The sequence below is a fragment of the Gracilimonas mengyeensis genome (assembly GCF_900182705.1).
In the GTDB taxonomy this organism is placed as follows: domain Bacteria; phylum Bacteroidota; class Rhodothermia; order Balneolales; family Balneolaceae; genus Gracilimonas; species Gracilimonas mengyeensis.
Genome location: NZ_FXTP01000002.1, coordinates 230,686 through 288,356 on the forward strand (window position 1 = coordinate 230,686; position 57,671 = coordinate 288,356).

Consider the following 57,671-nt stretch of genomic DNA (forward strand, 5'->3'; position numbering starts at 1 on the left):
TTTTAACTGGGGTAAAAATACCGCTGAAATCAGGGCGGCACGTAATCAACAGGCAGAAACGGCCAATACCATTGCCTACGAAAAGCTGCAGTTTGATTTGAGCATCCGGAGTACGGTGCGTGAATTTTCTCAGCTTCGGGATCAGGTAGAGCTGGCACAAATCTCGGATGACATCGCCGAACGCCGGTATGATGTCGCAAAGAATCGCTATTTAATTGGTAAGATTGATGTAACGAATCTCTTTATCGCTCAAAATGAAAAGGATGCGGCCCGACGAAGTTATATTCAGGCTATGCGAAATTACTGGACCGGCTATTACAACCTGAGGCGCCTGACACTCTATAACTTTGAAGAGAATGTGCCGATTGAATACAGCACCGATTTTTGATTAGAGGGATAACAATTCCTATGGCTTACAACCGAATGAAACGCGGATGACGCAGATATTACGGATTTACACTGATTTTTGATTCCACGTAAAACCATACAACCTTTCCGCGGGTATCCGCTCAATCCGTATTATCTGCGTTCTATCCCTTAGCTTAAATAATGCCAACAATATTACCCAACCTCCGTCAGCCAATCCGCCATATCAACTAACCGGGCGGAGGTTTTTTGGGCAAAAGAGACTTCCTGTTTTCTACCGATATTGGGCATTTATGGTGCCGTGTTTGGTGGTCTCCTGTCTTGCTCCTTAGGAGCAGCATATCGGTAAAAAGAAAAGATGTTCTACTTCTCCTTATCTACTTATTCCCTTATCCGCTGTCTACTTACATGGTTGAAATAGCTTGCATCATAATGGCACATAAATAAGCTCCGTAGGTGCCCAGGGCATACCCAAGCACAGCCAACAGCACGCCCACGGGAGCTAATGCCGGGTGAAAAGCAGAAGCTACAATGGGAGCTGATGCGGCGCCTCCTACATTAGCCTGGCTGCCTACGGCTACGAAAAAGAAAGGGGCTTTGATGAGCTTTCCGACAGTTAGAAGCACGATTACATGGATTAAAATCCAAACGGCACCGATTACGAAAAAGCCGGGGGCATCCAGCATCGAAGCTATATTCATTTTCATCCCAATCGTCATCACCAAAATGTAGAGAAACAAGCTACCGAGTTTAGAGGCACCGGCGCCTTCAAGGTTTCGCACTTTGGTGAAGGAGAGGATGAGTCCGCCGGTGGTAGCCACTACGACAATCCAGAAGAAGGAAGAGTTTAAGCTGAGATCAGCCAATGCAGGAGCATTTGCATCAATCCAAGGCCCAATGGAATCTCCGGCAAGGTGGCCGAGGGCCACAATCACAAATGCCACGGCAATAATTTTTGTGAAATCAACAAGGGTTGGAACCCGGGCGATGCTGGCTTGGTAGTCTGCAATTTTGTGTTTTAGTTCGTCGATGGCAGAGGCATCGGCTTTAAACCATTTGTCCACTTGCTCCGAAATTCCGGCACCATACAGCAGAAAGGCCATCCAGATATTGGCAACAATGATATCCACGGTAACCATGGCGCCAAATAAATCGGTGCTGGGTTCAAAAACTTCCAGCATGGCGGTTTGGTTAGCCCCGCCGCCTATCCAGCTTCCGGCTACGGTTGCCAGTCCGCGCCATACGGCTTCCGGCCCCGTTCCGCCTACAATTTCCGGACTGATCGTACCCACAATCAACAAAGCAATCGGGCCGCCCAGCATGATGCTCCCTGTTCCCGCCAAAAACATAATGACAGCTTTAGGACCCAGGTTCAAAATCCCTTTCAAGTCAATGCTGAGGGTAAGCAGCACCAAACTGGCTGGCAGCAAATAGCGCGAAGCTACGTAATAGAGGTTGGAATCTGTTTCGGATACAACGCCAAAAGTAGTAAGCAGAGAAGGAATGAAATAGCACAACAGCAAGGAGGGAACAAACTTGTAGAATTTCTTCCATTTTGGATTATCGCTGTGAGAAGTGATGAAAATGCCGGCGAGAATTGCCATCAATAAACCAAAGGTAACCGCGTCGCTGGTAATTAGTGCTGAATCCATATCTTGAGTTTGGAGCTGGGATTGAATTTCGGTTGAGGATACGAAAATTTTACCTGAATGAGTAAGAGTAGGATTTAAGATTAAAGATTACAGATTAAAAATTGAAATGCTTATCCGAAGATTCGGAGTCATTTAAAATTCAAAACTCAAAATTCAAAATTTCCTACCCCAATCTTCAATTCCCTAAGGTATTTGCCTAAATACTCATTATTTTCTGCATTCACTCAATTCATCAAACCAACCTTTTTACGAAAAATGATTGTATCCAAATTTGGCGGTACCAGTGTAGGTACTTTCGAAGCCATGCAACGCAGTGCATCAATCGCTGCTTCTGATCCTGATCGAAAACTAATCGTAATCAGTGCTACCTCAGGCACCACCAACGACCTGGTGGCCCTGTCAGCCGATGACCTCAGTTCAACCAAACGCGAGGAATTGCTGGGGAATATCGAAGAGCGGCACATGGATATTATCAAACAGTGTAAGGAAAGAGAGAAACTGGAAAAGTCCTTCCAGGAGCAGCTTTCGGAACTGCGGGACCACCTTGATTTTTCCGGCCGGGATAAAAAATGGAAGGATACGCTGTATGCCTTTGGCGAGCTGATGTCTACCAAGATTTTTGTGGAAGTGTTGAAAGAAAACGGCGTTGATGCCCAGTGGCTGGATGCCCGCGAAGTCATGAAAACAGATTCCACCTTTGGTAATGCTGAACCGATTTGGGATTCCATTCAGCAACAGGCCGAGGTTCACATCAAAAGAGGTCAGGCCTACCTTACTCAAGGATTTATTGGTTCGGATGTGTTCGGCAATACCACCACATTGGGACGGGGGGGCAGCGACTTTTCTGCGTCTCTTTTTGCCGAAGCCGTAGATGCCGATACCCTGGAAATCTGGACCGATGTGGCCGGAGTTTATACTACCGACCCTCGTATTGTCGAAGAGGCTTTTCCAATCAAGGAAATCAGCTTTGATGAAGCTGCCGAGCTTTCTGTTTTTGGGGGTAAAGTGCTTCATCCCGCTACTCTGAAGCCTGCTATTCGCGGCGGGGTAAATGTACGCGTAGCTTCCAGCAGTGATCCCGATAATCCGGGAACGTATATCGTTAAAGAAACCGATGAGAAACCGGTTATCCGTGCTATTTCGCTGAGGAAAGAACAAACGCTGCTCACCGTAAACAGCTTAGAGATGCTCCACCAGTATGGGTTTTTAGCTCATCTGTTTAAAGTACTGGCCGAGCATAAAATTTCGGTTGATCTGGTAAGTACCAGTGAGGTAAGCGTAGCCCTTACGCTGGACACTGCTGTAAATGCAGCCAACAAAGTGGATCTAACCGATGATGTGCTCGAAGAGTTGGGACGCTTTGCCGAAGTGCAGGTTGAGGAAGACCTCGCATTGATTGCCCTTATTGGTAACGATTTACAGAAAACTTCAGGCATCGGCGGGCCGCTGCTTACTTCTATGGAAGATTACAACGTTCGCTTGGTGTGCCACGGGGCCAGTCCCAACAATCTGTGCTTTCTGGTGAATCAGGATGAAGCAGAGGAGATTGTTCGCATGCTGCACGGCAAGTTTATTAAGGGATAATAGTTTCTTGGGTATTGGTGAATGGTTATTTGTATAGGTGAAATTTCGATTACAGAATTAACCATTCAACCAATTAACCTGGTTTGATGAAGTTTTTCGGTATGGAAACAACCCCGTCTCATTTTTATATACGATATTGAAGTGAGTAATCACCAATAAGTAATTTCAATATTGCAGATTGAGATAAATCACGCTTTAAAGCTAAATAAAGTGCATTAAAAGCCATATCTTTAAGGCTGAAATTTTTAACCGAACCAACCAAATTAAATGAAAATAGCTGTTATCGGAACCGGTAAGACAGGTGGAAAAGTAGTGGAGCTGCTCGGAGAAGACCGGGCGGTACCCTTTGATGAAGATAATCCTCCAACCGTAGATAAATTGAAGAAGACCGATGCGGCCATCATTTTTGTGCCAGGCGATGCTGTAGCTGAAGTGTTGCCTATGGTGCTGGAAGCCGAAATCCCCGCTGCCTGGGGAAGCACTGGCTACGAATGGCCGGAAGATCTTGATGAGCAGGTAAAGGCTAAGAACACCAAATGGGTACTGGCATCCAATTTTAGTTTAGGGATGAATATCATCCGAAAAAGCATTAAAGCTATTTCAGCCGGTTCGGAGATTTTGAAGGATCCCGAGTTTCATATTCACGAAGTGCATCATGTACACAAAAAAGATGCACCCAGCGGCACAGCGCTGTCCTGGAAAGAATGGCTGGACCGAGAAGCTGATGTAACTTCTGCGCGCGAAGGCGATGTTAAAGGCATTCATGAGTTGACAATGAAAACTGCCACGGAAGAAATCACCCTGAAACATAAAGCACTGGATCGTGCCTTATTTGCTGAAGGTGCTATTTGGGCCGCCGAGCAGCTTATAAACAATAACGACATTGAAGAGGGTGTAATGGCCTTTGGACAACTTTTTGATATGGTAACGGAGGGACAGCAATAATGGAACAGAACCCACTTTGGACCGCCCTGATCACCCCGATGCAGCCTAGCGGGGAAGTAGATTTTAAAAGTTTTGAGTATATGCTTCGCCAGCAAGAAGAGGCCGGAAATGGCGTACTTATTTTAGGAAGTACGGGCGAGGGACTGAATTTATATGAAGACGAGAAACGTGAGATTGTAAGTTTCACCAAAAGCCTGGATTTGGACGTACCCATGATGGTAGGCATCGGAGGATTTCAGCTTTCCAGCCAGGTTGATTTTATTCACTTTTGTAATGAGGTGAATCCGGATGCTTTGTTATTGGTGACTCCCCTGTATGCCAAACCCGGCGCCGAGGGACAATTTGAATGGTTCAGCGAGCTGATGGCAGAAACGGATTTGCCGTGTATGCTCTACAATGTACCTTCCCGAACCGGGGTCAAGATGCATCCTTCCGTACCTGCCCGGATCTCAGAAGAATTTGATAATCTGCTGGGCGTGAAAGAAGCAAGCGGCAGCGTGCAAGAATTTAAAGCCTTCCGGGAAGCCGCTCCTGAGGTAGATTTTTACAGCGGAGATGATGGCCTTACTCCTGATTTTTCTGCAGAAGGCGGCGTAGGACTGGTATCCGTTTGCGCCAATGTATGGCCCAAAGCCACCCGCAAATATGTTGAAATGTGTGTGGAAGGGGACACGGAAGAATTACTTCCGCTTTGGAAGAAGTCTACGGCGGTACTCTTTAAAGCCCCGAATCCGTTGCCGGTAAAAGTGATGGCGCATCGCAAAGGCTGGATTGAAAACGACACGGTACGTCTGCCGCTATCCTTGGGCGATATCTCCGAAGAAGTAGAAAAAGAGCTGTTGGATACCGAAGCTGAAATTACTGACTGGCTCGAAAATTTGAATTAATTACATCTAAAACCAAACAAGTACATGAACTACGAAGACATTTTAGACAAACTGGAAGAAGGAACCGTTCGCGCTGCCAATAAAACCGAAAGTGGTTGGGAAGCCAATGTGGAGGTGAAAGAAGCAATTCTCGCCTCTTTTAAAGATGGTGAAAACACTTCTTATGATGGCATTTACGACGGTTTTGTGGATAAGCACAATTTGCCACCCCGCTACTTTACCCCTGAAGATGGCGTTCGTTTGGTACCTGGCGGTTCCTCTGTTCGGCGCGGAGCTTATGTTTCTTCCGGTGTGATTATCATGCCACCGGCTTACATCAACGTGGGCGCTTACGTGGACGAAGGCTCTATGGTAGATAGCCATGCCCTGGTAGGTTCTTGCGCACAAATTGGCAAGAACGTGCACCTTTCTGCCGGCGTGCAAATTGGCGGTGTATTGGAACCGGTTGGGATGAGCCCAGTGATTATTGAAGACGATTGCTTTATCGGAGCCGGAGCGGTGATTGTGGAAGGTATCCTTGTGAAAAAGGGAGCTGTTATCGCGCCTGGCGTTACGCTCTCCAAAGCCGTACCTGTGTATGATGCCGTGAACGAAGAAATTCTGGAACGCGGATCCGATATCCCGGAAAACGCCGTAGTGATTCCCGGAACTCGTCCCGTAAACAACGAATGGGCGAAATCGCAGGGACTCAGCATGTCATGCCCCATCATCGTGAAATATCGCGACGAAGGTAGTGATGCTTCGTTAGAGTTAGAGAATGCGCTTAGGTAATTTAGGTGTTAAAGTGTTTAGGTGTTACTGTGTTATGGTTTCCTGGAAATTTAATCCAAGCCCCATAACACTTTAACACCATAGCACTGTAACACTCAAACACCATAACACCCTAAACCGACAAAGCCTTATTCGCCACGGCCAATCCCTTCACAAAGGCCTGTATCGTAGCTTCCAGCGTATCCGGGGAAGCGCCTTTAGACGTGAATTTATGCCCTTCTTTTTCTAAAGTAAGCGTTACAATTACCAGGGAGTCCGTATCAGGACTCAAAATTTCTACCTCGTGATTGATGACCTCCAATGGGAGAAATGCATCCGTCTCGGCTTTAATGGCGGTGAGTACGGCATCCAGTGGCCCTACGCCTTGATCCAGTGAAATTACTTCTTCTTCATTCCCCTGGATTTTTAGCTTAACTGCGGCACTTACCAGTCCATGTTTGCGCATGGTGAGCTTGTAATCCACCACTTCCACGGGATATTCCAAGTCGGCATCCTCATTATACACCAGCGAACGAAGCACCTTGATTTCCTCTTCCTTCAGAGTTTTTCCCTTTTTGTTGATGCTGTTCACGTACTCGTCATACAGCTTGGCGTGCCCCTCATCCATGCTGATGTTTTCAAAGCCGGTATTGCGGGATTGTCCCCAGCTGCTTTTCTGCATTTCCACAAACCCGGATTCAATGTACTGCTGAATGCGTTCCAGTTTAGGGGGTAAGACTGGTGAGGAAAGCGAGTACTTGGCCACAATGTGCGAACTCTTCAGACCGGTACCGGTGAGCACAAACAGGCATTTTTTGCCTTTAAAAGTCTCCAGATTGTTTTTGAAGGTGGCCAGGGGAATGGCACAGGCCGGTTCGGTGAAGTAGCCTTCCTCTACCGTCATTTCCTTCATGGATTCCAGTAGTTCGTTTTCGGTAGCGGTGAAGGCCATACCATCGGTTTCTTCAATTCCCCGCAGCACTTTATAGAAATCCAGGGGGTCGCCAACTGCCACGGCATCGGCCATGGTGTTCACCTGTTCCTTCACAATTTTGTCTTTTTTGAAAATGCCTTCCACTACCGGCGAGCTCTGTTCGGGTTGAACGGCTACAAACTTTGGAATCTTGTCAATCAGTCCGGCCGCTTTCATTTCCTGATAGCCTTTTAAAATCGCAGCAAAATTAGTACCGGCTCCAATAGGCACAAAGATGTAATCGAAATTCGTATCACCTTGTTCATACAATTCATAACTAAAGGATTTTTGTCCTTCCTGGCGAAATACATAATCCCCGGCCAGGTAATAATTCCCTGATTTGGCAAACTCACGGCAGAGCTTTTCACACACCATAAAATCACCTTTGATTTTGATGATGGTGGCGTCATAAATAGTGGCCTGGGCCAGTTTTACTTCCGGCGTTTTCTCCGGCACAAATACAAAGCAGGGGATCTTGAAATAGCACGCATAGGCCGCCACCGAAGCCGCCATATTTCCGGTTGAAGCCAGGCAAATAGCATCGGCGCCCAGTTCCAGGGCTTTCTGCACCTCAATATAACTTCCCCGATCCTTAAAACAACCGGTGGGATGCTCAAACTCGAGCTTGGCATACAAATCGGCATCGTATCTTTCCGAAAGGCGGTTCAGCCTCTTCAGTGAAGAGGGATTGTTCTTAAGCGGATCAGGCCGGACTTCCTCCAAAGGATATTGAATATGCTTTGCGGTTTGATGGTAGTCTATAGTGAGTACGCCTCCGCAGTTTGTGCAGTAGGTGCTTGTCTCTCTCTCATCATTTTGCTGCCCGCACATGATGCAGCGCATGGTATATCCGGAATGGGGAGTATTCATCAAAAGAATAGTTTATCGCAGGGTTAATAATTAGATATCAAAGGTAGGAATATTATGGTAAAAAAGCGCTTTTTTGGATGGTGAGGCCTAAATTAATACAATTGATGCCTTAGTCACTCAACCCTCACCCAAGAGAGGAAAGACTTTAAAAGCTATCTGAGGCTTGTGAATAGAATTGTCTCACAAATTCTGATCTTTGATTCAATTGATATACTTTACCAACGAACTTCCCCGCTCGGGCGGGGATTAAGGGGTGGGTAAGTTGGTGCCAAAGTTTTAAAAGTTATAATCTCACTTCCCATCTTTTTTTCGTCTCGCTTCCAAGCTCCTGCTTCAGTGTTCAAGAATGACAAGATCCCAAATCACATTAAGTTTCAAAGCGGCAGCAACACAATCTGCTCAAAGTCCAGGTCCAGCTCATCCAGCACAGGTTCGGCAATTTCCTCAATTTCGTCTTCGCTGTAATCATTCAAGCCTTCCAGCTTCACGTACAGGATCTCGTTGCGTTCATCTATAAAAAACTGTGCATCTGTAGACTCAAAAGTTTCCTTCAGGGTCTTTACCAAAAATTCGACATCTTCCATAAATGCCTTAATTTCGTCTTCGGTAGGTTCACTCATTTTGTGTAGGTTTTAGCTTAACATTCAGTTGGAAACTATGAATAAATATCTGTCAAAACTTTGGGAAATTTCCCGCAAACCAGAACGCCTTATTATTGGGTTGATGTCGGGCACTGCGCTCGACGGACTTGATATCGCCCTGTGTGCACTAAAAGGCTCTGGTCGTGATACCAAAATCGATATTCGCGAATTTACCACACAGCCTTATCCCGATGACTTTAAAAAACGGCTGTATTCCGTTCAGTCCAAAGAAACGACAAACACGCGGCAGCTCACACTGCTGCATTCCGAAATGGGCAACCTATTCGGGGATTTGGTGCTACGATCCCTGAAGGAATGGAAGCTGAAGCCTAACGATATCGATCTGGTAGCCAGCCACGGACAAACGGTGTATCATGCACCGGCCGAGGTGGAAGGAGAAGTGCACGCTACCCTGCAAATGGTGGATGCCGATCATATTGCACAGAAAACCGGAATTATTACGGTGGCGGATTTTCGCCAAAAACACACAGCGGTTGGGGGAGAAGGTGCACCGCTGGCGGGTATTTTTGATGATATTTTCTTTCGGGATGAAAAATATCACCGAATGTTGCTGAATTTGGGGGGCATTGCGAACTTCAGCTGGCTGCCTTGCCGGGAGTGTAATCAACAAGGCTTTGCAACCGATACGGGGCCGGCCAACACCCTGATTAATGAGGCCATGATCAGGTATTTTGATGAGCCTTTTGATGAATCAGGTAAAATTGCTGAGAAGGGTAAGGTGCATTCTGAATTGGTTCGCTACGTATTGCTGGAACCCTATTTTCGAAAAGCTTTCCCCAAAACTACCGGACAGGAAGATTTCCAGCTTTCATACATTGAGGAATTAATGAAAGGGCACCGGATTGAACTCTCGCCCGAAGATTTAGTGGCTTCGCTTACGGCAATCACCTCCCAAAGCATCGCCCGGGCGGTGGATGAGGTGATTGGAGATCAGCCCTTTGAATGCTACGTAAGTGGTGGCGGTATTCACAATCAAACTATGATGCAGAATTTAAAAGAGCGCATCCCGCAAGCAGAATTTAAATCCTTTGATGATCTGGGATTACAACCCGACGCCAAAGAAGCCGCCATGATGGCCTTTTTTGCCAACGAACTCGTAGTAGGTGAGGGGTTTATCGTTCCGGGCATTACTGAAGAAAAAATTCATTTGGGGAAGATTAGTTTGCCGGGGTAGTTGGGGATTAAAGATTCAAAATTGAAGATTAAAGATTGGGAGGGGAATTCGAAATTTTGAATGTTGAGTTTTGAATTGCCCCGAATCTTCCATAGCGAAGCAATTTAATCTTCAATCTTTAATAAAAAATCAATGCAATCAGCGTAATCCGTGATTCGTTGACCTTTTTTATTTACTGCTTCTGTATAGCTGAAATTACATGCGGGCCGGGTTTTAGTTCAGTACTCAGTAACTTTTTGACTTCTGGAATCAACGGGAGAAGGTTTTTGTATGTGAGTCGAAAGACGTTCAAAATAACGACGGCTATGGGATAGTTTTCGAAATTTTGCTGGTTTTGGATGTTATTATCTGCTGTTAGAAGAACATCAAAACCATTCTTCAACATTAGCTTTAGCAGCTTTCCATTTTTCGTTCCTTGCCATCCACAATCTTGAACAGTGAATACCTCTAATTCAGAAAAGTTGTTTTTTAAACGGACAGGCAAGTTTTCATCAAGGAGCAGTTTCATGGGGTAGTTTAAAATCCTTGGATGAAACTACCTTACCAGCTATTTCCAAAACAGAAATTGCTTGTTGCTTTTTGACGGTAGGATAATCTTTTAAAAAATCATCCAGTGAAGAACCTTCTTCCAGATAGTCAAATAAGGTTTGAATCGGCACCCGGGTTCCCTTGAAAACCGATGTTCCTCCTAAAATATCAGGATTGGATTGAATGACATCCATAATAATTTCTTTTATTGCTTTGATACCGTTATAGTACTAAAAAAGCTTGGAAAAGTCAGTTTGCAGGGGTAGCAGATTAAAGATTCAAAATTGAAGATTAAAGATTGGGAGGGGAATTCTAAATTTTGAATGCTGAGTTTTGAATTAAAATCAGTGAAATCCCTTAATCAGCGCCATCTGTGATCTTATCCAGTGACACAACCAGCACTTCTACCACTCTGTCAATCTGCTCTTTAGAGATGACCAATGGCGGCAAGAATCGCACCACGTTGCCATGGGCCGCATTAGCCAGAATCTTGTGCTCAAACATGATATCCACTACCGGTCGGGCGGGTTGATTGAGCTCCACTCCCAGCATCAGCCCAAGTCCGCGTATGTCGGTGACCATAGGATGATCTTCCAGCTTTTTATGCAATAATTCCATCATGTAAGCGCCTTTTTCCGCGGCTTGCTCGGTGATGTTTTCTTCTTCAATGGCGTCCAGAGCTGCACAGGCCACATGGGTAGCAAAGGGGTTTCCTCCAAAGGTCGTGCCGTGATCGCCGAATCCAAGGGCAGAGGCCACTTCTTCTTTAGCCATCACTGCGCCAATGGGAATGCCGCCTGCAAGAGCTTTTGCGGAAGCTACCACGTCGGGCATTACATCAAAATGCTGATAGGCGTAGAATTTACCGGAGCGTCCCACTCCACATTGTACTTCATCCAAAATCAACAGGATGTTCAGATCATCACACAAAGCCCGTGTTTTTTTCATGAATTCGGCATCTACCACATTTACACCACCGGAGCCCTGAATGGGTTCAAAGGCGATAGCGATGGTATCTTTGTTGGCCTTTGTTTTCAGCGCTTCAAAATCGTTAAAAGGGGAATGCTCAAAACCGGGAGGGATTGGATCAAAACCTTCACGATAGCTTTCCATGCCCATGGCAATAGTGGTTACCGAGCGGCCGTGAAAACCTTCGCTAAGGGTAATTACATTGCCGGATTTGCCTTGTTTCTGGCCCCATTTGCGTGCCAGCTTCACGCAGGCTTCCATAGCCTCCACACCGCTGTTGCAAAAGAATACCCGATCCAGCCCGGATACTTTCGCCAGTTTCTCCGCCAGCCGGCTTTGGGGCTCGGTGTAAAAGAAATTGGAAGCATGCAGCATTTTTTCCGACTGTTCTTTGATGGCGGCTACCACTTTGGGATGACAGTGCCCAAGGTTATTAACGGCCAATCCGCCAAAAGCATCCAGGTACTCGTTGCCGTCGGTATCCCAAACCACGGCACCTTTGCCATGGGAAAGGGTGACGGGAATGCGATTATACACCTGGAAGTGATAGTTCTTTTCAAGCTGCTGTGCGTCGCTCATAGGTTTTTTCGGGTTGATTTAATCCGTTTAAAAGAGAGCAACAAAGTTAGAAAATGTACGGTTCAATTTTTGGATTCAAGGTTAAAAATTAAAAATGGAAGATTGGGGAGGGGAATTTTGAATTATGAATGTTGAATTTTGAATGAGGATTCGTTCCGTAGGAACGTCTGCTGGGTAGCAAACAGACCGGTACATATAGACAAAATTTTCGCCCGGATGTTTGGCAGGAATACATAGTTCTTCGAAAATTGGGTAGGACATCCTCAAAAGGTTATGAATTCATAATCTGCGAGCGTCCGCCCAACCCGTGTCATCCGCGTTCCATTCCTTTGTAACAAAAGCTCATGAACACATCACCCCAAAAGAAAAGAAACGAGGATAGCGGGTTGGGCTTTAAGATGGAATCACGGTATATTTGCGGGCGAACCTGAATCGCTAAAAAATTATCCATGCTGCTCCAAAACCTGAAGCCTGTAAGTCAGTCCCACAAAGGGGATGAAACCGTCGATATCCGCATTGAAGAAGGAATGATCAAAGAAATTGGAGCGGGTTTGGAAGCCACTGAAGGCGAAGAAAGCCATGATTTTGGCGGCGCCTACGTCTCTCCCGGCTGGATGGATATGCATGTGCATCTGCGCGAGCCCGGATTTGAACATAAGGAAACTATCGAGACCGGTTGCGATGCGGCAGCTTTTGGAGGTTTTACCGCTGTGGCCTGCATGCCTAACACTAAGCCGGCTACGCATACCCGGGATGTGGTGGAATTCATTATCAAAAAAGCAGAGAAACTACCGGTGGATGTACATCCCATTGCTTGCGTGACCAAAGAGCGGAAAGGGAAATCCATTGCGGAAATGGCGGATTTGAAAGAAGGCGGTGCGGTAGCTTTTAGCGATGATGGTGATCCCGTTTATAATTCACAGGTGATGCGCGTGGCACTGGAATATTCCTCCATGCTGAATATGCCGATTATCAACCATGAAGAAGACCTGGACCTATCACGTCCGGGACACATGAACGAGGGCAAGGTTTCAACCCGATTGGGACTGGATGGCACACCGGGCATCGCTGAGGAAGTGATGATTGCGCGGGATATCATGCTGGCGGAATACACGGGTGGACATATCCACGTGGCGCATATCAGTACGAAAAATGCGGTAGACTTGGTGCGTCAGGCCAAGAAAAAGGGCATCAATGTGACGACCGAAGTTTGTGCTCATCACTTTGACCTGACGGACGAGGAAATTGAGAAGCAGCATTTTAATACCAACTTTAAGATGCACCCGCCGCTTCGCACCCAGGAAGATGTGGACGCCATGGTAGAAGGACTGGTGGATGGCACCATTGACGCCATTTGCACCGATCACGCCCCGCATGCCATCGAAGAAAAAGAAGTGGAGTTTATGTATGCACCCAATGGTATCATCGGGATGGAAACGGCGTGGAGCATCACCAACCAGCGCCTGCTGCAAACCGAGAAGCTGAACCTGCAGCAGCTGATGGACAAGCTGGTGTACAATCCTCGTAAAATCCTGAATCTGGAAGCGCCTGAGTTAAAAGAAGGCGCCAAGGCTAATCTCACTTTTTTCAATACCGATGAAGAATGGACCTTCACTCCAAAGAATGTGCGATCCAAATCAAAAAACTCTCCTTACCTGGATACCAAACTAAAGGGCCGGGCCGTTGGGATCTTCAACAAAGGACAGCTGGTGCTGAATGAACTCCGATGAATATCGAATATTGAACACTGAACATTGAATTCAGAAGTGTTTGTAGTTTGAATTGTAAGGGTGGAACTTTCAATTTAACCAAGAATTTTCCTCTCTTGGGAGGGGATTAAGGGGAGGGTTGATGTGGTAAAAGGCCTTTTGCCTTTTATAGACTACTCACTTCTTCAAAGAAAATCCCTCTTCGAAGAGGGTCCGGAAATGATCAAAGATCATTTACAGGGGGATGTGGGATGTTTGATTTAGGCCATCAATTTTAAAAAATATCATCTATGAAAAAACTGTTACTTGTTATTCTTGGACTGTTTGTAGTCGTTCCCATTTCGGCACAATCCCAATCTGAGGAATCCTACACCTTAGTCAGCTACAACATCGAGAACCTCTTTGATGCGGATGGCATAGCGGTTTACGATGATTACCGTCCAGAGGATGAGGACGGCGATCCCCTGTACACTCCTGCAGATGTGCTTACCAAAATTGAGCATGCAATTCGGGTGTTAAAGCAGTATAACGAGGGTAAAGGGCCGGATATAGCAGCTATAGTTGAGCTGGAAAGTGATTTTACGCCGGGAGAGGAGCTTTCGCCTCAGGCATTCCTTAAAAAATACGAGGGGACTTCTTTGGAAAATATGCTAGGTGAGGGCTTTAATGAGGAGATCGCCGATTTACCATCACATCTGTTGCTATTGAAAGGGATGATTGATTCGGATATGTGGGACTACCAGGTAGCTGTGGGCAAAAGCAAAATGAATGATCGGGGTGAACCGGAGAATGTGCAAAAGACGGTGATCTACAGCCGTTTTCCAATTCAAACCGAAAAAACCAAAGCACATCATTTGTATCGCGCTCGTCCTATTCTGGAAACCTGGATTGAAGTGAATGGAGAAGAGCTCGTAGTATTTAATAACCATTGGAAATCCGGTGCCAGCTCCTGGGAGATGGAACAAATCCGCTTGCAGAATGCAGAGGTATTACGGGCTCGGTTGGATGAGCTTTTGGCCGAAAATCCGGATCAGGATATTGTGTTGGCTGGTGATTTTAACAGTGATTACAACCAAAGTTATCGCTACGATTTTGAGAAAACGGCGGTCAATGATGTCTTGCGGTCTGTAGGAGATGAGGCGATGGTTGCGGAAGGTGGCGCGACGGCTGTCTACAACCTGTGGTATGAGTGGTCGATTGATCAGCGTGGTTCGGATGCTTACCGTGGGAAATGGGGCACCCTGATGCAATTGATGATTTCTTCGGGTATGTATGATGAAGAAAGTTTGCAGTACGTCGATAATTCCTTTTCTGTCGGTGATTTTGGCTTCAACACCCACAGCTCCTCTGGTGAGCCCAAACGCTGGAGTTCCACTTTTGACGGCAGCGGTTATTCGGATCACCTGCCGGTAAGCATGAAATTTCGTATAGCTGAAGGAAAGGCTGAGTACTCTAATTTCTCTCAAAATGACGATGAACAGTGGCAGCCAATAGAGTTACAGTATTCTATCCCGGAAAGCTATTTCAGTGAAGAAGAATTCACCGCCAAAGATCCACGCACCAAGCCTGAATTTTTCAACGAATACGTGTATGCTACTGCAACAGTAACCGAGGATTATGATTTTGTAGTAGATGGTATCACCTATGATGTATACGCCCCATCATTCCGTTTAGAAAATGAGTTTGGAGAAGTAGCGGGAACCGGCCAAGAGATTCAGTTTTATGGCCGATTTTCACAATATCGCGGCACCTGGCAGTTTGTAGTAGAAAGCCCGGAATTTATTATCAGTGAGCAGTAAACAGTTACCAGTGATCAGAGAACTCAGAACTCAGAACTCAGAATTTAAAATTCAACATTCAAAATTCCCATGCTTCTTTCCCTCGAAACCTCCACCGATATCTGCTCCATTGCTTTTCAGGATAAAAGCGGGGAGATCTATGAGAAGCGGATGCAGCGAAAAGGCTCGCACTCGGAATATGTTTTTCTGTTTATCCGGGAGCTGATGGAGGAACATGATTTTAAGGTCGGGGATTTGGAAGCCGTATTAGTGAGTAACGGGCCCGGTTCTTACACCGGCCTCCGTATTGCAGCCAGTGCAGTGAAGGGACTACTATTTGGGACGGAAGTGAAAGTGTATGCCGGTAATACGCTGGCCGGGTTTGCATATGATGTGGCAAAAAGCGGAAGTCACAAGCGGACGCTTGTGACAGGAGAGATCGAACTCGCAACCCGCAACCCGGAACCCGAAACTCAAAAAACTATCCATGCCGTCATCAATGCGCGGCGAAAGCACCTGTATCACCAGCAGTTTTTATTTGATGGCGAACTGAAGGCTCAAACCAAATCGGATATTATCGAGTTGAGCGAAGTGGAGCAACAATTGGAATCCGGTCATTTTTTGGTGGGAACCGGGATCAATCGACTCACCGAAGAGTCCCGGGAAAAAGTACAAGAGTTTGGAATGGATCATATCTCCGCCAAACCATTCATAGAACTCTTCAATACGGAAGGTGGAAAAGAGTTTTTCAGGAAAACCACGGCCGAAGAGTTGGAATCGAATTACATCAGCAGCTCTCAGGTGAATAATTCGAAGGTGTAGCAGGGGATAAGTTGATAAGGGAATAGAATGGAGGTTGGGTGTTCCTAACGCCGAATGGCGTATAAATCATCATGTAAATGATGAAAATAGCTCCAGGTAACACCTGGAGAAACGATATGTCCCGATTAAACGAAACCCCGAACGGGGTTCAACCAAAAGCCCCTTCAGTTATATTCCTTTTCAAATAAATATTCCTCTTTAAAATCAATCCCATAGGTCTTCAACAAATTCATGTACTCTTCTTTAAAAGCGATCTCCCGGTGGTGCTCTTTCTGATTGGCAATATATTTTGCCAATCTTTTTTTATCTGCAAGATTTTGAGTAAAAGCCGCATATCCAATCTGCCAACCCTTAAATTCCGGAAACCAATTATGTTCTTTGATGACCGACGAGCTACTTGTCTTTATATCTTTTATGTAATCAGCCAGGGCTATACTGGGATGTAGGCTGCTTAGAATATGGAGATGGTCTTCTACACCTCCAATTTTGTAAAGCGTACATTGCTTCTTTTTGATGAGTCCCCAGATGTATTGATAGAGCTTGCGTTGATTTTCTTCAGTGATGGCAGGGATTCTGTATTTCGTGCCGAATACAATGTGATAAATGATTTGCGTGTATGACCCCATGATTTCGAATATTTAACCCCGTTCGGGGTTTGACTATTTCCCCTTATTTTTACCCTGAGCTTAGGCTCAGGGCTATTTCATTCTGTTACCAGAATGGTTAGACACCTTTCGGTGTCTACATCTTTAAAATATATTCCGTTTACGGTTAATGTAACTGCCATATTAAAATATAAAAAGAGACAGTTTTCTTATGCACGCATTTTAGGGTTTAGTGAGAACATGAAGGAATATCAATCAACCCAAAATCCCCTTTAGTTTTTCCGTATTTTCATTCCTAAGTTCCACGTCTACTTTTTAGCAATCTATCAGCCAAAAACAGGTATATCGAGCGCATGAGTGCCAAAAAAAAGCAAACTCCGCTGATGCGGCAGTACTTCAAGATTAAAGACGAACACCCGGGGACTATCTTGTTGTTTCGGGTGGGGGATTTTTACGAGACTTTTGCCGACGACGCCCAACTGATCAGTAAGGAACTGGGCATCACCCTTACCAAACGAAATAACGGGGGCGACCAAACCCCGCTGGCCGGATTTCCCTACCACGCGCTGGATAATTACCTCCCCAAGCTGGTTAAAAAAGGGCACAAAGTAGCGGTTTGCGATCAAACCGAAGATCCCGAAGAAGCCAAGAAAGCCGGCCGTAAAATTGTGAAACGTGAGGTGACGGAAATCACCACACCCGGCGTGACGATGTCTGAAAAGCTGCTGGATCATAAACGTAATAATTACATTGCTTCCCTGCATTGGGAGGGCAATACGGTTGGAGTAGCTTTTTCGGATATTTCGACCGGGGAATTTGCGCTGAGTCATGTGCATGAGGATAACCTGGACAGCCTGCTGGCGGCCATTCAGCCTTCGGAAATTTTGGTTCAGCAGAAAAAGAAAAACAAGCTGGATGAGTCGCTGACCCATCACAATATCTCTTACATCGAGGATTGGGTGTACGATGGTGATTACGGATATAATCTGCTCACCGATCATTTTGAAACGCATTCCCTGAAAGGATTTGGAGTGGAAGAGCTGGAGGTGGCTCACGTGGCAGCCGGTTCGCTGATGCATTACATGCAGGCGACGCAAAAAGCGTATTTGCGTCACCTGCGGCGCTTGTATGCTTATGAAAGCAATGAGTATATGAGCCTGGATGCCTCCACCAAGCGCAACCTGGAGTTGGCGGCCAGCATTCAGGAAGGTGGGACGGAAGGTACCCTGATTTCAATCCTGGATGATACTTGCACGGCTATGGGAGGACGTCTGCTCCGCCGCTGGGTGATGCGCCCCCTGAAGCGACTCAAGCCAATACAGCAGCGACTGGATGCGGTGGAGAAACTATACGACGCCAACGATATTCGGACGACCCTTCGGGATGAACTGGAGCAAATCGGCGATATGGAGCGGTTGATATCCCGCATTTGTGTGGGGCGAACGAACGCCCGGGATGTGGTTCAGCTAAAATTGTCGCTGGCACAGATTCCAAGGCTGAAAAGCCAGATTTCTTCTATAGATGATCCGCTGCTACAGGATATTTTGAAACGACTGAAACTGCTGATTGAAGTACAGGAACGTATAAATTCTGCGCTGCAGGATGATCCGCCGGCCAGTGTTCGCGACGGCGGTATGATTGAAGAAGGTTTTAACGACGAGTTGGATGAACTGCGTGATGTGGCCAAAAACGGTAAGAAATACATCGCCCAGATCAAAGATGAGCTGGCGCAGGAACACAATATCCCTTCGCTGAAAATCGGCTATAACAAGGTGTTTGGCTACTACATTGAAGTGACCAACACGCACAAAGATAAAGTTCCAGAAAGCTTCATCCGTAAGCAGACGCTGGTGAATTCCGAGCGGTACATCACCCCGGAATTGAAGGAGGTGGAAGAGAAGGTGCTGTCGGCAGAGGAGCGGAGTAAAACGCTGGAATATGAGCTGTTTGAAGAACTTCGACTGTATGTGGCTGAGTTTGCCGAGGAGATTCAGCAGGTATCTCAGGCTATCGCTGAGTTGGATTGCCTGCAGGGCTTTGCCGAAGTGGCTTTCCGAAACAATTACGCCAAGCCGGAAGTGGGCGATCATGAAGAAGTGGATATCAAAAAAGGACGACACCCGGTGGTGGAGAAATCGCTGCCTATGGGCGAGCCGTTTATTCCCAACGACATCAAGCTGAATAACGAAGATCAACAGATTCTGATTATTACCGGTCCCAATATGGCGGGTAAGAGTATCATCCTGCGCCAAACGGGACTGATTGTGCTGTTGGCCCAAATCGGTAGTTTTGTGCCGGCTAAATCGGCAAATATTGGATTGGTGGATAAGATTTTTACCCGCGTGGGCGCTTCGGATAACCTGGCGGCCGGCGAAAGTACCTTTTTGGTGGAGATGAACGAAGCCGCCAACATCCTGAACAACGCTACTCCGCGTTCTTTGATTTTACTGGATGAAGTGGGGCGTGGAACCAGCACTTTTGACGGCTTGAGTATCGCTTGGTCGCTGGCGGAATACCTGCATAATCATGCTCCTGTAGCGGCCAAGACCTTATTTGCCACCCACTATCACGAGCTGAATGAGTTGGAGCAGATGTATGATCGTGTCAGGAATTTCAACGTTCAGGTGAAAGAGCACGATGGCAAGGTGGTGTTTATGCGGAAGCTGGTGGCCGGTGGAACCGATCACAGTTACGGGATTCAGGTGGCGGATATGGCCGGATTGCCGCAAGTGGTGATTGAGCGCGCCAAGGAAATCCTCAAGAACCTGGAAAGCCATAGCCTCGACATTACCAATAAAAACGGAGAGATTGAAAAAGAGGCTTCCTCCAAGAAAGCGGCGTCTAAGAACCTATCCGAAAAAGTAGAGAAGCAGCCGGAAACCAGCCAGATGTCTATGTTCCAGACGCACGTAGATCCCCGCATTGAAACCGTGCTAAACAAGCTGGAAGCTACCGATCCAAACCGGATGACGCCCATTGAAGCGCTGATGTTGGTCTCAGAATTGAAGCGGTTGACAGAGTAGTGAAATTTTAAATTTTGAATGTTGAATTTTGAATTATAATCCTATTCAAAATTCAACATTCAGTATTCAACATTCCCTTGATAAAGAAAGTATTAAAACAGGCTGTAGAGGCCATTGAAAAAGAGATTTTGGCCGTTCGGGAGACCCCTTCAACGGATGTGCTGTTCAACGGCGAGCTGGAAAAGATTTCGGGCGAGTTTATCTACACCTTTGAAACACAGAACAAGGGACTCCGTTTTGCCGAGGAAATCAAGGCGAAGATTGACGATAAGGAATACACCGTACACCCGGTAGAATTCAAGGAGAAAAAAGTGCGGCTGGAATTTCCCAAGAATGTGGGCAATAAAATCGGGGAGGTATTCCTGGAGTGGGAGAATGATTATGTGCTGAAAAAGATGGAGGAGCATCTGCTGAAGTTGCAGGAAAAAGCGGATGATATTCCTCAGCTTAAAGCCCTGCTGCAGCCCGATAAATATTTCAAGGAGCGGTCCGAATCACCCCAGGTAAAAACCGATGAATGGCGCAATGAAGCACAAACCGAAGCCATCGAGAAATCCCTGAAAAACAACATACTGTATGTATGGGGGCCGCCGGGAACCGGAAAGACGGCTACGCTGGGTTACATCATCGCGAACCATTTGCGCCAGAATAAACGCGTGCTGTTTGTATCGAATACCAACCGCGCGGTTGATGTAGGATTGCTAAGTGCCATGGATGCGCTATATGAAGTAGCTCCGGATTTCGATCTACAGAAAACCACCAGATTTGGAGAGGCCGCGCTGGATGATCCGCGATTGGAAGACATTCTGTTTGAGCACCAGGTAAAAACCAAGCTGGACAGCCGGAAGTCAGATGCCGTTTCGCTGTCGAATTTGTTGGCCAATTATGAGAGCCTGCAGGAGAAGGTGGACGACATGATGCGTAATGGCGAAGAAATTCCGCAGAAGCTGGAAATGGAAACGCAGATGGCTGGTAACAAAGTCGATGAATATGGCGGTCCGCGCGAGCTGGAGGAGAAGGTAGAAAAGCTGATGAGCGTGAATGAGCGCAGTGAGCTCAAGAAGAAACAGCTGGTGGCCACCACACTTGCTAAAGTGTGTACTTCCGAGCTGTTCTATCATCTCAGTTACGATGCCGTAGTAGTGGATGAGGGGTCGATGGCGGGCATCCCTTACATGTTGCTGATGGCGGCCAAGAGCAAAAATCATTTGGTGGTAGCCGGCGATCCGATGCAGCTGCCGCCCATAGCCATCACCAATCATCCCAAATCGCGGGAGTTTTTGGAGCACGATATTTTTACCTATGTCTCCAAATCGGAAAGCACCGAAGATCTATTCAACTGGCACGATTTTAACCCGGAGTTTACCTGCTTTTTTGATGTGCAGTACCGTATGAAAGACGATCTGGCCGGGGTGATTAGCTCGGTGTTTTATGAAGGGCGGTTGAAATCAGGCAAGCCGGCCGATGGGCGTCAGTTAGAGTCGGGTAATGCGGCTTCTGTAGCGCTCATTGATACCGCCAAGTACAATCCAGCTCTGGAGCAAGAAACCGGTGAGCGGGGCTTTAAGCCCATCAACGAAGTGCACCACCGGCTGATTGAGGAAAGCGTGAAGCGTCTCACTAAAAATCATGCCCCGGATGACATTGGTATCATTGTGCCGTTCCGCAACAGCGTGTATAAAGTGCGCAGTCATCTGTGGAAAAAAGGTTTTGCCGATATTGAAGTGGGCACCATTCACACCTTCCAGGGACGGGAAAAACCGGTCATTATTTTTGACACGGTGATGAGCGGCGAGTGGCAAAGCGGGGGCAAGCGTCACTATTCGGTGCGTCCCTTTGATGAAGATAAAAATGGTCTCAGCGTTCCCCGATTGCTGAATGTAGCTTTTTCCCGAAGCAAGGAATTACTGGTGATCATCGCTGATATGGAACACATCGGGAAAGTATATGGCAGCAAGTTTTTGGGGAGATTGCTGGGTTCGGTGAAGGAGATATCGCTGTGACATTTTGCAGTGACCAGTGAGCAATATAATTACAAATTTTAGATTACAAATTGAAGATTAAAGATTGAAAGATTATTTGTATCACATGCTGAATCTTCCATAGCAAAGCGTTTTAATCTTTAATCTTCAATTAAAAAAAGATGTCCAACCACATAAACTATCGGAATGACAAGTATACAGGGATTAAAAGCAACATCTGGCAGGGCGGAAAAATTAAAGTGAGAATTTTTAAAAAAAAGTTGAATAGTATCCTTCATCGCCCTTATATTTGTTGCCCTTTCAAAAGGGAAATTTATTGATACTTAAGCGGGAATAGCTCAGTGGTAGAGCACAACCTTGCCAAGGTTGGGGTCGCGAGTTCGAATCTCGTTTCCCGCTCACAAAGGACAGTCAGGTAATACTTGGCTGTCCTTTTTTTGTTTAGTTAAACCGCAAAGGCGCAAAGAGCGCTAAGGAAAATCTAAACTTTGCGCCTTTACGGTTAATAAAACTATTCCTTAATCATCCACCGCCTGACGTGCCAGTACTCTGAATTTCCAGCCGGTTTCATCGCCGGTATCTCCGCGGGTTTGTTTCATGATGATTCCGATGAGTTGTTCATCCGGTTCAGCCCAATATTGAGTGTTAAAATAGCCGCCCCAGTCGAAGGTGCCCGGGCTGCCGTATTCACCATTTCTAAATCCATCCATGTTGGTGAGGCCAAAAGCCAGTCCGTAGTCGGTAGGTTCTCCTTCCAGTAAATCTCCTACCTGATTAGCCATTATTAAATTAACCGTGGTTCGACTAAGCAGTCGTACCCCTCCGTATTCTCCGCCATTCAGGTACATTTGTAAAAACTTGGCATAATCCTCGGCCGTGCTACTCAATCCCGCGCCGCCTGAAAAAAACGTTTTAGCGCCTTTAATGGGATAGGAGGCATCGTAATATTCCGTGCCGGTGTAGGGAATCCATTCTCCATCTTCATTTTTTTGCTGCACCTGTACCAGGCGACCTTCTTTTTGTTCAGGCAGGTAAAACCAGGTGTCATCCATTTGAAGAGGGTTGAAAATATGCTCCCTAAGGTAATCGTCGAAAGGCTGTCCTGATATGACTTCCACGAAGTAACCCAGCACGTCAAGCCCCTCACTGTAGGTAAATTTTTCTCCGGGATGATGATGCAGCGGCAGTGCAGCCAGTTTCTTTATGTTTTCTTCTATGGTGATGTTTTCCAGGGTAAACAAATCTACGATGCCCGCTTTTTGGTAGATCTTGCGCATGCGGGGATCTCCATCAATAATACCATAGCCAATTCCGGAAGTATGCGTAATCAGGTGACGAATGGTGATGGGTTTATTGGCCGGAATGGTAGTGTAGGTGGAATCTTCTTCATTAAAGGTGTCCAGTACCTGTGCATCCGCAAACTCGGGAATGTATTCGGAGATGGGATCATCCAGCTGGAATTTACCCTGTTCCCACAGCATCATCACTGCGGTGGAAGTGATGGCTTTAGACTGGGAAGCTATACGAAAAATATCATCCTTTCTGAGCGGCCGTGTTCTTTCAGCATCCGCAAAGCCAAATGTTTTGTGATAGATGATCTTTCCATCTCTTGCCACCAGTGCTACAATGCCCGGTACCTTATCATCTCTCAGAGCTTCAATGGCCATAGAGTCGATACGCGCAAGGCGTTCTGCCGACATGCCTGTGCTCCGTGGCGTTCCCTCGGTTAATGGCGGTGTAACCTGTATGGAAGTGGTTTGAGCAAATGAGAAAGTAACGGAGAGGAAGAGGAGAAGGGCAGTAAAAAGAGAAGATTTCATAGTTAAAAAGATGAGTTTCATTATTCCATATTGACAGAAAATAATGAACTAAAAGTAGAGGTGGGAATCAATGCACATCCATAGAAAAAACGGGTAGTTGTAGTAGCTGCAAACTTTGTAGGACCGCTGCAGTTAAGAGACAGATAAAATCTAATTCTATAGCGGTCTGATAAACTTTGCGTCCATCGCGTCTTCGCGGTTAAAAAACTATTCACCAATCAAAGTCACTGTAACCGTACGATTACGGGGCTTGTTATCACATTCCAAATGGAAGATTTGCTGCCAGGTACCGTTCTTGAGCCGGCTCTGTTCAAAAGGTACGGTGATGGAAGGTCCCATCGTAGTAGCCTGCAAGTGAGAGTGCCCGTTGCCATCATGCCATTGCTTTTCGTGGCCGTATTCGGTGCTGGGTGGAATGTATTTATTAAGCAATTCGGGGAGATCTTGTTCAAGCCCCGGTTCAAACTCAATGGTGCCGATGGTGGCGGTAGACCCCACGTTAAATACGGTGCATATGCCGGTAGAAAGTTTGGAATCTTCTATAATCTGACTCACTTGACTTGTGAGATTATGCATGTGCCCGTTACCGGTGGTATCAAGCGGGATGGAATGATGTTCAACCATGGTTTTATAATTCAAAATTTAAAATTGAAGATGGAAGATTAAAGATGGATTGTGTCCAAAATAACCAAGAAATAATCTTTAATTTTTAATCTTGAATCTTAAATTAAAACTAATTGCCTTCCATTTTACCGCGGATGAGGGCGGTGACCATTTCCAGGGCTACTTTGTTTTTTCCTCCTCTTGGGATGATAACATCGGCGTAGCGCTTGCTGGGTTCTACAAATTCCAGGTGCATGGGGCGTACAAATTTTTGGTATTGGTCGAGTACGCTGTCAACCGATCGCCCCCGTTCCTGAATATCACGCTGCAGGCGGCGTAAAAGCCGGACGTCGTCATCAGTATCCACGAAAATCTTGACGTCCATGAGATCCAGTAAATCGGGCTCAGAAAAGATGAGAATGCCGTCAATCAGGATTACATCGGAGGGGGTAGCTGTGATGGTTTCCTCTTTACGCGTGTGTTGCTCAAAATCGTACACGGGAACTTCTACGGGATATCCTTCCATCAGCGCCTTAATGTGGCGGATCATCAATTCTGTTTCCAGGGAAGCAGGATGGTCAAAATTTTGGTTTACCCGTTTTTCGAAGGGGAGGTGTCCCAGTTCGCGATAGTAAGAGTCGTGTTCAATGCGAAGGATGTTATCACTGGAAAATTCTTTACAGAGGTAATTTACAACGGTGGTTTTACCAGAGCCGCTTCCGCCGGCAACTCCGATAACTAATGGGTTAGACATGCAGGGTAGTTATTTAGCAGGCTTATTGTAGGCCTGTTTTTCTTCGTATTCTACTTTATAATTTCGGATGGCCCTGAAAAGAGCCGAGGCCATAATGCTTTGGCCGTAGTCGCTGGTTAAAAAGCGTTGTTCGGCAGGATTACTGATGAATCCAAGTTCTACCAATACAGCTGGCATGGAAGCTTCAAAAAGCACCTGGAATCCGGCTTGTTTTACGCCACGGGATTTGCGCTGGGCCCGGTTTTTGAACTGGTCTTCAATCATGTAAGCAATTTTCTCGCTGGTGGCAATGTAGCCGCTGTGGGCCAGCTCGTATACCAAAAGATCTTCTTCGGTCAGCTCTTCATCCACTTCATTTTTAAACACACTGTTCTCTCTTTTCATCACCTCAAAAGAAGCATCACTTTTGTGGAGTCCTAAAAAATACACTTCCGAGCCGTGTACCCGTGGATTGGAAAAAGCGTTGCAGTGGATAGACACATATAAATCACCCTCGGCGAGATTGGCAAAGTGCCCTAATTCGGCCAGCCCCAGGTAGCTGTCATCATCGCGGGTATACACTACTTCTACATCAGGCAGGTGTTCTTCAATATAAGCGCCCAGTTTTTTTGCTACGGCCAAAGTGATGTGCTTCTCTTTCACTCCTTTGTAACCAATAGATCCCGGGTCCCAGCCACCATGACCGGGATCAATCACTACTTTATCAAAACGGAGTTTATCTTTTACATTGTTGTAGCCTTCGCTGTAAGGACTTCCCGTGTTGGATGATGATGGTGGCGGTGATACTTCAAGGGCATCGTCGGCAATCTCTTCGTACCAGTTTCGTGCTAAAAATTGATGGGAATAGCGTTCTACTTCCTGCTGAGGCGTTTCGGTAAGAGCCACCAGCACATCTTTTTTATTTTGATCGAGATAGGCGTTGGCTTTAAAGTAATCATCTTGGTTCAGGTAGATGTCCACACCATAGCCGTAGCCGAGATCATACAGCCGTACATCCTTCAGTACCTGGCTTTGATCGGGCATTGAAATACCGGTGGTATCCATGTCATCTTTATACAACACCATTTGGATGAGATCAGGCGCTGGTTGCAACACATCAAAAGAATCTACCGGTGCACTCAGGTGATAGCGCACTACGTATCCTTTTCCGTCACTGCGTGCTGCGTTAGATATTCGTTCCAGCTGAGACTGCGCAACGGCATTAGAAACGAAGAAAAGACAGAACAGTACAGGTAGAAATCTGAGCACAAAATGATTGCGCATGATGAGACCTTTATGATATTTTCTGAAAGTCATTTGCCTAAGTAGATGATGCTCTTAATGTAAGATATTATCCTTCCCATTGAAAGAGTCCCCAAAAAACGATAATGTGCCCGCAATGTTTTTTAGAATCATGGTTTTATTCAAAAAATGATTGATGTTGGTAGCGATAGACGAGATTTTCCTGCAGCCCTAAATTAAGATTCAACACATGCAAAGCGATATTTCCCGAGAGGATATAAAAGCCCGTCTAAAGGATCAGTGGTTACCTGATCTGCAAAGGGATCTTAAAGAATTGTTGCTTAAAGATATCGGGGCCGATAAAGATAAAATTGAAAGGGTTGCTGCAGAACTTCGTTCGGGAGATACACTCAGGGCTTTCCGCCTTTTAGCTGAAGGATGGCAGAAATCAGGTAATCAAAAAGAAGACGGAAGCAACGAAAAACCAAAACTTTTACCCTGGCAGGCTGAAATATATAAGATAGCCGCAGACATCCCCGAAGAAGCAGAGCTTGTGCAGGAAGAAGCCCGTTTTAAGGCTTCCGGGGATGACAGTATGTACATCCAATTGGCCAAAGGCACTAAAAGATTATGGCGGGTTGTTTCGAATGGATCGCAATGGAGGCAACATATCCCGCTTCGAAATTTGGTTCTCTCCCATATGTCAATGTATGGATCGTGGGTAACCGAATACCGCCATGAGTTGCTTAAAATCCGGGGCGAATTGCTGTTGCAAATTGATGCCTGGTGTATCGCCTATGGAAGTTCCTGGAATCAAGAAGAGTCCTCTAAGGCTGTAGCTTCGGGGGCAGATACCCCGAAAGGTCCCGAAGCTGGTGTGCCCAAAGATGAATTGCAGCATATTTTTGATGAGATATTAAAACGTCTGGATGTACTGGAAGCTACCTATGCCGGAAAACTGCAAGAAAAAAAGATCCGGGTTGAAGAAGAAATTGACAGAGGGCTGGATGTAACGGGTACGGTGGAAAGATCCTCTCGTAAATACGAAAAGGTTAAAGTTGAGGATAATCTTCGATCGCTGGCAAGTCAACACCAGAAACAGGAAGAACACTGGCAGCAACTGATGGCAAAACTGGCCGACAAGTTACTGCTGAGTGTTAATTTCATAAATCTGCACTTGCAGGCCAGTGAGCGGATTGAAGGCTTTAGCAGTTCGATAGCCGAGTTTTTTGAGATCAATTTGCAGCAGCCACTGGAAGAAATTAAAGAGGGGCTGGCTGCCACCATGGTGACCTTTGAGTCTTCTGATAAGCAGACCATGGATGAGATTAAGCAACTTAGCAGCCGGTATCGCAAAAGTTTATCAGAACAAACAGAAAAACATTTATTGAAGCCGCTGCGAGAGCTAACCACAGAAGCGGTAATGAGTACCCGGTTTGATCGGTTCACTTCTGCCATGCCGGATTGGGTGAATCAGCAGCCGGAAAAAGCCATCCTTGTAGATCATATCAACCTGGATATGAAGCCACCGCATTATGAAGTGCAGCAAGTAAACTGGCAGGCTTTGGTGCGCAGAGTGGTCAATAATCAGCTGGTGACGAACCTGGCCCCGGGAAAAGTGCGTTTTGAACAGTTCCTGGAGGAGCTAAGCAGTGGGCTCCGGGAATTTCTGCAAATCATCAATACCAATCTTGAGTTAATCAACGAGGTTAAGGAATCGGATGAGGAGGAACCCTTTGAAGTAGCACTGGAAGGTTTGCAACGGGGTGCCCAGCAGCTGGATGAACTGATTAAAAAAGTAGAAGCAAGGAAAAGTGCTTTGCTTGGATTGATTAAGGAAAAAGAAGAAGAGACCTTTGCCAAGCTTGGGCGGCTGTTAGAGGAGCAAGATGCCAATGACATGCGCATGGCGGGGGCTGAATTTAAAGCTCGCGAAACCGCCGTGGACTGGAATACTAAAGTAAAGGCGATCTGGGCACGCTGGTTGGAGAAAGGTGAATTGATGGTCCGCTTCATCTGGAAGAAACTCAAAGATTTTTATACCCGTGCGGAAGAGTTGTTGGGTTTTAGCAGTGAGAAGAATCTCGATAGTAGTAGCACCGATTTAGCAACCTTTCTGGCAGAGACTGATGAAAAGATTGAATCCCTGCCTTTCATTTACCGCCGTTTGTTTGATTTCCAGAAAAAAGTGGATGACCGTTTTTATATACGTCAGACCGAGCAGCTTGAGCGCCTGAAAAAGGGGTATGAGTTATGGCAAAATAATTTTCCGTCCGTATTTGCTGTGGTGGGAGAGAAAGGCAGCGGTAAAAGTCTGTTTTTGCATATGCTTGAAGAAGAGGTGCTAAAACGGGAAGAGGTAGTGGAGATAAATTTTGAAGCCACTTTGTTTGAAGCAGAAGAGGTGATGGAGAAAGTAGCCAAAGATCTGGGGCTGGCGGAGATAGATAGTACGGAAGGTCTGATTGAAGCCATTAATGAACGTGAATCACGTTCAGTGGTTATGCTGGAGAATATCCAGAATTGCTTCATCCGGAATCTGGCCGGTTATGAAGCAATAGAACAGTTACTCTACCTGATTTCTGAAACCAATAAACAGGTATTATGGATTGCGAGTAGTACCCGTTACGGATGGAGCTTTTTAGATAAAGTGACCAGTATTGCGGACTATTTTACTCATGCAGTAGAAAGCGATAAGCTTGGCCCAGAACAAATACAGGAGTTAATTCTAAGGCGACATCGTGCAACCGGTTATCAACTGGTTTTTTTGCCGGAAGAGGCCACCAAGAAAAGCCGAACCTATCGCAAGCTGCTGGATGATGAAGAGAAAAAACAAGAATACCTTCAGCAACAATTTTTTGAGAAGTTATCCAAACTGGCCGAAGGCAATTCTTCTATTGCTATGATATACTGGATTCGGTCCATCAAAGAATACGATGATTCCTATTTTTACATCAATCCCTTTCAGTTTAGTAATGTAAATCGAATAAGCGATCTGGATAATGAAGAGCTATTTGTACTGGCTTCTTTTGTATTACATGATACGCTTACCCCGGAAGAACTGCATAACGTAATGCACCATTCATTACGGCATAGCAGGTTGATGGTGTCAAGGCTCACATCCCGGTCAATATTGCTTAAAACTGATCACGGCTATACCTTAAATCACCTTATTTACAGGCAGGTAATCCGTGTTTTAAAAGAGGCAAATATCCTACATTGAGGTTCTCATGAAAGCTATTCAATACTTACTTGTGATCTTGTTTAGTAGCTTGATGCTGCTAACTCCAGCACGTTCGGGTTTTGGACAGAGCCAGGTTCAGGATACCGTAGTGGTTGATACGGCCAGTGGACAAAGCTTTTCTCAACCAGATTCCTTGTACTCCCGCCTGGATTCTACGCTTGATCAACGCTTTCAACGGGTAGATTCTTTACTTAAGGCTTTAGAGGGAAAGGGAGGCGAAGTGGCTGACTCAGTAGCAGCAGAAGGGGAAGAGACCCTTGCCCAGCTCGAAGAGATTATTTCCTGGCAGAAGATCGTATTTATCATACTGTTCTTTATTGCAGTCTATTACCTGTCCAGATTTATCACCATTCTGCTGGATAATTTTTCGGAAAAAGTATCCAAGTATCGCCTGCGCATAAAAAGGATGGTGCCTGTTATGCGGGTCATCATTTGGGTAGTGGCTATTTATGTGGCTATCGCAGGTATTGTTCAGCCCCCTTATGCTACCGTTATTACCGTATTGGCTTCAGTAGGTATTGCGGTGGGTTTGGCTGCCCAGGACATGCTCAAAAACCTGTTTGGCGGTATTATGCTGATTTTAGACCGACCTTTCCAGGTGGGCGACAAAATTCAATTTGAAGATCATTACGGGGAAGTGCAGCAGATTGGACTGCGTTCCAGCCGTATTGTAACACCTGGAGATTCCGTGGTTACCATTCCCAACGGCGAACTGATTCGTACGGCCGTGTCTAACGCCAATACCGGTGCTTTGGATTGCCTGGTGGTAACGGAAATCTTTTTGCCGGCTAATGCACCCGTAGAAGAAGTAAAAGAAGTGGCCTATAAGGCTGTGGTATCCTCTCGCTTTGTATTTTTGGCAAAGCCGGTAAGCATCATGACCCAAAATGAGATGCATGAACGCCGGTTTATCCTGAAGTTGAAGGTAAAAGCCTACGTGCTGGATATCCGTTATGAATTTCCTTTTCAAAGTGATGTAACTGAACTCATTTTAACCGAGTTGAGCCGGAGGGGCATAATCAAAGATGAAGCCCTATCTTCAGGGAAACCGGCAGAAACCGAATAATCATCCAAAATTATCTAATCCAATTATGAAAAACTTTATGGTAAGTAGAACACTTGTTTTATGTGTGATAACCCTCGTAATGGGTGCCTGCTCGGGACAAAATCAGCCCGAACAAAACAGCGATGCAAGTATGAGCATTGACGAGCGCCTGGATCAATACACCCCTTTCACCTTGACGGCCGATGTATCGGAATTGTCGGAAAATCAGAAAAAAATGATCCCTCTTCTGATTGATGCTGCCAAGGAAATGGAAAAAGTATTCTGGAAGCAGGCCTATGGTGACCGTGAGGAATTAATGAGTAACCTGAGTAGAGAAGAACAACAGTTTGCCGCTATCAATTATGGTCCCTGGGACCGCCTGAACGGCAACGAGCCTTTTGTAGAAGGCGTAGGGCCAAAACCGGCCGGCGCAAATTTTTATCCGGTCAATATGACTAAAGACGAATTCGAAGCCTGGGATGCCGAAGACAAAGCAAGCCTCTACACGATGATTCGCAGAGATGAGGATGGAAACCTGGTAAGTATTCCTTACAGCATGGCTTTTCAGGCAGAACATCAGGCCGCCGCAGAGAAACTTCGTGAAGCAGCAAAATTGGCGGAAGATTCGGGATTTAAAGAATACCTGGAACTCCGCGCCGATGCGCTTATGTCGGATGAATACCAGGAAAGCGACTTGGCCTGGATGGATATGAAAAACAATAAAATTGAATTGGTGGTCGGCCCGATCGAAAATTATGAAGACCAGCTGTATGGCTACAAAGCAGCCAATGAAGCTTTTGTATTGATTAAAGATATGGAGTGGAGTGATCGTCTCTCAAAATATGCCGAAGTGCTGCCCGAGTTGCAGGAAGGTCTGCCTGTTCCCGAAGAATACAAATCGGAGACACCCGGTCGGGATTCAGACCTGAATGCCTATGATGCCGTGTATTATGCCGGTGATGCCAATGCGGGTTCCAAAACCATTGCCATCAACCTGCCCAATGACGAAGAGGTACAGCTACAAAAAGGAACACGGCGCTTGCAGCTCAAAAATGCCATGCGCGCCAAGTACGACAAAATCCTGATTCCCATTTCTGAAGTTTTGATTGCGGATGATCAACAGCAATACATCAGTTTTGATGCCTTTTTTGGAAACACCATGTTTCATGAAGTGGCGCATGGGTTAGGAATCAAGAATACCATCACCGGGCAGGGAACAGTTAGGGAGGCGCTACAAAACCATGCTTCTGCTTTGGAAGAAGGTAAAGCCGATGTGCTTGGATTGTACATGGTGCAGTCGTTGCGTGAGAAAGGAATGATTGAAGAGGGTAGCCTGGAAGAAAACTACGTGACCTTCCTGGCCAGTATATTTCGTTCAATCCGTTTTGGATCTTCCAGTGCGCACGGTCGAGCTAACCTGATCCGATTCAATTATTTCCAGGAAATGGGAGCTTTTGATTATGATGAGGAGTCTCGAAGCTACAGCATCAATTTCGACAAAATTGGTCCTGCCGTAGATGCGCTCTCTGAAAAAATCCTGACCTTACAAGGAGACGGCGACTACCAGGCAGTGGATGAATTCGTACAGAAATATGCCGTAGAAACTCCGCAACTAAAAGAATCACTTCAACGGCTTACTGAACAGAATATACCGGTAGATATCACTTTTGAGCAAGGCATAGAAGTACTTGGGTTGCGAGAAGTAAAAGTGGATTCGTTAAATCAACAGAAGAATTCTGAAGAATAGATCTTTCTGACTCTATCTTAAAAGATGATCAATTTGGCCGCAAGCATTTAGTTTGCGGCCTTTTTTTTATAGTGAAAAAACCATCTCATGATTTCGACAAGTTTCTCAGGTGACTAACAACCTGGAAAACTCTTTCCTTGCCTGTCCCGTACCGATAGGTCGGGGAGGAGAGTACGGCTTTAGCCGGGAGTGGTGTTGGTGCCAGAGTATCCCAAAGTCAGGATCGGATAATCCGCCGATCTCTTAAGTCTTGAGCGAGGCAGGATGTAGCAAAAGAAGTGAAAATTTATCGAGTGGTGACTTAAGAGTTACAGCATAAAAAATTATACAATTGAGGGATGCATACTATTCTGCAACCGCCCCCCCGCACGAACACCCTCCGCGTGTTTTGTCAAGCCAAAACCCTGCACCTCCCTCCCCGACCTATCGGTACGGGACAGGCAAGGGAGGACTTTACCAAGCTTGAATTCAATCTCCCAAAATCGAATTCAACATCAGCTGCTTCATACTACCCCAGAAAGTCTCTCCTTGAGGAGAGATCAAACAAAACAGTGGTTCCTGTTTTGTTTGTGAGAGGTGTTGGTACCAAGGTATACCAGAGTTAGCATCCAATAAACAGCAATTAATCCACCCCAAGCGCCTCTAACAACTCCTCAAAATCATCAAAAATAAGATGGGCCAGTTTGTGTCCCTGTTCGATAGGAGTTTTGGTGTACCAGGCGACCTGCCAGTTGGCTTTGGAGCCGCCTACTACATCAGAAGTAAAGGAATCGCCCACATAAAGAATATCTTCCCGGTTAACGCCGGCCAGTTCGGTAGCGTGATCAAAAACTTTGGGGTGTGGTTTCATCTCTCCCACTTCTTCCGAAATGACAATATGGCGGGCCGTATCTTTAAAATTAAAGCGATCTATTTTCAGCCACTGCGTTTCTGCAAAACCGTTGGTGATGATACCCACATCAAATGTATCCGCAATTTTATGGTATGCGTCACGGGCTCCGTCCATCCACTCCCAATGGTTGCGATAGTATTGCATGTACTGCTTGCCGGTGGCCTCATGCTGTTCAGGATCGAGTTTTAATGCCTGCAAAGTTTCTTCAAAACGCCGGCGCTGTAATTCTTCGCGGCCGATTTCTGCCCGGCTATAGGCTTCCCAAAGTCCTTTGTTGATGTGATGATAGGTATCCAATAATTGATTCTCGGATACGCCATCAAAAAAATCAAAATGCCCCAGGATATCCCGAAGCCCGCCCCGTTCTGCCTTTTTGTGATCAAGAAGGGTGTCGTCTAAGTCAAAATAAATGAATTTGGGATTGAGCTGTGACAATGGAACGGTTTTTGATTATTGTTGAAGTGTTTCTAAACAAAAGAACATTACGCTCGTAAGCGGGCACCAAATAAACCACAAAAACTCTACTCATGAAAGCTAAATTTTTGATTATCATCGGAGTGTTAGCGCTCCTTGTTTTTTACGGCATCAGCGTTAATAATAGTTTGATTTCAGCGGAGGAGGAAGTGAACAGCGCCTGGGCACAGGTTGAAAACCAATACCAGCGCCGGGCTGATCTCATCCCCAATTTGGTGAATACCGTTCGCGGTGCAGCCGATTTTGAATCCGAAACGCTGCAGGAGGTAATTGAAGCCCGAAGCCGTGCTACTTCTGTAAACATTGACGCCAATGACCTTAGTAATCCACAGGCCTTTCAACAATTTCAGGAAGCTCAGGGGCAGTTAAGTGGTGCCCTTTCCCGTTTATTGGTAACGGTTGAACGCTATCCACAGCTGCAGGCCAACCAAAACTTTCGTGATTTGCAGGCTCAGCTTGAAGGTACAGAAAACCGTATCTCAACCGAGCGTATGCGCTTTAACGAAGCCGCTCAGGCATACAATACCCGAATACGACGATTTCCTGCCAGCATAATTGCTTCAATCGGTGGCTTTGAGCAGAAGGAGTACTTCCAGGCTGAACAAGGCGCCGAGCAAGCTCCGGAAGTTGATTTCAGTAATTAATTTGTATTAGCTGGCCTGTCAGTTTCAAAAACTGACAGGTCTTTTTTTATTTAGTTTTAGCCCCTGAAAATTATGGCAAAATTTCTTACACAGGAACAAGAAGAACGCATTGTGGAAGCAATCAGTCAGGCTGAGGAAGCTACTTCTGGCGAGATACGCATCCATATAGAAAAAAACTGTAAAGCAGAATCACCCATCGAGCGGGCCAAAGAAGTTTTTGCCGAGCTGAACATGCATGAAACCGAATTCCGAAATGGGGTGATCGTCTATATTGCATGGAAGGATAAGAAAGTAGCCATTTGGGGTGATGAAGGGATTCACACCAAAGTAGGCCAACAGTTTTGGGAAGAAGAGTTAAAGCTGATACTGAAATACTTTAAAGCCGGAGATTATGAAACCGGTCTGTCTGAAGTAGCCCTTCAAATCGGGCAAAAACTAAAAGAGAACTTCCCATACGAGCAAAAAGGAGCAACCAATGAGCTATCCGATGACATCAGCTACAACCCCGAAGACAAGGAGAGTGATGCGTAGATTTTTAAGCCTGATATTTTTTCTGTGCATTAGTGTAGCGGGTTTTTCCCAGGATTTCTTGCCAGAAAAGCCTGTGGGAATGGTCAATGATTTTGCCGATATGCTCTCCTCCTCAGAAGAGCAACGGCTGGAAAGCAAACTGAGAGGATATCGGGATACTACCACCAATGTAATAGCTATCGCAACCCTGGAAAGTCTTGAAGGTTATAGCGAAGAAGAAATTGCTACTACGCTTTTCAGTAAATGGCGCATGTGGGAGGGGGAAAGGGATAACGGCGTATTGATCCTGGTATCAGAACAGGACCGCAGAATGCAAATTGAGGTGGGTTATGGCTTGGAAGGCGCGATCCCTGATGCTATGGCAAACCGGGTGTATGCGGATATTTTGGTGCCCAACTTTAGACAAGGCGACTTTTATGGAGGCTTAGATCAGGCCACCGATGTACTGATGCAGCTGGCGGCAGGAGAATATGAAGGCATGCCCAGTGAATCAGTAAGTGAAGGAGGTATTCCCATTGATGTGATCATAATCTTTATAATCCTGGTCATTTTTCTGATATCAAAAGGCAAGGGCGGTAAAGGCGGTCGACGGCATTCGCTTGGTTCCAGCGGCATCATCTTTTTTGGTGGTGGCTTTGGAGGCGGCGGAGGCGGTTCCTTCGGTGGAGGGGGAAGTGGTTTTGGCGGCTTCTCCGGTGGTGGCGGTTTTGGCTCCGGCGGCGGTGGTGCCGGCGGGGGCTGGTAAACCATGATTTTATGCCAGTAGGACGGGTAGATTTACACGTCCCTGCAAAAAAAAGCCACGGTGAGTGATAGAAACTTTGGTCGGGCAAACTAGCCCAACCTACGCAAAAGTTGGCATTAGCAAATTTTCTATAGATCGATAGACCGATATGTGATGGACGATTTATTCCGGATTCACTCTATTACCATATTACTATATCATCGATCATTCCTCTCCAACCGGCAGTAGCTGTACCTTACTCTCAGTAGGATCGTACTGAATCATCATGTTCCTTCCTTCATCTTCGTCAAAGAATTTGATAGAAACCTCTTGATTGAACTCGATTTCATCAATCTCTGAGGGTTTTATCATCAGGGGTTCCAGTAGTTTTTGATCCAGGCCATACATGGTTTTGAGTTCTTCATTTAAGAAGTCCATGTATTCCAGCTTCAAACTTCCTTCACGTAGATAAGTTATGATGAGCGAGTAGGCTACCTGGCCGGCGTACTTAAAGCGCTCCTGTAATTGTGAATTAAGTTTACGGACATCTTGTTGTCTAGCATAGAAGTAAAACTTCAATGCTTTCTCAAACAAAATTTTGTCCCTTTCATTCAATATCTTTGTGGTTGTATCCATGCATTGAAGTTAACATCTTAAAAAACAAAATATCAGGAGCATTATGTCAGCAACACCTTCAACCATGTTGGAATTAGGTACTCAGGCCCCGGATTTCAAATTGCCCAGCGTAAATGGTGGCGAATTGTCGCTTAATTACGCAAGCCAAAGCAAGGGTTTTGTAGTGATGTTTATCTGCAATCATTGCCCCTATGTACTTCATATAGAAGACGAACTGGTAAACGTAGCCAACGAATATATAGCTAAGGGAATAGGTTTTATAGCCATTAGTTCAAACGATGTGGAAAATTACCCTGAAGACAGTCCGGAAAAAATGGCTCAAAAAAATTATCCATTTCCATATTTATTTGATGAATCGCAGGAAGTAGCCAAAGATTATAACGCTGCTTGTACACCAGACATTTTTGTGTTTAACAAAGACAGGGAGTTGGTTTATCGCGGACAGTTTGACGACAGCCGGCCCAAAAACGATAAGCCGGTAACCGGCAAGGATCTCAGAACAGCGCTGGATGCTGTGCTGGAAGGGAAAACCATCCCCGAAGAAAAACAAATACCCAGCATAGGGTGCAACATTAAATGGAAACCCGGCAACGAACCGGATTATTTTGGCTGATTATGACCACTAAAAATCTGCAAGCACTGCGTCAGGAATATTCGAAGCATGCCCTGGATGAATCAGATGTCGACGCTAATCCCATTCATCAATTTGAATCATGGCTAACCGAGGCGCTGGAGTCTCAAGTGCCAGAACCTAACGCCATGACCTTGGCCACCGTTGATGCTAAAAGCAAGCCGCATGCCCGCATCATGCTATTAAAAGGCGTGGATGAAAGGGGATTCATTTTTTACACCAATTACGGGAGTGACAAAGGCAGTGATTTGGAAAGTAATCCCAATGCAGCTCTTTGTTTCTTATGGCTGGAATTGGAACGCCAGGTGCGTGTAGAAGGACTAATCGAAAAGCTTCCTCGTGAAGAAAGTAAAGAATATTTTCATTCGCGGCCTCATGCCAGTCAGTTAGGCGCGCTGGCTTCTAATCAGAGTGAGGTGGTTGAAAACCGTGAATATCTTGAAAAGAAAATAGAAAGCTTAGAAGGTGAATACGCGGAAGGAGAAGTCCCCATGCCAGATACATGGGGCGGGTATGTGCTCAAACCCACGGCTGTTGAATTCTGGCAGGGGCGCCGAAGTCGTTTGCATGACCGTGTAAAATATGAGCGGGCCGGAGATGATTGGATCATTAAGCGGCTGTCTCCGTGAGCTATCCCTCATGATGGTGTGAATTGAAAAGGTATTTTATTACTTTTGTTTTATAGCAGATAAAACTGACTCAATTGTACCGATATGGAAAAAATAATTGTAGAAATAACGGATAAGAGGGCATACAAGATCCTTCGAGAACTTGAAGAGCTAAAGATTTTGAAGGTTGGTAAAAAAACTAAGGATAAGAAACAGAGACTCTCCAAAAAGTATGCCGGTATATTACCCTCAAAGCTTGCTGAAGATATGAGTAGAGATATAGAGAATAGTAGGAAAGAATGGGAGAATCGGGATTCTTAATAGATAGTAATGCAGTTATAGATTATTTGGGAAATAATCTTCCCAACTATGGGATGAACTTTATGAATGAAGTAATCGATCAAATTCCCAATTTATCTGTAATTACCAAGATTGAGGTGCTAGGGTATAACGCTCCTCCGAAACACTATAGCATTTTATCTGAATTTATGAACGATTCAAATATTTTAGAGCTATCTGAAGAAGTTGTAAATCACTGTATAGAAATTAGAAAAACGTATTCTATTAAGTTACCAGATGCTATTATTGCCGCTACAGCTTTGACACATGATTTAAGTTTGATTACAAGGAATATGCAGGATTTTGAAAAAATACCTGAGTTAAATATTCTGAATCCCCATTTGAATTTGTAAGTATTGTTAGTTTAAATGCCCAAGATAAAAAAAGAACGTATGGAAGAGCTGCCGAAGCTCAACAATACGTTGGTGTACACACAGTTTGATGAAGATAATCCTGCTCCAAAAGGAGAATGGAGCGAAAAGGTGTTTGATAATGAGAATCCAATTTTTCTCGAGTTGGCTTGCGGCAAAGGAGAGTATTCTATTGGACTTGGAAAATTGCATCCTGAGAACAATTACATTGGTTTAGATATTAAAGGAAACCGATTGTGGAAAGGGGCCAAGAGAGCTTTAAAGCAGGAATTAGATAATGTTCGCTATTTTCGTTGCTTCATAGATCACCTTCCGCAGTTTTTTGGAAAAGAAGAAATAGCTGGTGCCTGGATTGTCTTTCCTGATCCCTACCTAAAGAAAGAACGAAAACGGCTTACCTCTCCTAAATTTCTCAAAACCTACCGAAAAGTGATGAAGCCGGATGCTGTACTCAACCTAAAAACCGACAGCACCGAACTCTACGAATATACCAAAGAAGTAATACAGCAAGAAGGACTGGAGTTATTGGATGACGAGCCTAATGTGCACAAAAACCGTCCGGATGATCCCCGTTTATCCATCAAAACCTATTACGAGAAAATGCACCTCGAAAAGGGCAAAACCATCAAATTCCTTTCTTTTCGGTTGAATCCCTGATATCTATTCCAGATTACAAATTGAAGATTCCAGATTTCTGCATCTTCAGAGTATCGCTTGCCTATCAAATGCATAAAACACTATATCACCATATCAACTCATCACTATATCCCATCTTGACTTTCCCATTTTAATGATTAAATTAGGAGCAGTTAACACTGTTAACCTAATTATGAAGAATGAGTGAAGTTGAAATTCCGCTGCGAGACAAAATCCTGGATATCAGCCGGGATTTGTTGTTTGAGGAAGGTTATAAAGCCCTGTCAATGCGGAAAATTGCACGAAAAGCCAATGTTACGGCTACTAGTATTTACTTGTATTTCGAGAATAAAGACCACCTGCTACATACATTGATTGAGGAATCGGTTGAGGAGTTGAGTGTTTTTATTGAGGAAAGGGCACTCCCCCAAAAAGAGCCTCTGGCTCGCTTTGAAGCTATCATTGATGGTTATGTGGACTTTGCCGTACACTTTCCTGAAAAATATGAAGTAATCTACATGGTGCGTCCCGATGCGATGGCGCGGTATCCCAAAGAAAAATTTCGCAAAGCACGGCGTTGCTATGAACTGTTGGTAGAAACCATTCAGGATGGTATCAGCCATGGAGTGATGGACGTCGATAAACCAGTAACGGCGGCCTATTCAATATGGGCACAATTACACGGCATCGTATCGGTTGTACACAACAAGCGCCTGGATAGTCGCGTCGACAGCGAACAATTCATTCAGGATTCAGTTGAACATGTTATACAAGGTTTCTTAACGCGTGCCAGTGTTACATAACTCTTTACCCTAACGGAGATTATTATGGAGACAATAATGGAATATCTTGGATTTTTTAGTGATATCCCGCTCTGGGCTTCTATTGGCTCAGCGGTAGTTTTAATGTTGATACTTGGCTACACCGGTGCACCACTTTGGCTCTGGGCCATTGCAGGTTATGCGGGTTTGGTTGGTTTAAATGCCCCTGGTTGGCTGTTTATAGCATATACTGTATTGGTGGTGGTATTTAATATAAAACCCATTCGTCGTGCAGTGGTTAGTAGCCCAATCATGAAGCTGCTGGATGCTATAAACTTTCTCCCCAAAATTTCTGAAACCGAGCAAACCGCCATCGAAGCCGGGAATGTATGGGTGGAAGGAGAACTGTTTTCTGGTCATCCGGATATGAAGCGCATCCTCAACGAATCTTATCCTGAGTTGAATGAGGAAGAACAAGCTTTTTTAGATGGTCCCGTGGAAGCGCTTTGCAACATGGTAACTGACTGGGATGTGATGGTACGCAAAGGCTTCACCGACGAGGTGTGGGAGTTTATGCGGGATAAAAAATTCTTTGGGTTGATCATCCCGAAAAAATATGGCGGACTTGAATTTTCCGCCACGGCACACAGCGCGATTGTGGCTAAACTGGCCTCCCGTTGTGGTCCGTTGGCCACTACGGTGATGGTGCCCAATTCTCTGGGACCGGCTGAACTTTTGCTCCACTATGGGACGGACGAACAAAAAGACCATTATTTACCAAAATTGGCCACCGGGGAAGAAATGCCCTGTTTCGGTCTCACAGAACCTAATGCCGGTTCAGATGCAGGTAGCATGCGTTCAGAAGGCGTGGTGTTTAAAGGAGGTGACGGGGAGCTATATCTCCGCCTGAATTTTGAGAAACGATACATCACCCTTGCGGCTATTTCTACGGTGATAGGGTTGGCTTTCAATCTAAAAGATCCCGAGCACCTGATTGGGGAAGAAGAAAACCGGGGCATTACCTGTGCATTGATTCCTTCTGAAACCGAAGGCGTAGAGCTGGGCCGCCGCCATGATCCGCTTGGAATTCCATTTTACAATTGCCCGATTAACGGGAAAGATGTAGTGGTTCCGCTGGATGCTATCATAGGCGGAAAAGATGGGGCCGGAAACGGATGGCGCATGTTGATGGAATCGCTGGCTGTGGGACGTGGTATTTCTCTGCCGGCCCAAAGCGTGGGTGGAGCCAAAGTGGCAACACGGGCCATTGGCGCCTACACGGCTATCCGCAAACAGTTCGGCTTGAATATCGGGAAGTTTGAAGGTATTGAAGAGCCTATGGCTCGTATCGGCGGCTACACCTACCTGATGGAGGCCGCCCGGCGCTATACCACGGGCGGATTAGACAGCGGTCAAAAACCGGCTGTGGTGACCGCTATCGCCAAATATAACTTCACCGAGCTGGGCCGCGAAATTGTAAATGATGCGATGGATGTTGTTGGCGGGGCAGGTATTTCCCGCGGTCCGCGAAATATTTTTTCAAGCAGCTATACCGCCATGCCCATCGCTATAACGGTGGAGGGTGCTAATATCCTTACAAGAACATTGATGATATTTGGGCAGGGAGCTATACGCTGTCATCCCTATGCATACAATGAAATTGATGCCCTGATGAACAAGGACGCAAAGAAGTTTGATGATAACTTCTGGAGTCACATCGGGCATATCATCAACAACAAAGTACGTGCTTTTCTATTGAGTATTACCCGTGGAAGGCTGGCAAGCTCCCCGGTCAGTGGTCCGGCTGCCAAGTATTTTCGGAAACTGGCCTGGGCTTCGGCTTCTTTTGCATTCTTCACAGATATCGCGCTGGGCTCTTATGGTGGTGCGCTCAAAATGAAGGAAAAGATAGCCGGACGTTATGCCGATGTACTTAGTCATTTATACCTGGCTTCCAGTACACTAAAACGCTTTGAAGCGGAAGGTCGCCGGGAAGCTGATCGTCCCTATTTTGAGTGGGCGATGGAGTATAATTTCTGGAGAATACAGCAGGCCTTTGAAGGCATCTTGCGGGAAATCAAAGTGCCCGGCCTTTCCTGGGCTTTCCGCCTGGCAGGTCTTTGGGGAAGATTGAATCCTATTGGTACCTACCCATCCGACAAGCTTGGACATAAAGTAGCACAGGCCATGCAAACCCGCGGCGAAGATCGCGATCATATCACGGCCGGTATGTTTCATCCTCAGGATAAAGAATCAGCTATTGGTCGCTACGAGCATACGATGGAACTGGTTGAAAAGGCTTGGCCTGCATTTAAGAAGCTGTATAAAGCTATCAAAGCGAAAGAGCTGCCCAAAGAGCCTTACCTGGAAATCGCAGACCTGGCAGTAGAAAAAGGCATTCTCTCCAAAGAAGAGGGAGAGCTGGTGAAAGAAACAGAAGAAGCCCGCAACGATGCCATCCAGGTAGATGAATTTACGCTGGAGGAGTATTTGCACGAAACGCCCAAGGCTCCTCTTGGTGATGGAAAGCGCAAAGCTCCCAAGGCTGCGTTAACCTAAGTCTGATGTAACATCAGGATTAGTTTGGTATATGTCCAAACCCCGTGAATGGATAGTTCACGGGGTTTTTTGTTTTTGGGGTGATAAGAGGTCTGCTTTGTGATGGTTACTCGCACAATCCAATCAAGAAAAACTCAAAGTTCTGTGTACTCTATGTCAATATTAGACTACCTACATATTTGATATTAGAACAAAACTCTAAATGAGTTCGATGAAACTAACCGGTTTGGTTTATTCGTCTACAAAAACATCTTATGTAGAATATTATTCTTTTAATAACATAAAAAGTAATATTAAGGTCTGTAATATTTAAATTCACAGCATATTTAGTTATAATAATTATAGCCTTTCAGATTTGGGTGGATACAAAATGCTTGATAGAACCGATCGAAAAATAATTCAGTTGCTTCAAAAAGAAGGCCGTCTCTCTAACAAAGAGCTGGCAGAACGCATTGGTTTGACCACAACACCGACACTGGAACGTGTCCGCCGTTTAGAGAGGGAAGGCATCATTGAGGGCTACGGAGCGCGTGTAAATAAAGAAGCCATCGGCAGGGGGTTTGTAGCTATGGTGAGTGTAACCTTAAAAGTGCACCAGCTGAACCTGCTGGAAGAGTTTACTTCTGCTATTCAGGAAATCCCAGAAATACTGGCTTGCTACCATACTACCGGTGAGGGCGATTTTTTGCTGCATGTAGTAGCAAAAGATACCAAAGACTACGAGCAACTGATGCGCAACAAGCTTACTACGCTGCCCGATGTTGAGCGCTTGCATACCAGCATTGTGCTAAACACCATTAAAGAACAATCTCCAATTCCCGTTTATCATGAAGACGAAAACTAAACCTACCTTCGCATCAGCCGCCATTCACGGCGGAAAAGGAAAACCGGATCAGTATGGAGCTCATACTTCGCCGATTTACCAGACCTCCACCTTTGTGTTTAAGGATGTAGAGTCTGGAGCCAAGGCTTTTCAACATGAAGAGGGCGGGGCGAGTCATATTTATTCACGCATCGGGAATCCAACGGTGGAAGAGTTGGAACGGGCAATTTGTGCATTAGAAACCTATTACGTAGATGAACCGGAGGCATATACCGGCATGGCTTTTGGTAGCGGGATGGCCGCTATTTCTACAGGCATCATCAGCTTAGCCAAAGAAGGACATATCATTGCCCAAAATGATTTGTATGGATGTACCTCGCAATTTTTAAAGGAAGAAGCTCCGGGTATGGGCATGTCGGTTTCTTTTGTGGATACATCGGATGTTTTCTTGGTGGAGCTGGAGCTAAAAAAGCATCCAGAAACCAAGTTAATTTATTTGGAAAGCGTGGCCAATCCTACCCTGAAAATATCAGATATCCGCGCTATTGCACAGCTGGCTGAAAACCACGGCGCTTTGCTAATGGTGGATAACACTTTTGCTACGCCCTATCACATCCAGCCGTTGGAGCTGGGTGCCCATGTGGTGGTACACTCTACTACCAAGTATTTGGGTGGACACGGAAGTATCGTGGGTGGAGCATTGGTTGCCAGGAAGGAGTTATTGGAAGAAAAGGGGACATTTCTATATCGCAAGAACCTCGGGGGCATTGCCGGGCCTATGGATGCATGGCTGACTACCAATGGGATTAAAACCCTGCCGTTGCGTATGAAACAGCATAACGAAAATGCTATGGAAATTGCCCGTTGGCTTGAAAATCATCCTAAAGTAGATCATGTATTTTATCCGGGACTGGATTCTCATCCGCAGCATAAATTGGCTTCATCCGTAATGCGCAATGGGTTTGGAGGGATGATTTCTTTTGAGCTCACCGGTGGGTATCAGGCCGGGGTATCACTGATGAATAAAGTAGAGTTGTGCACCCTGGCAGTAAGTCTTGGCTCGGTAGATACGCTGATTCAGCATCCTGCATCCATGACGCATGCCGTTGTGGATGAGGAAATCAAAAAAGCAGCGGGAATTACAGAAGGACTTGTTCGCCTGTCAGTAGGTATTGAAGGGGTAGAAGACATCATCACCGATCTGGAACAGGCATTGTAGTTGAATTAACGGATAGTTCAAAAAGCTACATTTCTGACATACGGCTATCTCTGCACAGGCAGGGATCTCGTTGTTACTGAAGAGTGAGCTGTAGATAGTTGGAAAATTTTTTACATCGAACAGATCTTATTTACCCGTGATGCATACCGCCGCCGGTCATCATCACCCCGCGCCAGATCAATAGCAGGCCGATTACAATGGCGAAGTAAGTGGTAAAGGGGCGGAGTCTGGATCTCAATTTGGGAGATATGAAGCCTGGTGCCATATTCATGAGAAGCATGACGGGGAGGGTGCCCAAACCAAACAAAGCCATATAGATGCTACTGTGTAATGCGGTATCAGTGACCAAGGCAACAGCCAGAGCGGTTACTACCAAGCCGCAGGGAAGAAAGCCATTCAACAAACCAATCAGGAATGATGAAGAAAGTGAACGTTCTTTAAAAAGAGTTGATATCCCTGAACTGATGAGAGACTGAAACTTGGCATAGGTGTCTCTGAGTTTGCCGGGAAGTTTGATATTTGGGAAGATGGCAAAAAACACAATGAGTATCCCTAAAATAATAGAAAGAACATTTTGATACCCGGCTACAGCGGCTCCCATGCCCAGTATTCCCAAGCCAAAGCCCAAAAATGCGTAGGTAAAAATGCGCCCTGTGTTATACAACAAGCCTCTTGTAAACATGGCCGTGGGCGAGTGATCATCCCCCGGGATACTGAGTGCAATGGGGCCACACATGCCAATGCAGTGCAAGCTGCCCAACAATCCTAAGGTAAATCCAGTCCAAAGTTCCATAATTTTCTAACCGCTAAGGGCGCAAAGAGCACAATGGCTTTGCAGGTTTAGATTTAAAACGATGCCTTGTGCAAGCGTCTCGCTTGTACCAGTAGTTGGTTCCAGATCCGTACATCATTTAGGAGTAAGTACCAGAACCTTTGTTTCCATTATATAAAAATGTTCTTTTGGTCGATGTAGGTCAGCGAATCCTGTTTCCATTCTAGCGTAAGCTTCCACCGGCCTTCTTCAAAATCGCCTACAGGGATAAACTGCTGTCCATTTTCATCTAGTTGTAACTTAAAGCGTTTATCCAAGCCGGAATCATTGGGGCGATAGAAAGTAACGGAGCCGTCTAATGAATCGGCACGAAGTTCTTCCGGGAAGGTGATTTTGATGGACACTGATGGCTCATCAAATAAAATCAGAACCTGTTTTTCCAGGTTTCGCGCATTTTGAATGCCATCGATGGTTTCCTGGTATTCTACTCCTTCCTCGTAATGGTTCTCGGAAACGAGGTAAAATTCCAGGCTAATGAGATAACTCACCGTACTTAAGGTTGCCAATACAAATACCACAATGGCCAGCGTAATGCCGGTTCCCCAGTTAAATTTATCTTTGATACTCATGATCTAATGGTCGATGTTTTTTGAAAATATTTGTTTTGATTTGAAACAACTAAGCTTCTATGACAAAATGATTACTGATTACTGGTTGCAGGACCCAAAAATCCGGATGTTACTGTCTCAAGCTTTTCATCCCCGGAATAAATGCCGAAGCTGAGCGCTGTTTGAGATCCTTCCAATACCGAATCGGCTAACTGAACCATAAAGCGTCCTTCTGCCGAGTTTTGCGCCTGTATGCTGGTAATGCTTCCAAGCGATACGATCTCTCCACGCGGACTTTCCAGCCGAATATCAACCGGCATTTCCTTAAAGGTTTTGTTGAGCATTTTGATGTTATAAATATTGCTATAGCGATTATCGGGAAGCTCCTGATACAAGGTGCCGGGTTCGCGTAAAATAGTGGTTTCGGTATCGGGACGTAGTGTTAACAGGGTGACAAAGGTTGTAAACAGTATTAACAGAATACCGGAGTAACCAGCTACGCGTGGCGTCAATACCTTTTGTTTACCTTCGCGAATAGCCTCTTCTGATGAATACCGAATAAGGCCGCGCGGTTTGTCAATTTTATCCATGACGGAATCACAGGCATCAATGCAGGCGGTACAGTGTATACATTCCAGCTGGGTGCCGTTGCGGATGTCAATTCCCATAGGACATACTTTAACGCATTGGTAACAGTCGATACAATCCCCGAACTCGGTGTCGGAGCTAAAACCAAGATCTTCAAGGGTAGCCTTTCGGTTTTCAAGTTTAAAGCGGTCTTTTACACTGGCCCGTTCTTCCCCCCGCACATAGTCATACATTACGTTGATGGAGTTATTATCAAGCATCACAGACTGCATACGGCCATAAGGGCAAACAAAGTGGCACACCTGTTCTCTCATAAAAGCAAACACGCCGTAAAACACGCCGCTAAACACGATCATGGCACTAAGCCCGCCAATGTGTTCGGATGGAGGATCGGTGATGATTTCAAACAACTGATTTTTGCCAATAATGTAGGCCAGAAACAGGTTGGAGATCAGGAAGGCCATGCCATAGAAGATGGCATGTTTACTCACTTTTTTGGTGATTTTTTCCAGGTTCCAGTCTTGTTTGTTGAGCCGGATTTGTGCCGCGGCATCACCTTCTATCCAATATTCAACCCGCCTGAATACCATTTCCATGAAGATGGTTTGTGGGCAAGCCCAGCCACACCAAAGCCGGCCAAATACGACGGTAAACAGCACCACAAAGATGATGAAGGTCAACATCCCAAACAAAAGCAGATGCAGGTCTTGCGGCCAAAAAGCGACCCCAAAAATCACAAACTTTCGTTCAATGATATTCAGTAGCAAAAGCGGGTTTCCGTTGATGGTTATAAACGGGCCACTAAAAAAGAATGCCAGCAATAGCACAGCCACAACATTACGGGCTTTGTAATGTCTGCCGCTGGGTTTTTTAGGATAAATCCAGTTGCGTTTTCCTTCTTCGTTGACCGTAGACAGGTGGTCGCGAAAGCTCTGTTGGTCGATGCGTCGTTCTTCTTCTAAATTTGCCATTTTACTCTAATTGGCTGACGGAAGCTTTAGTTATGGACCAAAGTATCCTGTGTTAATAAAAAATATCTCTTGATTGCTTTGTGCGTTCTTTCTGGTGTTGAACGGAACCATACAGGATCGCCGTTTTCAGCAGGACCCTTTCTCTGTCTCTTTCCCTAACGCCCAAGGGCGCCAGGGCAAGAGGACTTTTTACTTAATTACGATGTAGCTAAAGAACATTCTCCCTTTGAAGGGAGTACAGCTTTAGCCGGGAGAGGTGTTGGATGTTGAATTTGCAATATCAATGAATCCAACATTTAACCACCCCTCAATCCCCTCCGGGGAGGGAAAGCTTGCGGTAGTGATGACCGAGGTACTTGTTAAAGTGCTGAGTTCTTTATCCTTTCAAAGCACAAAGCACAAAGCACAAAGCACAAAGCACAAAGCACAAAGCACAAAGCACAAAGCACAAAGCACAAAGCACAAAGCACAAAGCACAAAGCACAAAGCACAAAGCACAAAGCACAAAGCACACTAAATCACCATATCACCTACAAGCTACAGGGTTCCGCTCGCGGATCGGGAGCTTTGGCTCCGGCCGGATTTGTGCCCTGAACCGAAGCAATGTAGCTGATCAGGCTTTGCACTTTCTCATCAGATAAACGGGCACCACTTCCGTAGGCGATCATGCCGCGGTCGGGATATCCGTTTATGATGCTGCTTGCCACGTCTTCAGGTGTACAACCATGAATCCAGAGGTCGTCCGTCAGGTTAGGGCCAACCATGCCTTCAGCGTTTTGGCCGTGGCAGGTGTAGCACAGATTGCCGTTACTCATATAGATTTCACGGCCTTCTTCAATGCGGGCCTGATCTTCAAGAAAAGCCCAGGTGAAGTCAGAGGCTTTGGTTTCGCCTCCCTCTCCACCTTCAGGCTGAAGGTTATATTGCTCGGCAGCGTCTGCCATTTCTTGCTCGTAGAGCTCTTCCTGCGTAGGTCCGCCGAGCATGTAATAATACACCATATACCCTACGCCCCAGGCAATGGTGAAGTAAAACAGCCACAGCCACCATACCGGCATATGGTTGTCTAATTCCTTGATGCCGTCATAATCGTGATCCAGCAACAGATCTTTTTCGTCGTCAAATACTTTCATTGGTTTGAATGTTTGAAATTCATGTTGTCATCGTCTTCAAGGGGAAGGTGAGCAGCATCGTCCCAGTGGTGTTTTCCTTTCACCATCAGGTAAATGATCAATCCCACAAAAAATCCAAAAAACAGGATCAATGAGATGCTTGGGTAGATGCCGATGTCTTCCATGGCGCGTAAAACGTATTTATACATGGTTATTCAGCCTCCGCTTGCTGTGGTTTAAAGTTGGCCTGAATGCGATCGCTGGATGGCAATGCTTCCCAGGGGTTTTCATTCCCTTTGATGTCGATACCCAGACGTTGCATGTAGGCAATGATGGCAATAATCTTTTTGTCGGAGGTGATTTGGATGCCTTCGATTTCATCAAAACCATTTTGTCGAAGTCCGGCCACAATGTCGTCGGCCTGGGCTTCCAGGTCACGTAGTGCAATCTCTTCGTAACCTTCCACATACGGTACACCCACAGATCGCAGTGCATTGATGCGGTTCGGGATGGTTTCCTTGTCCATATCCTGGGTAAACAGCCATGGATACGCAGGCATGATAGACCCGGGCGAAGTGGAAGTAGGATCGTACATGTGGCGCACGTGCCAGCTATCCGGATACTTCCCGCCAATGCGGTGTAAATCAGGACCGGTACGTTTGGAGCCCCAGAGGAAGGGGTGATCGTACACAAATTCACCGGCCTTGGAGTATTCGCCGTAGCGCTCGGTTTCAGAGCGGAACGGCCGAATCATCTGCGAGTGACAGTTATTACAGCCCTCAGCGATGTAAATATCACGCCCTTCAACTTCTAATGGCGTATATGGCTTCACACTGGCAATGGTTGGTACGTTAGAATCAACCAGTGCGGTGGGCACGTACTCAATCACCCCGCCAATAAGAATTACGACCAGGGTAAGAGCAGTAAATTGCAGGGGACGAGATTCCAGGCGTCGGTGCCATTTTTCTTTGGTTCCGGCTGCCGGATCGATAATAGCTTGTGCTTCGTCTTCTTCATCCTTGACAAAGGATCCTTGTCGAGCCGTGTAAATCAGGTTAATAGCACCAATTACGGCACCAATGATGAACAAGGTTCCGCCGATGGCACGCAGTCCATACATGGGGATGATCTGTGTCACTGTTTCCAGGAAGTTGGGATACTGAAGCAGACCTTCAGAAGTAAATTCTTTCCACATCAGGCTTTGCGTGATGCCGCCCCAGTACATGGGAATGACGTAGAAAATAGCCCCCATGGTAGCAAACCAAAAGTGTACGTTGGCCAGCTTCACGGAATAAAGTTTGGTTTTGTAAATGCGTGGAGTGATGTAATACAGCATCGCAAAGGTTAAACCGCCGTTCCACAGTAGCGCACCGTTGTGTACGTGACCGATAATGTAATCGGAGTAGTGGGCAATGGCGTTTACGTTAGCGATGGAGAGCATCGGCCCCTCAAAGGTTACCATACCGTAGGCGGTAACACCAACCACCAGGAATTTCAGCACGGGATCTTCGCGCACACGGTCCCAGGCTCCACGAAGCGTGAGTAAGCCGTTGAGCATACCGCCCCAACTCGGAGCAATCAGCATAATACTGAACACGGTACCCAGGGCTTGTGCCCATCCGGGAAGTGCAGTATACAGCAAGTGGTGAGGTCCGGCCCAAATGTAGATGAAAATCAATGACCAAAAGTGAACAATAGACAGCCGGTAAGAGAAAATAGGCCGGTTAGCGGCCTTCGGGATGAAGTAGTACATAATCCCCAAAAACGGTGTGGTAAGGAAAAAAGCCACCGCATTGTGTCCGTACCACCACTGTACCAGGGCATCCTGAATACCCGCATAAATGGGATAACTTTTCAGGAGGGTGGCTGGTACCTCAAAGGAGTTTACCACGTGTAAAACGGCCACGGTCACAAAAGTAGCAATGTAGAACCAGATGGCTACATACAGGTGTTTTTCCCGGCGCTTCAGGATGGTCATAATCATATTCAACCCAAAAACCACCCAAATAATAGTGATGGCAATATCAATAGGCCATTCCAGTTCGGCATATTCTTTACTGGTGTTGATGCCAAAAGGCAGTGTCAAAACTGCCGATACGATGATGGCTTGCCACCCCCAAAAGTGCAGTTGGCTTAATTTTTGGCTCCACATAGGGGTTTTACATAGCCGGGGCAGCGAGTAATACACGCCGTAGAAAATGGCATTCCCTGCAAAAGCGAAAATAACCGCGTTGGTGTGCAGAGGACGCAAGCGCCCGTAGCTGAGTTCTGGTATGAAGCCGAGAAAATCCGGCCAGATAAGTTTTAGGGCAATAGTAAGCCCAACGATAAAGCCGATGAGACCCCACAAGACCGTGGCCACCCCGAATTTCCGGACAATATCGTTATCGTAATGAAAGGTTTCTAAAGTTGATGAAGACATTTATTCATCCCGATGTTTTTGGTTGTTGTTTGATTCTTTTTTTGAAGCTTTTTTGTCGTCGAACAGCACGCGCATAGAGGGAGTGTATTGATCGTCAAACTGACCGGATTTAACCGCCCAGAAAAACAGTCCCAAGAAAATGAGGGCTACCATCAGGCTGAAGCCAATAAGCAGGTACATCACTTCCATATAGCGAGTCCTCCTTTGCGTGCAAAAAATCGTGTGGTAACAAATGTAAACACCATCACACTGATGGAACTTAGCGGCATCAATATGGCGGCTACCAGAGGCGAAAGTTGTCCCGTGATGGCAAAGCCTAAACCGATGGTGTTATACAACAGAGAAAGCACAAAACTTGCCATGATGATTTTCATAGAGGCTTTGCTGAAATCAATAAAATCGTTGAGTTTAGAAAGGGAATCTCCTTCCAGTATGGCATCACAAGCCGGGGCAAAAGAGCTCACATCATCGGCCAGGGCAATCCCAAAATCCGCTTTTTTTAAGGCTCCCGCATCATTCAGTCCGTCGCCTACCATAATAACCTGCTCGCCATTTTTTTGTAATTGAGTAATAAAAGCCAGCTTCTCCTCCGGTTTCTGATTGAACAGAAGGGAACCATTAGATCCAAAATAATCACTGAAGGCCGACTTCTGCGCTTCGTTATCCCCGGAAAGCAGGTACGTGTTAAATGTTTCTTTGATGGAAGCCAGAAGATTATGAATTCCGTCACGAATACCTGCTTCAATCCCAAAAAATCCGCGATACTCTCCGTTGATCGAAAGATGTACCGTGGAGCCGTTGAATTCGTTTTGGGGAATATTCTCTAAGCTGAGAGCGGCTTGATCCACAAGAAATGCTTTGGAGCCCAGGCAAATAAGTGTTCCTTCTACTTCTGCAAAAATGCCCTTGCCGGGAATTTCCTCAAAAGAAGATATTTCTGCCCGGTCATTGCGAGGAGCATCATTATTTGAAGCAGGACTCGAAAGGCTTTCGACGAAGCAATCTCCCTGATTACGCCCGGCTGCCATTGCAGGCAGATTGCCATGTGATTTGCTCGTTTCACTCGCTGAATCCCTCGCAATGACGGTCGTTAGGTAGTTTGCCACTTTCCGGCTCAAGGGATGTATGGAGTTCTTACAGGCCGATTTGACCCATATTTGTTCCTGGGCCGACAATTCTCCTCCAATAAATTTCACTTCGGCGGCCTCATTTTCGGTAAGGGTACCGGTTTTATCAAATACAATAGAGGAAGCTTTGGAGAGATTTTCCAGCAGCAGGTGATTCTTGACAAACAGTCCGTTTAGCGAAAGCACATTAAGGGCCGAACCCAATGTAAACGGGGTAGAAAGCGCCAGGGCACAAGGGCAGGCTATAATTAATACCGCCGTAAAAACGGAGAGAGCCGTTTCCATGCCGGCCGTTTCCAGCCAGTACAAGCCAGAGAAAAAGGCAATGCCCAAAACCGAAATCGTAAAGTAAGGACTGATTTTATCGGCAAAAGTGGTCAGCTTCAGCTCCTTGTCATTGTTTTGGAAAGCTTCATGGTTCCATAACTTAGTGAGGTAGCTGTTGGTAACTTTCTCTTCTGTTTTAAGCAGGGCTGCATTTCCGATTAAGCGTCCACCCGCAAAAACCCGTTCTCCTTTTTTCACCGTAACGGGCTCAGATTCTCCGGTGATAAAACTGTAATCCAAAAAGGCCTCGTCGGAAATCAGAGTAGAATCACAAGGAACGAGTTCCTGATTTCGTAAACGCATTTGCTTGCCGGGCTCCAGCTTATCCAGTGAAACGGAATATTCCTCGCCGTTATCATTCAAAACATTAACCGCAATCGGGAGGTATGAGCGGTAATCCCTGTCAAAAGAAAGTCGGTTAAAGGTTTTTTGCTGTACCAGTTTCCCGATCAACAAAAAGAAAATGAGCCCGGTGAAAGAATCCATGTAGCCGGTGCCGGTCAGGGTCACAATCTCGTACACGCTTTGGCTAAAAAGGGCCACGATGCCAATGGAAATAGGGACATCAAGGTTTACCCCGCGCTGACTCAAAGCCGCAAAGGCTGATTTCAAATAATCACTGCTGCTGTACACCAACACGGGAATAGCCAGGATGATATTCAAAGCGCCAAAAAGGAGATGAAAATTGCCCCCCAGTCCGCTGCCGGTGGTATCCAGGTAATCCGGAAAGCTAAATAGCATGATGTTGCCAAAGGCAAAACCGGCCACACCCATTTTAAGCCACAGCGAGCGGTTTCGGTGCGCTTTTTCCGATTTGGCATCCAACTTATCCATCCGGATTTCTGGCTCGTAGCCAATCGTAACCAGCTGCTCTACTACATCCCGCAACGTGGTTTTATCGCTATCAATCAACAGCGAAAGTTCACGTTTTAAGAAGTTGACCGAGCTTTGGAGTACACCTGGATCTAATTTCTGAAGGTTTTCAAGCAACCACACGCAGGATGTACAATGAATATTGGGGATGTATAAAGTAAGAGAGAGTTTATTGGCGTCACGGAAGTCCGTGATTCGGTTAATGACTTCCTCATCCTCCAGGTAATCGAAACGCGCCCGGTGTTTGGTATTTTTCAGGTTGATGCCCGGATTGGCGTCAAGGTCATAATAGGAACAGAGTCCGCTTTTATCCAGAATTTGATAGGCGGCCTTGCATCCGCTGCAACAAAAAGCTTTGTCGTCAAAAAACACGGATTCTTCTGCACACTCCTCCCCACAGTGATAGCAAACATGAGATGATATGGCTGCTTTCGTGGTTTTCATGAGTTAAATGAAGGGGCTCCGTTGGAAAATTGCAAACGCAGATCAAACCATTTCTGGGTCATATTCTCATCAACTTGGGCAAAGGTTGTCTCCTGTAGCCATTTTTCGATTTTCTTGCGCTCTACAGACCAAAAGGCATGAAAGGGGCAAGGCTCAATGTGTCCGCAGCCTTCGATCCCCATAAAACATTTATCAAAAAACTCGGTGCCATCGATGGCGGCAATTACATCCATCATGGTTATTTGGTCGATTGACTTGGCCAGATATACTCCGCCATTCAGTCCGCGCTGAGACTTCAGGATGCCAGGCTCTTTCAATTTCGCCAATACCTGAGAGAGATATGCCGTCGGGCAATTCAATGACTTAGACAGATGCGAAGCCGAAACGGCACCATCTTCAGTATGCTTGGAAATGGCAATAATCGCCGATATGGCGTACTGCGCACCTTGTGATATCAACCTCATAGCCTGGTTTTTAATCAGATATTCATATTCTAATATAGATATTAGATTTTAAGGAGAATTATAAGCAGAAGCAATGAAATGGCAGAATTTTTATGCATTTGGGAGAGATTAATATTACCCATTAGCCCTCAATTAATTAGGCAAGTATATAGAAAGGATAGTTGGTGTACTTCTCACACCCTAAGAGCATGATTTATCTTCTGAAGGGATAAGGCGGTGCGGAGAAATTATAAACCAATTTTTTACCGCTAAGGAATTACTTCAAAGGATGCAGAGCTCGAGAATTCTGGGGTAACAGGAAGTATACACGCTCCAAACCGATCTTTTCCCATACAGAGTAAATAATTAAAGCGATACGTGCCTGGGGTTTCACTTAACCATGAAACCGGTAGAAAAGGAGCTCTATCTTCAGCAATACTTTCACCTGGGTCTAATCTTAGAGAGGAAGGAAAACCATCAAAGACAAACCACCTGCCCGAAATACCATTAACCCCGGAAATCCATCCTCTATCAACCGTGTAACGCTGAAATTCTACAATGGATGATGACATTTCTATGGGGAAATCTGAATGATTGGTAATATTTGTCCCAATACCCTCGCTGGAACTTAATTCTACAAGCGTATCAGTAATTGAAATTTCAAGATCGATATTTTCATATTTAGGGCTGATATCTGTAAGAGGTATATCAAGTGGTTTGATCTGAAATTCATTGGACAGAATATCCACTTTATCAACAGAGGGGCACTCATCGGATACGTTTTCCAAACAGGCATTTACTTTAATGCGATAGGTGCCTGCACCTTGTAATCCATTTATGCGAGAGAAAATTCGTGAAGCAATTATAGAATCACCGGGTTGAACGGGATTTACGTAATAATATTCGCTGGGTTCTACCTCGTTCCAGTTATCATCAATTTTCTTTTCTATCAGGGTTTCGTCTGAAGAATTTGTGTAAATAGGCTTATCACTGTTATTGACCAACGAATAAAAAACTCCGGAGTCGAAATCCAGGTAGTAAACTTCTTGGTTTAAGGTAATAGAAATCTGATCACTTAATTTGTTATCTCCATTATTGCTGTTACCAGAAATAATATTGCATGAATAAAAAGACAGGGAACTCAATAAAGCTAAGATGAACACGCATATTTTTTTCATATCTGACCTACCGACCTGTTTGAAGTATACATTCAAAATATATTTTCTTCATTTACAGTCAATCGCAAATTATACCAACTGCCGGGCTTTAGTTTTGGGGGATGTTAAAAGATTGGCACGCTTAAAAAAATATTCACAATGGATAGCTATCATCCATCAACCAAACATTTAATGAGAGTATAATGAGCAAATATAAAACGGCAGAAGAAGCAGTAAAGGTCATTAAATCGGGTGACCGTGTGTATGTACACGGGATATCGGCAAACCCGGTTCAATTATTAAACGCGATGGTTGACCGGCACAGCGAACTTAAAAATGTAGAACTCATTCACCTGCATACTGAAGGCCCTGCGCCTTATGCTGATGAAAAATATCGGGACAGCTTTTTTGTAAACGCAATGTTTGTTGGGGCCAATGTTCGCAAGGCAGTGAACGAAGGGCGTGGTGATTATATCCCGATTTTCTTAAGTGAAACGCCCCGTTTATTTAGAAACGGAATTCTGCCGCTGGATGTGGCATTGGTCAACGTATCTCCCCCGGACATGCATGGCTATTGCTCGCTTGGAGTATCTGTAGATAATGCGGCGGCAGCCGTTCAATCGGCCAAGCATGTGATTGCCCAGGTAAACCCGCATATGCCCCGAACCCATGGAGATGGCTTGGTTCATGTAGACCAAATAGATTCTCTGGTAAAAGTAGATGATCCCCTGCCGGAACAGTTTGCTCCAGAACCAGACGATGCTGAGCTGCAAATCGGGAAATATTGCGCCAGTTTGATTGAAGACGGAGCTACCATGCAGATGGGTATTGGCGCCATCCCCAATGCCGTTTTAGCCAGCCTGACCAATCATAAAAACCTTGGCGTACATACCGAAATGTTTTCTGACGGTGTGATTGAACTGGTTGAAAAAGGAATAATTAACGGTCTGAATAAAAAAATTCACCCTGGTAAAGTAGTGAGCGGTTTTGTGATGGGGACCCGAAAAACCTACGATTATATAGATGATAACCCCTCCGTAGCTATGCTGGATATTGGTTATATCAACGATACGGCGGTGATTCGAAGAAATCCCAAAGTAACCGCTATTAACAGTGCGGTAGAGATTGATATTACCGGTCAGGTTTGTGCCGATTCCATTGGTACTTATCATTACTCAGGAGTGGGTGGGCAAATGGACTTCATCCGTGGTGCAGCTCTTTCAGAAGGCGGAAAGCCCATTATCGCTCTGCCTTCCACCACCCGAAAAGGCATTAGCCGAATTGTACCCTTCCTGAAACAGGGAGCCGGCGTAGTGACTACCCGTGCACACGTTCATTATATAGTAACGGAATTTGGTATTGCCAACTTGTACGGCAAAAACCTGAGCCAGCGTGCCAAAGCCCTGGTAGAAATTGCACACCCCGATCACCGGGAAGAATTGGACAAAGCCGTATTCGAACGCTTTGGAAAATAGCTAAGCAGTTTATAGTACTTGGTTGTACAACATAGAGTGAGAGCACGGTTCATTTGGGCCGTGCTTTTTTTATGGCGATTTCTGAGTAGAACTATATAGCATTGATTCTAAAATAGGTTGCTAACTGCTCGTTCCACACGCTCCGCGTTGTAACGTATGGTTACAATAGCGATAGGTGAAGATATAGCCTGCATTCTGTGCTCATTGTCCTCCGGTCCGCATGGCCAATTGGAAATCCCGAATCGTTGCAAGTTATCTGACCATATTATGCGGATTTCAAAAAATCCAAATCCGTATAACATTGGGAAAACAGGGGTTTACTTGGTTTTTAGGGGCATTTGGAATATTATGCGTCTTGTTATTGCAGATTAGTAAATCTGCTTAATACTATGTTAGGGTTACTTTTCAATCATTTCAATAGCTGATAATAAATGGCCCGCAAAACTAGAGAAGAGTGACTTAGGGCTGATGCTTTTATTAACAACTTTATAATATCCATCTTTAATTCCATCATCTTCTTTAGATAGAATAAGGCACGCAGAATTATATAGCTTTTCAGTTATGAGCCTTTGCATAAGAATTGAATACCTAGTTGCATAAGATGCATCTTCAAATTCTGGAAAAACTTTATAGTACTCTTCATCAACGCGTACTGAGGTTGTAGATCCGTCACTTTCTTCTAATAACATTAAATAACCAAGAAAAGGTTGTATTGTAATATCTGAGTCTTTCTTTTCTTTCAATAATTTTTTGGATGCGAGATTTTTGACATTAAATGCTTTCTCTCTATGGGCAGTCCAAAAATCTGATGCCGAACCGATTGATTCCTCTGATCTATTGTTAAAATTGTTCCCAAATGAACCCACTTGAGATTTTAATTCAAAAACGGCTAATAAATGCCCCTCATGAAAAACAATCGCATCCCATGACTTAGTAGGCCTGAAGTATCCGGGAATCGTTAAAGTTTTTCTGCCAGTAATTACTACCGATGATTCAGGAAGTCCACAATGGACTGCCACATTTTTAATTATTTGAGTAAATCCGTCTAAATTTTTCCCTCCAATTACAGCACCCCTACTTCCTTCTTGAGAGCTTGTTTTACCATTAGACCGTGTTTGCCAAAATACTTTTATTGATTCCTTGATATCCTCTTCAAGAGTTTTAGGTAAGAGATCACTCATCAATCCTAAGTTCTATGTTAATATTTTCATT

Annotated in this window: 52 protein-coding genes and 1 tRNA gene (2 of these 53 only partly in view); 28 read left to right on the plus strand and 25 right to left on the minus strand. The window is 45.4% G+C overall.

Going from position 1 to position 57,671, the window contains the following annotated elements; translation table 11 throughout:
- Positions 1-388, plus strand: partial view of a TolC family protein gene (locus FN815_RS03295; RefSeq protein WP_142453184.1) — the end only. Its footprint begins 1,082 nt before the window's first position; 388 of the gene's 1,470 nt are visible here — the last part of the coding sequence; its start codon lies off the left edge, out of view; the stop codon is at positions 386-388.
- Positions 389-770: 382 nt separating this feature from the next.
- On the opposite strand, the gene FN815_RS03300 is transcribed toward FN815_RS03295, so the two are convergent.
- Entirely contained in the window at positions 771-2,018 is a 1,248-nt protein-coding gene (locus FN815_RS03300; protein WP_142453185.1) for a DUF819 family protein, read from the minus strand.
- Positions 2,019-2,273: 255 nt separating this feature from the next.
- Here FN815_RS03300 and lysC point away from each other — a divergent pair, with 255 nt between their 5' ends.
- The 4 genes from lysC to FN815_RS03320 all read left to right on the plus strand — a co-directional run bounded on the left by lysC (position 2,274) and on the right by FN815_RS03320 (position 6,205).
- Positions 2,274-3,602 carry a lysine-sensitive aspartokinase 3 gene (lysC, locus tag FN815_RS03305; RefSeq protein WP_142453186.1) on the plus strand — a complete coding sequence of 443 codons (1,329 nt, stop codon included), beginning with the start codon at positions 2,274-2,276 and terminating at the stop codon, positions 3,600-3,602.
- A 267-nt stretch (positions 3,603-3,869) separates the two neighbouring features.
- Entirely contained in the window at positions 3,870-4,547 is a 678-nt protein-coding gene (locus FN815_RS03310; RefSeq protein WP_142453187.1) for a dihydrodipicolinate reductase C-terminal domain-containing protein, read from the plus strand.
- On the plus strand, positions 4,547-5,434 hold the full coding sequence (gene dapA / locus FN815_RS03315) for a 4-hydroxy-tetrahydrodipicolinate synthase (protein ID WP_142453188.1): 888 nt from the start codon (positions 4,547-4,549) through the stop codon (positions 5,432-5,434). Before FN815_RS03310 ends, dapA begins: the two co-directional genes overlap by 1 nt.
- A gap of 24 nt (positions 5,435-5,458) precedes the next feature.
- Entirely contained in the window at positions 5,459-6,205 is a 747-nt protein-coding gene (locus FN815_RS03320) for a 2,3,4,5-tetrahydropyridine-2,6-dicarboxylate N-succinyltransferase (protein WP_142453189.1), read from the plus strand.
- 112 nt (positions 6,206-6,317) lie between these two features.
- On the opposite strand, the gene thrC is transcribed toward FN815_RS03320, so the two are convergent.
- A complete protein-coding gene (gene thrC / locus FN815_RS03325; RefSeq protein ID WP_142453190.1) occupies positions 6,318-8,027 on the minus strand; it encodes a threonine synthase in 1,710 nt (569 codons plus the stop codon).
- A gap of 374 nt (positions 8,028-8,401) precedes the next feature.
- Complete coding sequence (locus FN815_RS03330; protein WP_142453191.1) at positions 8,402-8,647, minus strand: hypothetical protein; 246 nt, start codon at positions 8,645-8,647, stop codon at positions 8,402-8,404.
- A 37-nt stretch (positions 8,648-8,684) separates the two neighbouring features.
- On the opposite strand from FN815_RS03330, the gene FN815_RS03335 reads away from it, so the two are divergent.
- A complete protein-coding gene (locus tag FN815_RS03335; RefSeq protein WP_142453192.1) occupies positions 8,685-9,863 on the plus strand; it encodes an anhydro-N-acetylmuramic acid kinase in 1,179 nt (392 codons plus the stop codon).
- Between the two features lie 172 nt (positions 9,864-10,035).
- On the opposite strand, the gene FN815_RS03340 is transcribed toward FN815_RS03335, so the two are convergent.
- The 3 genes from FN815_RS03340 to FN815_RS03350 all read right to left on the minus strand — a co-directional run bounded on the left by FN815_RS03340 (position 10,036) and on the right by FN815_RS03350 (position 11,939).
- Entirely contained in the window at positions 10,036-10,371 is a 336-nt protein-coding gene (locus FN815_RS03340) for a DUF5615 family PIN-like protein (RefSeq protein ID WP_142453193.1), read from the minus strand.
- Complete coding sequence (locus FN815_RS03345) at positions 10,355-10,585, minus strand: DUF433 domain-containing protein (protein ID WP_142453194.1); 231 nt, start codon at positions 10,583-10,585, stop codon at positions 10,355-10,357. Before FN815_RS03345 ends, FN815_RS03340 begins: the two co-directional genes overlap by 17 nt.
- Before the next feature lie 163 nt (positions 10,586-10,748).
- A complete protein-coding gene (locus FN815_RS03350) occupies positions 10,749-11,939 on the minus strand; it encodes an aspartate aminotransferase family protein (protein ID WP_142453195.1) in 1,191 nt (396 codons plus the stop codon).
- A 449-nt stretch (positions 11,940-12,388) separates the two neighbouring features.
- On the opposite strand from FN815_RS03350, the gene FN815_RS03355 reads away from it, so the two are divergent.
- The 3 genes from FN815_RS03355 to tsaB all read left to right on the plus strand — a co-directional run bounded on the left by FN815_RS03355 (position 12,389) and on the right by tsaB (position 16,248).
- Positions 12,389-13,669 (plus strand): dihydroorotase, encoded by a 1,281-nt coding sequence (locus FN815_RS03355; RefSeq protein ID WP_142453196.1) that lies wholly within the window; start codon positions 12,389-12,391, stop codon positions 13,667-13,669.
- Between the two features lie 269 nt (positions 13,670-13,938).
- Positions 13,939-15,447 (plus strand): endonuclease/exonuclease/phosphatase family protein, encoded by a 1,509-nt coding sequence (locus tag FN815_RS03360; RefSeq protein ID WP_142453197.1) that lies wholly within the window; start codon positions 13,939-13,941, stop codon positions 15,445-15,447.
- A gap of 69 nt (positions 15,448-15,516) precedes the next feature.
- Positions 15,517-16,248: a tRNA (adenosine(37)-N6)-threonylcarbamoyltransferase complex dimerization subunit type 1 TsaB gene (gene tsaB / locus FN815_RS03365; RefSeq protein WP_142453198.1), complete on the plus strand. Its 732-nt coding sequence runs from the start codon at positions 15,517-15,519 to the stop codon at positions 16,246-16,248.
- 164 nt (positions 16,249-16,412) lie between these two features.
- On the opposite strand, the gene tnpA is transcribed toward tsaB, so the two are convergent.
- Positions 16,413-16,874 carry an IS200/IS605 family transposase gene (gene tnpA, locus FN815_RS03370; protein ID WP_142453199.1) on the minus strand — a complete coding sequence of 154 codons (462 nt, stop codon included), beginning with the start codon at positions 16,872-16,874 and terminating at the stop codon, positions 16,413-16,415.
- A 332-nt stretch (positions 16,875-17,206) separates the two neighbouring features.
- Between tnpA and mutS the strand changes: the two genes are divergently transcribed.
- The 3 genes from mutS (at position 17,207) to FN815_RS03385 (ending at position 22,257) form a co-directional block, all read left to right on the plus strand.
- Positions 17,207-19,876 (plus strand): DNA mismatch repair protein MutS, encoded by a 2,670-nt coding sequence (gene mutS, locus FN815_RS03375; protein WP_142453200.1) that lies wholly within the window; start codon positions 17,207-17,209, stop codon positions 19,874-19,876.
- Positions 19,877-19,953: 77 nt separating this feature from the next.
- Positions 19,954-21,879 carry a DEAD/DEAH box helicase gene (locus FN815_RS03380; protein WP_142453201.1) on the plus strand — a complete coding sequence of 642 codons (1,926 nt, stop codon included), beginning with the start codon at positions 19,954-19,956 and terminating at the stop codon, positions 21,877-21,879.
- A gap of 306 nt (positions 21,880-22,185) precedes the next feature.
- Positions 22,186-22,257 (plus strand) — tRNA-Gly (locus tag FN815_RS03385).
- Between the two features lie 119 nt (positions 22,258-22,376).
- Here the strand turns inward: FN815_RS03385 and FN815_RS03390 are convergent.
- The 4 genes from FN815_RS03390 to FN815_RS03405 all read right to left on the minus strand — a co-directional run bounded on the left by FN815_RS03390 (position 22,377) and on the right by FN815_RS03405 (position 26,298).
- Entirely contained in the window at positions 22,377-23,678 is a 1,302-nt protein-coding gene (locus FN815_RS03390) for a serine hydrolase domain-containing protein (protein WP_142453202.1), read from the minus strand.
- A 207-nt stretch (positions 23,679-23,885) separates the two neighbouring features.
- Entirely contained in the window at positions 23,886-24,302 is a 417-nt protein-coding gene (locus tag FN815_RS03395) for a secondary thiamine-phosphate synthase enzyme YjbQ (RefSeq protein ID WP_142453430.1), read from the minus strand.
- A 109-nt stretch (positions 24,303-24,411) separates the two neighbouring features.
- Positions 24,412-25,035, minus strand: coding sequence for a uridine kinase (udk, locus tag FN815_RS03400; RefSeq protein WP_142453203.1), 624 nt, complete (start codon positions 25,033-25,035; stop codon positions 24,412-24,414).
- Between the two features lie 9 nt (positions 25,036-25,044).
- On the minus strand, positions 25,045-26,298 hold the full coding sequence (locus FN815_RS03405; protein WP_142453204.1) for an N-acetylmuramoyl-L-alanine amidase family protein: 1,254 nt from the start codon (positions 26,296-26,298) through the stop codon (positions 25,045-25,047).
- 208 nt (positions 26,299-26,506) lie between these two features.
- Between FN815_RS03405 and FN815_RS03410 the strand changes: the two genes are divergently transcribed.
- The 3 genes from FN815_RS03410 to FN815_RS03420 are packed head-to-tail and all read left to right on the plus strand — an operon-like array spanning position 26,507 to position 32,292.
- A complete protein-coding gene (locus FN815_RS03410; RefSeq protein ID WP_142453205.1) occupies positions 26,507-29,479 on the plus strand; it encodes an AAA family ATPase in 2,973 nt (990 codons plus the stop codon).
- Positions 29,480-29,486: 7 nt separating this feature from the next.
- Positions 29,487-30,566, plus strand: a complete 1,080-nt coding sequence (locus FN815_RS03415; RefSeq protein ID WP_246075133.1) for a mechanosensitive ion channel family protein — start codon at positions 29,487-29,489, stop codon at positions 30,564-30,566.
- 25 nt (positions 30,567-30,591) lie between these two features.
- Positions 30,592-32,292, plus strand: a complete 1,701-nt coding sequence (locus tag FN815_RS03420) for a dipeptidyl-peptidase 3 family protein (RefSeq protein WP_142453206.1) — start codon at positions 30,592-30,594, stop codon at positions 32,290-32,292.
- A 622-nt stretch (positions 32,293-32,914) separates the two neighbouring features.
- On the opposite strand, the gene FN815_RS03425 is transcribed toward FN815_RS03420, so the two are convergent.
- Positions 32,915-33,619 (minus strand): HAD family hydrolase, encoded by a 705-nt coding sequence (locus FN815_RS03425; protein WP_142453207.1) that lies wholly within the window; start codon positions 33,617-33,619, stop codon positions 32,915-32,917.
- 92 nt (positions 33,620-33,711) lie between these two features.
- Between FN815_RS03425 and FN815_RS03430 the strand changes: the two genes are divergently transcribed.
- From FN815_RS03430 to FN815_RS03440, 3 genes are all read left to right on the plus strand, one after another.
- Complete coding sequence (locus FN815_RS03430; RefSeq protein WP_142453208.1) at positions 33,712-34,302, plus strand: LemA family protein; 591 nt, start codon at positions 33,712-33,714, stop codon at positions 34,300-34,302.
- 72 nt (positions 34,303-34,374) lie between these two features.
- A complete protein-coding gene (locus tag FN815_RS03435) occupies positions 34,375-34,833 on the plus strand; it encodes a TPM domain-containing protein (RefSeq protein ID WP_142453209.1) in 459 nt (152 codons plus the stop codon).
- Positions 34,826-35,578, plus strand: coding sequence for a TPM domain-containing protein (locus FN815_RS03440; protein ID WP_142453210.1), 753 nt, complete (start codon positions 34,826-34,828; stop codon positions 35,576-35,578). The genes FN815_RS03435 and FN815_RS03440 overlap by 8 nt, the downstream gene beginning before the upstream one ends.
- A 204-nt stretch (positions 35,579-35,782) precedes the next feature.
- Here the strand turns inward: FN815_RS03440 and FN815_RS03445 are convergent, their stop codons facing one another.
- Positions 35,783-36,193, minus strand: a complete 411-nt coding sequence (locus tag FN815_RS03445; RefSeq protein WP_142453211.1) for a hypothetical protein — start codon at positions 36,191-36,193, stop codon at positions 35,783-35,785.
- Positions 36,194-36,236: 43 nt separating this feature from the next.
- Between FN815_RS03445 and FN815_RS03450 the strand changes: the two genes are divergently transcribed.
- The 9 genes from FN815_RS03450 (at position 36,237) to FN815_RS03490 (ending at position 44,140) form a co-directional block, all read left to right on the plus strand.
- Positions 36,237-36,806, plus strand: a complete 570-nt coding sequence (locus FN815_RS03450) for a thioredoxin family protein (RefSeq protein ID WP_142453212.1) — start codon at positions 36,237-36,239, stop codon at positions 36,804-36,806.
- Positions 36,807-36,808: 2 nt separating this feature from the next.
- Positions 36,809-37,453: a pyridoxamine 5'-phosphate oxidase gene (pdxH, locus tag FN815_RS03455; RefSeq protein WP_142453213.1), complete on the plus strand. Its 645-nt coding sequence runs from the start codon at positions 36,809-36,811 to the stop codon at positions 37,451-37,453.
- A gap of 84 nt (positions 37,454-37,537) precedes the next feature.
- The gene (locus FN815_RS03460; protein ID WP_142453214.1) at positions 37,538-37,753 is read left to right on the plus strand and encodes a hypothetical protein; all 216 of its coding nucleotides are present in this window, start codon (positions 37,538-37,540) and stop codon (positions 37,751-37,753) included.
- Complete coding sequence (locus tag FN815_RS03465; RefSeq protein ID WP_142453215.1) at positions 37,732-38,124, plus strand: type II toxin-antitoxin system VapC family toxin; 393 nt, start codon at positions 37,732-37,734, stop codon at positions 38,122-38,124. The genes FN815_RS03460 and FN815_RS03465 overlap by 22 nt, the downstream gene beginning before the upstream one ends.
- 15 nt (positions 38,125-38,139) lie before the next feature.
- Complete coding sequence (gene trmB / locus FN815_RS03470) at positions 38,140-38,799, plus strand: tRNA (guanosine(46)-N7)-methyltransferase TrmB (protein WP_142453216.1); 660 nt, start codon at positions 38,140-38,142, stop codon at positions 38,797-38,799.
- 179 nt (positions 38,800-38,978) lie between these two features.
- Positions 38,979-39,581, plus strand: a complete 603-nt coding sequence (locus tag FN815_RS03475) for a TetR/AcrR family transcriptional regulator (RefSeq protein ID WP_142453217.1) — start codon at positions 38,979-38,981, stop codon at positions 39,579-39,581.
- Positions 39,582-39,605: 24 nt separating this feature from the next.
- The gene (locus FN815_RS03480; protein WP_142453218.1) at positions 39,606-42,098 is read left to right on the plus strand and encodes an acyl-CoA dehydrogenase; all 2,493 of its coding nucleotides are present in this window, start codon (positions 39,606-39,608) and stop codon (positions 42,096-42,098) included.
- 370 nt (positions 42,099-42,468) lie between these two features.
- Positions 42,469-42,942, plus strand: a complete 474-nt coding sequence (locus tag FN815_RS03485) for an Lrp/AsnC family transcriptional regulator (protein WP_142453219.1) — start codon at positions 42,469-42,471, stop codon at positions 42,940-42,942.
- Positions 42,926-44,140 carry a trans-sulfuration enzyme family protein gene (locus FN815_RS03490; protein ID WP_142453220.1) on the plus strand — a complete coding sequence of 405 codons (1,215 nt, stop codon included), beginning with the start codon at positions 42,926-42,928 and terminating at the stop codon, positions 44,138-44,140. Before FN815_RS03485 ends, FN815_RS03490 begins: the two co-directional genes overlap by 17 nt.
- Positions 44,141-44,270: 130 nt before the next feature.
- On the opposite strand, the gene FN815_RS03495 is transcribed toward FN815_RS03490, so the two are convergent.
- The 10 genes from FN815_RS03495 to FN815_RS03540 form a co-directional block, all read right to left on the minus strand.
- Positions 44,271-44,933, minus strand: a complete 663-nt coding sequence (locus FN815_RS03495; RefSeq protein ID WP_142453221.1) for a sulfite exporter TauE/SafE family protein — start codon at positions 44,931-44,933, stop codon at positions 44,271-44,273.
- Between the two features lie 149 nt (positions 44,934-45,082).
- Positions 45,083-45,541 (minus strand): FixH family protein, encoded by a 459-nt coding sequence (locus tag FN815_RS03500; RefSeq protein WP_142453222.1) that lies wholly within the window; start codon positions 45,539-45,541, stop codon positions 45,083-45,085.
- A gap of 71 nt (positions 45,542-45,612) precedes the next feature.
- Positions 45,613-47,079, minus strand: a complete 1,467-nt coding sequence (gene ccoG, locus FN815_RS03505) for a cytochrome c oxidase accessory protein CcoG (RefSeq protein WP_142453223.1) — start codon at positions 47,077-47,079, stop codon at positions 45,613-45,615.
- A gap of 530 nt (positions 47,080-47,609) precedes the next feature.
- On the minus strand, positions 47,610-48,212 hold the full coding sequence (locus tag FN815_RS03510) for a cbb3-type cytochrome c oxidase N-terminal domain-containing protein (RefSeq protein WP_142453224.1): 603 nt from the start codon (positions 48,210-48,212) through the stop codon (positions 47,610-47,612).
- A complete protein-coding gene (locus FN815_RS03515) occupies positions 48,209-48,400 on the minus strand; it encodes a cbb3-type cytochrome oxidase subunit 3 (RefSeq protein WP_142453225.1) in 192 nt (63 codons plus the stop codon). Before FN815_RS03515 ends, FN815_RS03510 begins: the two co-directional genes overlap by 4 nt.
- A gap of 2 nt (positions 48,401-48,402) precedes the next feature.
- Entirely contained in the window at positions 48,403-50,613 is a 2,211-nt protein-coding gene (gene ccoN, locus FN815_RS03520) for a cytochrome-c oxidase, cbb3-type subunit I (RefSeq protein WP_142453226.1), read from the minus strand.
- Positions 50,614-50,802, minus strand: coding sequence for a cbb3-type cytochrome oxidase assembly protein CcoS (ccoS, locus tag FN815_RS03525; RefSeq protein WP_142453227.1), 189 nt, complete (start codon positions 50,800-50,802; stop codon positions 50,614-50,616).
- The gene (locus FN815_RS03530; RefSeq protein ID WP_142453228.1) at positions 50,793-53,384 is read right to left on the minus strand and encodes a heavy metal translocating P-type ATPase; all 2,592 of its coding nucleotides are present in this window, start codon (positions 53,382-53,384) and stop codon (positions 50,793-50,795) included. The genes ccoS and FN815_RS03530 overlap by 10 nt, the downstream gene beginning before the upstream one ends.
- Positions 53,381-53,848: an RrF2 family transcriptional regulator gene (locus FN815_RS03535; protein ID WP_142453229.1), complete on the minus strand. Its 468-nt coding sequence runs from the start codon at positions 53,846-53,848 to the stop codon at positions 53,381-53,383. The genes FN815_RS03530 and FN815_RS03535 overlap by 4 nt, the downstream gene beginning before the upstream one ends.
- Before the next feature lie 248 nt (positions 53,849-54,096).
- Complete coding sequence (locus tag FN815_RS03540) at positions 54,097-55,041, minus strand: hypothetical protein (protein WP_142453230.1); 945 nt, start codon at positions 55,039-55,041, stop codon at positions 54,097-54,099.
- 146 nt (positions 55,042-55,187) lie between these two features.
- Here FN815_RS03540 and FN815_RS03545 point away from each other — a divergent pair, with 146 nt between their 5' ends.
- Complete coding sequence (locus FN815_RS03545; RefSeq protein ID WP_185957149.1) at positions 55,188-56,459, plus strand: acetyl-CoA hydrolase/transferase family protein; 1,272 nt, start codon at positions 55,188-55,190, stop codon at positions 56,457-56,459.
- Between the two features lie 398 nt (positions 56,460-56,857).
- Here the strand turns inward: FN815_RS03545 and FN815_RS03550 are convergent, their stop codons facing one another.
- Positions 56,858-57,640 (minus strand): PaeR7I family type II restriction endonuclease, encoded by a 783-nt coding sequence (locus FN815_RS03550; RefSeq protein WP_142453232.1) that lies wholly within the window; start codon positions 57,638-57,640, stop codon positions 56,858-56,860.
- A protein-coding gene (locus tag FN815_RS03555; RefSeq protein ID WP_221930228.1) for a DNA-methyltransferase crosses the window boundary here: on the minus strand, positions 57,633-57,671 show its final stretch. Its footprint extends 951 nt past the window's final position; only the last 39 of its 990 coding nucleotides appear in the window; its start codon lies off the right edge, out of view; the stop codon is at positions 57,633-57,635. The genes FN815_RS03550 and FN815_RS03555 overlap by 8 nt, the downstream gene beginning before the upstream one ends.

Coding starts and splice junctions, on each gene's coding strand:
- FN815_RS03300 (WP_142453185.1), bottom strand. CDS start 2,018: ATGGATTCAGCACTAATTACCAGCGACGCGGTTACCTTTGGTTTATTG.
- lysC (WP_142453186.1), top strand. CDS start 2,274: ATGATTGTATCCAAATTTGGCGGTACCAGTGTAGGTACTTTCGAAGCC.
- FN815_RS03310 (WP_142453187.1), top strand. CDS start 3,870: ATGAAAATAGCTGTTATCGGAACCGGTAAGACAGGTGGAAAAGTAGTG.
- dapA (WP_142453188.1), top strand. CDS start 4,547: ATGGAACAGAACCCACTTTGGACCGCCCTGATCACCCCGATGCAGCCT.
- FN815_RS03320 (WP_142453189.1), top strand. CDS start 5,459: ATGAACTACGAAGACATTTTAGACAAACTGGAAGAAGGAACCGTTCGC.
- thrC (WP_142453190.1), bottom strand. CDS start 8,027: ATGAATACTCCCCATTCCGGATATACCATGCGCTGCATCATGTGCGGG.
- FN815_RS03330 (WP_142453191.1), bottom strand. CDS start 8,647: ATGAGTGAACCTACCGAAGACGAAATTAAGGCATTTATGGAAGATGTC.
- FN815_RS03335 (WP_142453192.1), top strand. CDS start 8,685: ATGAATAAATATCTGTCAAAACTTTGGGAAATTTCCCGCAAACCAGAA.
- FN815_RS03340 (WP_142453193.1), bottom strand. CDS start 10,371: ATGAAACTGCTCCTTGATGAAAACTTGCCTGTCCGTTTAAAAAACAAC.
- FN815_RS03345 (WP_142453194.1), bottom strand. CDS start 10,585: ATGGATGTCATTCAATCCAATCCTGATATTTTAGGAGGAACATCGGTT.
- FN815_RS03350 (WP_142453195.1), bottom strand. CDS start 11,939: ATGAGCGACGCACAGCAGCTTGAAAAGAACTATCACTTCCAGGTGTAT.
- FN815_RS03355 (WP_142453196.1), top strand. CDS start 12,389: ATGCTGCTCCAAAACCTGAAGCCTGTAAGTCAGTCCCACAAAGGGGAT.
- FN815_RS03360 (WP_142453197.1), top strand. CDS start 13,939: ATGAAAAAACTGTTACTTGTTATTCTTGGACTGTTTGTAGTCGTTCCC.
- tsaB (WP_142453198.1), top strand. CDS start 15,517: ATGCTTCTTTCCCTCGAAACCTCCACCGATATCTGCTCCATTGCTTTT.
- tnpA (WP_142453199.1), bottom strand. CDS start 16,874: ATGGGGTCATACACGCAAATCATTTATCACATTGTATTCGGCACGAAA.
- mutS (WP_142453200.1), top strand. CDS start 17,207: ATGAGTGCCAAAAAAAAGCAAACTCCGCTGATGCGGCAGTACTTCAAG.
- FN815_RS03390 (WP_142453202.1), bottom strand. CDS start 23,678: ATGAAATCTTCTCTTTTTACTGCCCTTCTCCTCTTCCTCTCCGTTACT.
- FN815_RS03395 (WP_142453430.1), bottom strand. CDS start 24,302: ATGGTTGAACATCATTCCATCCCGCTTGATACCACCGGTAACGGGCAC.
- udk (WP_142453203.1), bottom strand. CDS start 25,035: ATGTCTAACCCATTAGTTATCGGAGTTGCCGGCGGAAGCGGCTCTGGT.
- FN815_RS03405 (WP_142453204.1), bottom strand. CDS start 26,298: ATGCGCAATCATTTTGTGCTCAGATTTCTACCTGTACTGTTCTGTCTT.
- FN815_RS03410 (WP_142453205.1), top strand. CDS start 26,507: ATGCAAAGCGATATTTCCCGAGAGGATATAAAAGCCCGTCTAAAGGAT.
- FN815_RS03415 (WP_246075133.1), top strand. CDS start 29,487: ATGAAAGCTATTCAATACTTACTTGTGATCTTGTTTAGTAGCTTGATG.
- FN815_RS03420 (WP_142453206.1), top strand. CDS start 30,592: ATGAAAAACTTTATGGTAAGTAGAACACTTGTTTTATGTGTGATAACC.
- FN815_RS03430 (WP_142453208.1), top strand. CDS start 33,712: ATGAAAGCTAAATTTTTGATTATCATCGGAGTGTTAGCGCTCCTTGTT.
- FN815_RS03435 (WP_142453209.1), top strand. CDS start 34,375: ATGGCAAAATTTCTTACACAGGAACAAGAAGAACGCATTGTGGAAGCA.
- FN815_RS03440 (WP_142453210.1), top strand. CDS start 34,826: ATGCGTAGATTTTTAAGCCTGATATTTTTTCTGTGCATTAGTGTAGCG.
- FN815_RS03445 (WP_142453211.1), bottom strand. CDS start 36,193: ATGGATACAACCACAAAGATATTGAATGAAAGGGACAAAATTTTGTTT.
- FN815_RS03450 (WP_142453212.1), top strand. CDS start 36,237: ATGTCAGCAACACCTTCAACCATGTTGGAATTAGGTACTCAGGCCCCG.
- pdxH (WP_142453213.1), top strand. CDS start 36,809: ATGACCACTAAAAATCTGCAAGCACTGCGTCAGGAATATTCGAAGCAT.
- FN815_RS03460 (WP_142453214.1), top strand. CDS start 37,538: ATGGAAAAAATAATTGTAGAAATAACGGATAAGAGGGCATACAAGATC.
- FN815_RS03465 (WP_142453215.1), top strand. CDS start 37,732: ATGGGAGAATCGGGATTCTTAATAGATAGTAATGCAGTTATAGATTAT.
- trmB (WP_142453216.1), top strand. CDS start 38,140: ATGCCCAAGATAAAAAAAGAACGTATGGAAGAGCTGCCGAAGCTCAAC.
- FN815_RS03475 (WP_142453217.1), top strand. CDS start 38,979: ATGAGTGAAGTTGAAATTCCGCTGCGAGACAAAATCCTGGATATCAGC.
- FN815_RS03480 (WP_142453218.1), top strand. CDS start 39,606: ATGGAGACAATAATGGAATATCTTGGATTTTTTAGTGATATCCCGCTC.
- FN815_RS03485 (WP_142453219.1), top strand. CDS start 42,469: ATGCTTGATAGAACCGATCGAAAAATAATTCAGTTGCTTCAAAAAGAA.
- FN815_RS03490 (WP_142453220.1), top strand. CDS start 42,926: ATGAAGACGAAAACTAAACCTACCTTCGCATCAGCCGCCATTCACGGC.
- FN815_RS03495 (WP_142453221.1), bottom strand. CDS start 44,933: ATGGAACTTTGGACTGGATTTACCTTAGGATTGTTGGGCAGCTTGCAC.
- FN815_RS03500 (WP_142453222.1), bottom strand. CDS start 45,541: ATGAGTATCAAAGATAAATTTAACTGGGGAACCGGCATTACGCTGGCC.
- ccoG (WP_142453223.1), bottom strand. CDS start 47,079: ATGGCAAATTTAGAAGAAGAACGACGCATCGACCAACAGAGCTTTCGC.
- FN815_RS03510 (WP_142453224.1), bottom strand. CDS start 48,212: ATGAAAGTATTTGACGACGAAAAAGATCTGTTGCTGGATCACGATTAT.
- FN815_RS03515 (WP_142453225.1), bottom strand. CDS start 48,400: ATGTATAAATACGTTTTACGCGCCATGGAAGACATCGGCATCTACCCA.
- ccoN (WP_142453226.1), bottom strand. CDS start 50,613: ATGTCTTCATCAACTTTAGAAACCTTTCATTACGATAACGATATTGTC.
- ccoS (WP_142453227.1), bottom strand. CDS start 50,802: ATGGAAGTGATGTACCTGCTTATTGGCTTCAGCCTGATGGTAGCCCTC.
- FN815_RS03530 (WP_142453228.1), bottom strand. CDS start 53,384: ATGAAAACCACGAAAGCAGCCATATCATCTCATGTTTGCTATCACTGT.
- FN815_RS03535 (WP_142453229.1), bottom strand. CDS start 53,848: ATGAGGTTGATATCACAAGGTGCGCAGTACGCCATATCGGCGATTATT.
- FN815_RS03545 (WP_185957149.1), top strand. CDS start 55,188: ATGAGCAAATATAAAACGGCAGAAGAAGCAGTAAAGGTCATTAAATCG.
- FN815_RS03550 (WP_142453232.1), bottom strand. CDS start 57,640: ATGAGTGATCTCTTACCTAAAACTCTTGAAGAGGATATCAAGGAATCA.